The sequence below is a fragment of the Neobacillus kokaensis genome (assembly GCF_014656545.1).
GTDB lineage: Bacteria > Bacillota > Bacilli > Bacillales > Cytobacillaceae > Neobacillus > Neobacillus kokaensis.
Genome location: NZ_BNDS01000008.1, coordinates 57,672 through 109,109, shown reverse-complemented (window position 1 = coordinate 109,109; position 51,438 = coordinate 57,672). Strand labels below are relative to the sequence as shown.

Sequence of the window (51,438 nt, the reverse complement as noted above, 5' to 3'; positions counted from 1 at the left end):
AAGGTCTATGGGACAATTTCATGTGGAAGTCAACAAGTCTTGTCCCATAGAATAACCTTTTGGATATACCCAGAAATGTTGAATTGCACATATTGCCGTTCCTGCCGCAGAAGGCATTACCCTTCGCTTCCCAGCATAGCCTCGATTTCTTCTTGAATTTCTCTATTCACCGATTGAGACCGTTTTTTTCGCGATTCATGTTGGGTATCTTGATCAATAAAATGATTGGTATGTTTGTCAAAACACTCGAAGCAAATAGAGTAGTAATCTTTTTTCTCTTTTTTTAAAAAATCAAATTCCCACGTTTCAATTTCTAGATAGCTGACTTTCTCATTCGTTTCTTTTCCGCATAGCTCGCAGTTTGTTTTCATGATTCGTAACCTCTGCCTTTTAGTTTTTTGCTTGATAGCGCTCGTGAATTCTTTTTAAACGCCCATGATATTTCAATATATTTGCCTGTGCTTGTTTGGCCTCTTCACTCGTAGGCTGCAGGTTCGCAATATCCCAATACGTCACAACGGCATCCAATACTTGGTCAAAGTATTGCAGCGGGCCATAATTTGCATCTGTTGCAATGACCTTCATTCGATCTTCAAAGTCTGGCATAACGGCACCCGGCATCGAGAAGTTAATAATCACATTTTCAAAAAAGACAATGAAATTCGGATCTAGTTCAAGATGCGCTTTCACGGTGTCGCGATAAAAGGCATAATGAAGGGCTTCATCCTTCGCCAAACGCCGAAGCAGGGTGGCTAAATCCTTGTCGTATGGAGCCGCAATTTTCGCTACATTATTATAAAAAACGAGAGTAGCTAATTCCTGCAAGGAAGTATAGGCCATGGTTGCCAGCGGGTTAGTGAAGTCAGGCGACCAGCCGTTTTCTACTACACTTTTTCGTAATTCATGCAATCTTGCGGGATTGACGTTTCGTGTCACCAATAAATAGGTTTCAAGCAGGTTAGAGTGCTGGTCCTCTTCAGCCGTCCAAGTATGGACGAAATCATTGATGACCTTCATCGAATTTTTAAATGTATAATCCAAATGCGACGTGTACCAAGGTAAATTGACCTCTGTCAGCAAGGCGGTTTCAATCGCGGTGATCACACCTTCTGGAAGCGTGACCTGGCTCTCATCCCAAGGGACTCGTTTAAAGGACATGGCCTTGTCCCATGGAATAAATTCGTGATAGCTCCAGTCAATATTGGCAGAACGTTCTTTATGTAATTCATATAATTCTTTAATGCGGGGCTCTAAGCGAATATCTAAATCTGAACTTAACATATCTATTCTCCTTACAGTTAAATCATTCGAATTTTCTTAATAATTATAATGTAAATGAGAAAAGAAATACAGGAAAACGGCCGCTCTGTCTTTTTTTAAAAATATCGCTGCCTATTAATGTCAACACAGCAATGGCGGGGGCGGCTATCCCTATCAGAATCTGGCAAAAAGCGCCAGTAATAGAATCATAGAGTACTTTAATAAACCCAAGCTTTTATGGTAAAATGATTATTGTGTATATTAAAAAAATTCCTAATTCCAAATTCCGAATTCCGAATTCCGTTCTAAATCTAAAGACAGCTTAGAGTCAAAAGGAGATCTCATAATGGAAAAGAAAAATCTTGATTTGGCCATCCAACTGCGTCATGAGCTTCATGCCCATCCGGAATTATCCAACCAGGAAGTGTGGACAAAGCAGCATGTCATCGAATTTTTGAAAGCGAACACAAACTTTGAAATTGTCGACAGGGGCCGCTGGTTCTATGCCATTTATCACTCCCCTGTAGGAAAAAGAAATATTGCCTTCCGAGCTGATTTTGATGCCCTGCCGATCGAAGAAACGATTGAGCTGCCATACGGTTCCCAGTTCCCGGGCGTTTCGCATAAATGCGGCCACGACGGCCACACAGCTACACTTGCAGGTTTTGCGTTGGAAATCGAACAGACGGGATCTGACAACAACATCTTCTTCCTGTTCCAGCATGCTGAGGAAACAGGGGACGGAGCAGCTGAATGTGCGGTGTTCATCAAGGAAAATAACATCGACGAAATCTTCGCTTGGCATAATATGAGCGGTTTCCCTCACGGTGTTGTGTATGTGAAAGACGGTACGGCGCTCTGTGCATCCAAGGGGATGACGATTTCGATGGAAGGTATTCCTTCGCACGCAAGTGAACCGGAAAAGGGCATCAATCCATCCTTTGCGATTGCAAAAATTATCGAAGCGATTCCTGAATTGATCGATCCAAGTGCAAATAAGGGTCTTGTGCTTTGTACAATTGTTCAAGTGGACATCGGCGCCAAGGCTTTCGGGGTCAATGCCAGCAAGGGGTCCATCAGCATGACAATCCGAGCCCTTTATGAGGAAGAGCTGGATCGTCTGCAGCAAAATTTAGAGGATCTAGCCCGTTCCGAAGCCGAGAAGTTTGGTTTGAAAGTACGCTTCGAATACCAGGACGAATTCCCGGAAACGGCAAACGACAAGGAAAGCAGCGACAAGATTCGTCAGGTCTGCCAAGAAAAAGGACTTCCGATGGCCGAGCTGGAAGAAGCCTTCCGCGGTTCCGAAGACTTCGGACACTACACGAAGCTGACAAAAGGCTCTTACTGTTTTATAGGAAACGGAGAAACCTATCCACACCTCCACAGCTACGAGTATGATTTCAAGGACGATCTCATCGAAACAGCGGTAGAAGTGTTTAAAGGACTTGCGGAAAAATAAGAGTAGAAGGAGCTGGCGAACGTGTTCACCAGCTCTTTTTGTCGTTGGGTAATCCATTTTGTTCCAATTATTGTAGAATAACAGCTGGATTTTGTAGAAAAAGGAGTGAATTATGTAGAATTACAGCCGGATTATGTAGAAAAAGGCCCGGATTATGTAGAATTTACTCCAAAAACTCAGCTGCAATCCAGATGTCAGGGCTGGCACAAGTTAGTTAATTTGTTCCAATTATTGTAGAATTACAGCTAGATTATGTAGAAAAATGCCTGGATTATGTAGAATTCACTCCAAAAACTCAGTTGCAATCCAGATGTCAGGGCAGGCACATGTTAGTTAACTTCCTTTTTTTAAAAAAATCAATAATATATCTTCCAATTGAAGCTAGATATCTCCAATTTAATAAATATATCTGCAGCTTAAATTCCCCACACAATGACTTTCACATAGCTAAATTTTTCCACGCAACATAAAAAAGCCAGTCGCAGGGACTGGCTCGGTATCCTTAATAAAACCTCTTAAAACCTTCAAAGTGTGCTTTGTAGTATGGATTATCCAAATTGGAAATCGCTACGCCAATGTCGCTGGCGTGGATGAATTGATTGTTGCCAAGATAAATGCCAAGATGCGAAATGCCTTTTTTATATGTATTTTCAAAAAAGACGAGGTCGCCTGGCTGTGGCTTGTCAACGTAATAGGCGCGGGCATAGTAGCCTGCAGCGGAAGTACGCAGCAGGGACTTGCCGGAATTTTTGTACACGTAATAGATAAATCCGCTGCAGTCAAAGCCATCAGGAGTATTACCGCCCCACACATATGGGACTCCGATTAAATCCTTCGCAATGGAAATTGCCTTTTGAGAGAGAGCAGCATTAGACGGCTGTTCAACGCTCTCTGGCTTCGCTACAGCTTCAGTCGGCTTGGACGTGCCAGCTTGACTAGGCACCTTCAATGTTTGTCCGACATAAATTATATCGGAAGTAAGATTATTCAGCGACTTCACGTTCTGAATGGTTGTATCAAATTGTACGGCAATTTTGCCGAGGGTGTCACCGCTCACAACACGATAATTGGCTGTTTTCCCCGGATTTTCAGCAGGTGCTGCTGGTCTCGCTGGAGCTTGCGGCGCTGGCTTCGTCACAGGCTTTACCGCGGGTTTCGCTGCTGCTTGTGGAGCCGTTTTTGCAGGCACCTTCAATTTATCCCCGACCCGGATAAAATCAGATTTGAGACCGTTCAGTGACATTAAGCTCGCTACAGACGTGTCATACTTCGCGGCAATTTTTCCGAGGTAATCGCCGCTCTTCACGGTATATACAGCAGTGGCTGCTGGTCTTGCAGCCGGCTTAGATGCAGCAGGTTTGGCACTAGGCTTGGCTGCAGCTGGTTTTACCACCGGCTTTGCCACAGCTGGTTTCTTAGACGCTGTCGTAATGGCTGAACCTGAACTATTAGATACCTTCAGCACCTGTCCGATATAAATCATATCACTGTTAAGCTTGTTCCACTGCTTGAGTTCGCCAATGGTCACATCAAAACGATTGGCAATCTTAACTAGGGCATCGCCTTTGACAACTGTATAGGTAGCTGACTTGGATGCTTGGGTATGTTTAACAGCGGCGGAAACCTGAAGAGTTTGGTTGATGTGGATGAGATCTGAGTTTAAGCCGTTGAGTTTCTTTATTTGAGCAACGCTCGTATGATATTTGCTGGCAATCTTCGATAAAGAATCGCCTTCTTGAACTTTGTATGTAGCGGCGTGTGCGGAGCCGGCGTATGCAATTGAAAGCAGCGCGGCAGTCGACAACGTCCGAACAATAGTTTTCTTCACTTGACAAATCACCTCAAATTCCTTTACTTTTCCAATATTTTATCATAGATTGCTAGCGTTTTGGGGAAGGTTTTGCAAAAATGTGTAATTTTCCGGGAAATTTTGCAGAAAGCCGACAGGGAAATGTCCGGAAAAAACCAATTTTAAATGGCATTTCGACGCTGTTCATAAAATTTCAACAATTTTCTAACTGGAAATAGATTTACAAGCATCTTTCCTTATAGTAAAATATGACATTATAACTTTAGGAGGATTTTGAATTGGAGAAGGAGGAAACAAAACAAAGCCCTGAGATTGCCGCTTTCACAGCGATCGTGAAAAAGGCATATGACAAAGGCCGAAACGAAAGAGAACTCACCCTCGAACAACTAATGGAAGACTTAAAGACTGACCTTAAAAATTTAGTGATTGGCTAAAATATAAATAAGAGAAAAAGGCTGCCGAAGAATGCAAATCGGCAGCCTTTTTGAATTTTATTTTTAAAAAGGAAAGCGCTTAACCTTAATTAATCTCAAAAATAGATTAATTTTATGAAAAATTGATATTGTTAAGATTAATTATAAAGGAATAAAATACATTCATAGATTTTTTTAATTCAACACAGGACGCTTTCCAACTTAGAATCCGCTGCTTTACCAATTAGCTGAAATCCCCCTTTAAAGGGTTTGTTCACAGGTGAGCATAAAAACCAAGAATCACCATATAGCGTCAGAAGGGAGTTTGACATGAAGAAAATAGAAGCGATTATCAGACCTCAAAAGCTAACGGAGACGATTAAGGGGCTTAAAAGTATTGGGATTACAGGCTTTACTGTATCCCAGGTGGTGGGGCGCGGAAAACAGAAAGACAGCCAGGGTGTCTATCGCGGGAAAAATTATAAAGTCACGCTCCATCCAAAGATAAAATTGGAGATTGTCCTTTCGGATTATATGGTGGAGCCGACGATTCAGAAAATCGTCGCTTCTGCCCAAACGGGAGAAGACGGCGACGGTAAAATATACGTTTATCCGATCTTAGAAGCCTATAACATTCGAACAGGAAAAGCCGACGAGGATATTGATGACTTGATAAATAGGGAGGACGAACAATCATGGAGCTAATGTATATAAATACCGTGTGGATTGTGCTGGCTGCGGCCATGGTGCTTTTTATGGAAGGCGGCTTCAGCTTACTGGAAGCTGGTTTTGTGAGAACGAAAAATGCCGTCAATGTCACGATGAAGATTTTTGTTGATTTAACAGTCGGAGCTTTAGCATTTTGGATAGCGGGCTTCGGGATTATGTTCGGCAAAGATGCCTTTGGAATCATTGGCACTACTCTTTTTGGAAGCCCGGAAAAAATGGCGATGTCCATTGAATTGCCGAGTGCCGCCTTTGTCCTGTTCCAAATGGGATTCGCCGTAGCTTGTGTTTCAATTGTATCTGGTGCGGTTGCGGAAAGAATGAATTTTAAGGCATATATCGTCACAGTCGCCCTGATTTGTGCCGTTATTTTTCCGCTTTCAGGCCACTGGATTTGGAACAATGACGGCTGGCTGGCGAAATTGGGGATGAAGGATTTTGCCGGTTCCGGTGCCATCCATGCGGTAGGCGGCTTTGCGGCTTTCGCGATGGCCAAACGGTTAGGCCCGAGAAAAGGCCGGTTTAATTCAGACGGAAGTGCCAATGTGTTTGCGCCAAGTAATATCCCGTTGGCTTCAGCCGGTGCTTTTATATTATGGTTTGGCTGGTTTGGGTTTAATGCCGGAAGTACATTAGATGCGTCAAATTCAAACCTGGCATCGATCGCCCTGAATACGATGCTAGCCGGGGCAAGCGGCGGTACAGCTGCCCTGTTCCTAACAATGAAAAAGTTCGGGAAAGCAGATCCGAGTATGACGATTAATGGAGTTTTGGCCGGACTTGTTGCCATCACAGCTGGCTGTGCCTTTGTTTCTCAATGGAGTGCCATTGTAATTGGGGTTATCAGCGGCGTGATCGTGATTTACGCAACTTTATTGGTCGATAATTTAAAGGTAGATGACCCAGTGGGAGCGGTGGCGGTTCATGGCTTCAACGGAGTATTTGGCACAATCGCAGTTGGATTGTTCGATACGTCACAAGGTCTTTTGACAACGGGCGATTTTTCTCTTTTAAAAATTCAAGTACTAGGGGCCGTAGTAGTCGTTGTTTGGGGAATTGTTGGCGGCGCGGTGATCGCGAAGGTTTGTGAAATGACGGTAGGCTTCCGGGCAAGTGAACGGGAGGAAGAAGAAGGTTTGGATATGTCCTACCACGGAATTCCTGCCTATAACGAACTAGAGCGTTTCACAGACATACCCACCAGTTTGTATGATTTTGAAGAGACAACCGGAATCTCCGTTGCGCCGATTCGCACGGGTAAAGGAAGAATTGTTTAATGTATAAAAAGTATCAGACAGCCAGCTGTTCGGCTGTCTGATACTTTTTAAAAATTTTTAAAGGATCCGTCCTTTTAAGATTTCAATAACTGTTCAATTCGATTAACTCTCATATCGATTTTGGCGCGCTTTTCGGATGATACCGTCCCGTTAGCTGCTTTCAATTATGATCGGTCGTTTTCCCCTTATTCATTAACTTCACGACATTCTCCTTAGGGCTCCAGCAGTTAAATTTATAATGCGTCTTGGTTTCATAGCCTAACCGGCTGCAGAAATATTTCGCACCGTCAGCAGTTTTCTCCACTTTAAAATGCCGGCATGTCGCGCAGCAATGGTAATCCTTCATCGCATATCCCTACCTTATTCGGCCTAATGTTTATTTTCATTGTACAATGAATTGTTTGATGCGGGTGCAAAAATAATCATCTTAAAACTGGCGGGATTGGTGTTAGAAAAAGGAAAATAGATTTTTTGAAGCGAAGTTCGGTCCAGAACGGCATCTACTTACCGTGCGAAAGGAAAAATCCATCGCAGACATCAAGTTTGCGGCCGTCTAGTTACTGTTAAAAAGGAAAAATCCATCGCAGCCATCAAGTAGAGCCCGTCTAGTTACCGTCAAAAAGGGAAAATCCAACCCAGCCATCAAGTAGAAGCCGTCTAGTTACCGTCAAAAAGGAAAAATGCATCTCAGACACCAAGTAGAGACGGTCTAGTTACCGTCAAAAAGGAAAAATGCATTCCAGCCACCAAGTAGAGCCAGTCTAGTTACTGTCAAAAAGGAAAAATCCATCGCAGCCATCAAGTAGAGCCCGTCTAGTTACTGTCAAAAAGGAAAAATCCATCCCAGCCACCAAGTAGCCCCCGTCTAGTTACTGTCAAAAAGGAAAAATTCATCCCAGGCATAAAGTAGCGGGCGTCTAGTTACTGTCTAAAGGGAAAAATCGATCCCAGACATTAAGTAGCGGCCGTCTAGTTACCGTCAAAAAGGAAAAATCCATCGCAGCCATAAAGTAGCGGGCGTCTAGTTACCATAAAAAAGGAAAAATCCATCTTAGACACCAATTAGCTGGCGTCTAGTTACCGTCAAAAAGAAAAATCCATCGCAGCCATAAAGTAGCCCCCGTCTAGTTACCGTCAAAAAGGAAAAATGCATCCCAGACACCAAGTAGAAGCCGTCTAGTTACCGTCAAAAAGGAAAAATGCATCGCAGCCACCAAGTAGAGCCAGTCTAGTTACTGTCAAAAAGGAAAAATGCATCGCAGACATCAAGTAGCCTCCGTCTAGTTACTGTCAAAAAGGAAAAATGCATCGCAGCCATCAAGTAGAGCCCGTCTAGTTACCGTCAAAAAGGAAAAATGCATCGCAGACATCAAGTAGAGTCCGTCTAGTTACTGTCAAAAAGGGAAGTAGCCTTCATCTAAGTAGTCTAGCAACGCAATCCAGCCCCGCCGCCCCCAGCCAATTTTTGCACTTTGCCAAGCACTTCCATTAATATATGAAGTAACCAACAAGAAAGCCGGGACCGATAATCAAAACCAGAAAAGAGGGTACACCATTGGATCACACAGAAGACTATCAATTGTCATTGCAGAACATTGAATTTTTATCGTCAAGAATCTACCCGGGGGTTGAGATTCTTCTTGTTCTTGATGGTGAATTAGTAGTGGAAATGGATAGCGGCATTTATTATCTGAGGGAAAATGACTTGCTGGTGATTAACCGAAATCAATTGTATCAAGTGCGGGCTGTAAAGAATAACACGGTTTTAATCGTACGCATTCCGGATACCTTTATCTCCAAATATTATGAGGAGTACCGGCAGTATCATTTTCATTTATTTTCGCAGCAGATTGATCGCGGGAAAGAAAATATTATGGCGGAGCTGCGTAAATCTCTTGCGGAGCTGCTGATTACCTATTGCCGGCATGAAAAGGACTCCCAGCTTGAGGTGCATATTTTAATCTGCAAAATTTTGCTGACGCTCATTTTGAGATTTAAAGGGGAACGCAGCCATGTGGAAGAAATGGATGTCAAGGATCAGCGCTTAAAAGAGATGATTTCCTATATCAAGCAGCATGTTGACGAACCGATTACATTAGAGGATGTAGCGGCCCATTTTTATCTGTCACCCAGTTATTTTTCGCGTTATTTTAAACAGCATGCAGGGATTGGGTTCAGCCGTTATTTAATGAATCTTCGCCTGGAACACAGCGTAAAGGACTTACTGTATACCAAGGATTCCATCACCTTTATTTCTATGAAAAATGGCTTTCCTAATACAAAGTCGTTTACCAATTTATTTAAAGAGGTATACGGCGAGACACCGCATGCGTTTCGCGAAAAGAACGCCCAGGAACAAGTGGATGTCGTAAAAAGTTATCAATTGGATGGCTCGGAGACATTGCTGGAATCCCCTGACATTATCATGAAATTAGGTGTGTATCTATCTGATGGGGATGATACCGCAGCCTTTAGTAATACAGAAACCCACTTCGAGGAATTGAAGATTGACGTAACTTCTTCAGGCAGGAAAAAATTGAACCATCCATACAAAATTTTAGCGATAGGTGAACTCCGAGAGCTGCAAAAGGTAAACGTTCGGACACAGGTGTTATTAGCGAAAAGGGCGTTGAACATCAAATATATCGGGATTCATCAGTTATTAAGCGGCAGGACGATCCCAACGGCAGTCGAAACGGATGAATTAATCCCGACAACATCACCTTACTATAATGCGGATGAAATCATCGAGTTTATGAAGACCCATGATTTATCCTTATTTACGTACATAGCGTACAAAGAAATAGCCGCAGATGAACAGGCGTTTCTTGAAAAATTAGAACATTTTTTAAGGCATTGCTTGCAGGTGTTTGGGGAGAGGTATGTCAGCTCCTGGTGTTTTATGTATTCCGCAAATGATGAGGATAGCGAACAGGTACAGTGTTTCTATGCAACGTTGTACAAGCTATTAAAAACAATGGTTCCTTCGATTCAAGTTGGCGTGCTATTACCATTTTCCTTTCAAACAGGAACAACAGATGATGAACATAAATGGATGCTGCGCAAGCAAGAGCAACTTGATTTTATCGCATTTCAGGCTAGCTCCAATGAAATGGTCGATTTTAAAGATATCATCGATGATCAGTATCTAGCAGCGAAAGATTTTATTAAAAATAAAACCGAGAAATTAAAGCACTTTTTAAAAAGCCATGCAATCGAAAAACCGCTCCATTTGATTACGTGGAGTTCCTTTTCGGGTAATACGCGGTATACGAATGGGATTTTTTTCAGAGGGGCGCTCATATTGAATGATGCGATTACAATCGCAGATGATGTGGAATCACTTGGTTTCTGGATTAATACCGAGGTACATGAAAGAATGGTGGGGGGAAGGAATATTCCACTCGAAGGAATGGAGCTGTTTCATTATTTTAAAGGGAAGCGGCCGGCCTATTACGCGATGTCCTTTTTCAACAGGCTGCAAGGAAACGTCATCTCAAAGGGTGCAGATCATGTGATGACGGAAAATGAAACAGGCTATCAGATTGTGTTAATGAACAACAAGATTGTGAATCCCTATTTTTCTATCGAAGAAACCTTTTCACAAAAATTAATGAAAGAAGTGCGCGTGACAGTCAAAGGGATTCCAAGCGGGGAATATCAAATCCGGAAATATGTGTTTGATAAGGACCATGGTGCCCTTTACAAGAGCTGGCGGGAAAATAACAGTAAATTTGGAATGGACGCTGAGATTATTGATTACATTACCCATTCCAGTCAGCCGTCTTTAGAAGTATTTGATGAAATGATTGAAGGGGAATGGTCGTTTTATTCGTACTTAACCATTAATGCCGTTCACTTTTTTGAACTAAGAAAAGTCATTGTGTAAAAAATTTACCGTTCATTTTTGCTTAGATAATTTACAAGTATAGAATTACACCTGCTAAATGACCTATATCGGATAAAAAATGACTCCTTTTTTAAGGGGTCATTTTTTATAATAAAGATGCTTAAGCGCCGGTGTTGTTTAAGAAAGATTCTAGGAGGTAACTATATGGAGACTTATAAAGGTACAAATAAATTGATTACCGGAATTGTGTTCGGTGTTATTACCTTTTGGTTGTTTGCCCAAGCCATGGTGAACGTGGTGCCGGCTGTACAATCTGATTTAGGGATTTCACTTGGGACAATAAATATTGCAATTAGTTTATCTTCATTATTCTCAGGCATGTTTATCGTAGGTGCCGGTGGTTTAGCGGATAAAATTGGACGAAAAAAGATTACCTATATTGGTTTCATATTGAGTATTATTGGTTCCCTTCTCCTTGTTATAACTCAGGGAGCACTGCTTCTCATTATCGGCCGTATTATTCAAGGGATTTCAGCGGCATGTATTATGCCGGCAACGATTGCTTTAATGAAGGAGTATTTTGAAGGAGCGGAACGTCAGCGCGCACTAAGCTTCTGGTCGATCGGTTCTTGGGGCGGCTCAGGCGTGTGTTCGTTCGCTGGCGGTGCAATTGCCACCTATATGGGCTGGAGATGGATCTTCATCTTCTCTATTATCTTTGCTGTTATTGGGATGCTGCTTATTAAAGATACGCCAGAAAGTAAAGCACAATCAAAAGGCGCATTTAAATTTGACGTGGCAGGCTTAGTTATATTGATTATCACGATGCTAGCTTTGAACCTGTTCATTACGCGCGGCGCAGATTGGGGCTGGACAAGCGCTCTTACGCTCGTTTGTTTGGCTGCATCCATAATCGGCGTTATTGTATTCGTGAAAGTGGAAAAAAACAATGCAATTGCTTTAATCGACTTCTCTTTATTTAAAAATAAACCATATGCCGGTGCAACGTATTCTAACTTTTTATTAAATGCCGTTGCCGGTACATTAGTTGTGGCCAATACGTATGTCCAAGTGGGCCGCGGATTTACCGCTTTCCAATCAGGAATGCTTTCACTTGGTTACCTGGTTGCCGTTTTAGCGATGATTCGTGTCGGCGAGAAAATTCTTCAAAAAGCAGGGGCTAAATCGCCAATGATTTGGGGAACCGTCATCACGACGATTGGTGTAGCACTTATGGGTCTTACCTTCTTACCAGGCATTGCTTATACAGTTATGGTGTTCATCGGTTTTGCTTTATTCGGTCTAGGACTTGGCATCTATGCCACTCCATCGACAGATACGTCCGTATCAAATGCGCCTTCCGATAAGGTTGGGGCAGCGGCAGGGGTTTACAAAATGGCAAGTTCACTTGGCGGGGCATTCGGTGTGGCGATCTCAGCTGCTGTCTATGGTGCCATCACAGCTGTCAGCGGTGTGGAAGTGGCCGCAACAGCCGGCATTATCGTCAACGTGATCTTCGGAATAGTGGCCCTCCTTTCCATCGTGGTCATGGTTCCGAAAAATGCAGGAAAAGAGCATCAGCAAGTACTCGCTAAAAAGGCTAGTTAATGGTTGAATTAGCCATAATAAACAAAGTGAACGCAGTAAATGGAGGGAATCGATATGAAAGAGCAATTAATGAAAATGCTAGAAGAACGGAAAGAAGAAATGATTCAAATTCGTCGATATCTTCATGAACACCCTGAATTATCCTTTCAAGAGGAAAATACAAGCAAGTATATTGAAGAGTTTTATAAAGGTAAAGATGTCGAAGTGGATAAAAATGTTGGCGGCGGGCATGGCTTGATCGTGACCATTACAGGCGGCAAGCCTGGAAAAACGATCGGGCTGCGGGCAGATTTCGATGCGCTTCCGATTTTTGAAGAAACAGATGTGCCATTCAAATCGAAAAACCCAGGCGTCATGCATGCCTGTGCACATGACGGACATACCGCCTACCTAATGATTCTGGCTGACTGCTTGATTCAACTAAAGGATCAAATTCCTGGAAAAATAAAAATCATCCATCAACCAGCAGAAGAGGTGCCGCCTGGTGGGGCGATCGGCATGATTCAATCTGGATTACTGGACGATTTAGACAATATTTTCGGGATTCATTTACTGCCAATGGGACCAGCGGGTGTTGTCGGCTATAACAGCGGCTACGTATTTCCCGGCCGTGCCTACTTTAAGTTAAAGGTTCAAGGTGTGGGCGGACATGGTTCATCGCCGCACTTAGCAAATGATGCCATCGTCGCAGGTGCCCATTTTGTCACAGCTGTTCAAACGGTCGTCAGCCGCCGCTTAAACCCATTTGATATGGGGGTTATTACCATCGGATCGTTCGACGGAAAAGGGACATTCAATGTGATAAAAGACAGCGTAGAACTAGAAGGCGACGTTCGTGCCATCACAGATGAATCACGGGAATTAATTGAACAAGAAATCCGCCGCATCGCCAAGGGCATTGAACAAGAATTTAATGTAACCTGCGAACTCACCTATACACCGGATTATCCACCATTATATAACAATCCGGAATTGACCGAGAGGGTAGCTGGATTTTTAAAAAATGCAAAGGATCAAGACATTAGAGAGGTAAAGGAATTCCCTAAATTATCTCCATCAGAAGACTTTGCACACTATGCAAAAAAATTCCCAGCGTGCTATTTCTACATTTGCTGCACACCAAAAGGGGTCGAAAAACCATACTTTAACCACCATCCAAAATTCGATATCGACGAGGACGCCCTGTTAGTAGCCGCAAAAGCCGTAGGACAGGTTGTTTGTGGATATTATAAATTAATTTAATAAAAAACAAAGGCTTCTTCCAATAATGTAAAAAATGACAGGTATGAATCTAACAAAATAGACCACAACTGTCATTTTTTTTATTTTAAAATAACCCTAAACCACAATTGATTCGTATGATTTAAGCAGATAACGTTCTATAAATTCTAATCCATCATTTTCGTGGTGTCCTGTAACGAAATCAGCTGCTACTTTAATCTCTTCGGCAGCGTTTCCCATTGCGACACCAGTTCCGACGTGACGAAGCATCTCTATATCATTGGGTCCGTCTCCAATGGCTGCGACTTCTTTTGGACTTATTCGTAATGCGGGAAGTAAGCTGTTTATAGCAGACCATTTGGAAACATGAGGAGCCACTATAGTATTACACTTAAACAAACTGGCAGGTTTGTTTAAGTATAATCTGTTACATTCTTTAAAAGCCTTAAACTATGGCTTTTTCGCTTTTGACAATTAAAATGGGGTTGTCTCATAAAAAAAGGAACCGCTTTTGCGATTCCTGAGAATTTTCTATTCATTTGCAATATTTATGATACTGAGCGAATTGGTAAGTGCAGATTTGGACTTGCTGACATCAGGGCTTGATGAACGAACTGTAGCCAACACTACGTCAATGGTTCCATCAATTTTTGTCCAAGTGGTACCATCTATTTTCCTAAGTTTAGGCTCTTCTGAATCCCATTGATGTTCCAAATCGTCCGCACTTTTCTTCGCTAAAGAAAAGTTTTTGGAGTTAACATCTTTTAGCATAGTATTTTCAATTGTAGCGAAAGCAGTTAATTGTCCAACTAATGTTGTTGAAGAAGCATTTACTGATAATTTATTTGCGGTGTTTAGGACGCTGAGTGAATTGTTTAGTGCAACTTTACACTTGCTGGCATCTGGATTGGCCGAACGAGCAGCTGCTAATACAACGTCAATCGTACCATCTAATTTAGTCCATGTGGTGCCATCGATCTTTCTAAGTTTAGCTTCTGATGTGTCCCATTGATGTTCTAAATCATCCGCACTTGTTTTAGCTGAACTAAAGTTATTTGAGTTTACTTCCGTTAGCATATCATTTTCAATTTTAATAAATCCTGTTAATTGTCTACCTAATGAAGCTTGTGAAGAAACTGTTTGCGATGCTATAGAATTACTTCTCCACATATAACCGCCTATACCAACAATTAAGAAAATACACAGTGCCGCAATGGTTTGATTCATAACATTTTTTTTGCTTCCATTAGGTCGTCCTGTTTTTGTTGTTTTGCTTTTTGCATGTATATCAATTTTTGTAACAGCAAGAAAAACTATAATTGCTAAGATAGCTACAAGAAAAATGACACTAGTCACAGTTGTACCCAACCCTAACCCGCCATTAACTTTTGGTTGGGAAAGGAAATCTCCTAATGATGCTCCTAGAGGACGAGTCAAAATATACGCAATCCAAAATGCTAGTACACCATCAAGTTTCATTTTCCACGCTAAGAATATACAGGATAGGATAATAATTACAGTTAATCCAGTATTAAGATAACCAAGCCCTAGTTGTTCGGAATATAAGTCACCGACTGCAGTTCCGAGTGCAAATGTGAAAAGTATGGTAAGCCAATAGGATACTTCTCTTTTTGTTGTAAAGATTGAGTGTATCGAGAGTGTTTTTTCACTTAGATACCAAAATAGAAAAGTTAATCCTAGAAGTACGGAAAAAACGGCTGTGCTTATCTCGAGAGGTACACCTATACCGTCAGTCAAATTATCTGTTACCAACGTTCCAAACACGCTTATAAGCACAACCGTTGTCCAATAAATGCCTGAAACGTATTTCTTTGCTCTAAATTGAAGAAACAACACAATGAAAAATGCTATTCCCATAATGATTGTAGTGTTAGTTAATCCAAATCCAAGGTTGAAGTTAAGGAAATCGGCAAACGTTTCACCAACAGTTGTACATAAAATCTTAATGATCCAGAAGAAAATAGTTACTTCTGGCACCTTGCTAAACAATTGTTTTACAACTGGTTCTTGCAGTACGGTATTTTCAGTAGCTGATAAATTTTTTGACAAAAACTCATCTCCTTTTTGGTAACCATTATTATCAAAGCCCTATTTTCATCACCAAAATCAACTATAATATAATGACTTTTAGTTTTTATTAAGGAGAGATTAAATTCATCTGAAGTGTCTATTAATTTCTATAATTTTTTATTAGTGAAAGTTTAAGGGCCACACAAAACTTTGCGATTTGAACAGAATAAATTGCATTGTATAATTCCCTGATTTCATTTTAATCATATTCCCTAGATGAAACCTAAAATATTGGAGTTTCTAAGGAATTATGGGGGTGGGGATGAGGGAATATTAATCTTCCCTTTATTAAAAATAGGAAATTTTCACCAAAATGAGTTTGCTGATTTTCAGCAGCTCCATTTTAAAGTCAAGATTGTGAAATAATGTACTTACACTAGAGGGTGCATTTCTTAAAGAAAAGAAGGCTGCCACAAACGGCAGCCTTTTGTTATTGAGCTAAATGTCAAAATAGTTCTATAAGGAGATATAATTATGCCATTATTCTGGAGGATATTTATATGTAGCTAAGTGAGTATGATTAATCAATTTCACCTCTGGACCATAAGAAATTCTATAAGTCATTCGGTCCTTCCCTATTGAAACCCAGTGTCCACCATCGGTTGGCTCAATTTCAAAGGTGATATCCAAAATAAAACCACGGAAACCATTTACTCTTTTTGTTTCAATCACTTCAATTTTCCAGGGAGCAACAGAAGGTGAGAAATCACTAAAAATCTTTGGATAATAATAGTTATGTAAATCTTTATCAATATAAGGAGAAAGCAAGTTCATAAGCATATCCTGTAACCTAAGCTCTTTAGAGTCTTGGGTAGGTTGATCTGATAAAGCAGTTGTTGCTTGAAAACAAGAAATAAGAAAAAGAGATAGGATAAAAGCGATTGGTATCTTCTTCATTTTAAATACACCTCTCTACGTCTTTATCTAATGAATTGTATTGTTACCTTTTCCGAATAAGGTATGTACTTATTGTACAAACGGGTAGCTTTCGTTTAATAATGCGTTGTTACTGGCAGCACGTATTCTTATCCCACCAACGGGAAGCAGGCAGTTCAAAAAGAAGGGTTTATTAAATGGTATTATGTCGTATATGCAGCGGAAATAATGAAGGCGAAATCGTTGGTTTTTCTTCTGGTGGTAAAGAACGAAGTGGAAAATATAATGGCTTTGATGGGGAATTGTATGCAATTTATTTTTAAAATGGCTAATGAGAACATATGGAAATGATGTAATCAGGGTGGCTTATTCTTATCTAAAAAAAGGCGATTAGCAGAAGATGTGGCACAAGATGTATTTTTTAAGTGTTATGAAAAAATGGATACCTTTCGAAATGAATCGGCTTATAAAACCTGGATTTTAAAAATTACAGTGAATAGGTGTAAAGATGTTTTAAAGAGTTGGGCTAATAAGAATGTATTATTTACCGATTTGGATTAAACAGGAAAACCGAACGATTGAGCATAAATTGTTGAAATAATATTTTATTAAAATAATTTTTTTGATATTCCACGCTTGTCCAATCATCTTTATTCTCTATGCATATTTTATCATAGAGAGACAGAGATCTCTCACACCATAAGCCTGCACCGCCGTATGGCACCTCCTGCACATTGGGATACCTCCAGAGAAGCGTATCGTTCGTTTGATACGCTTCTTTTTATTTGATCAGACCTTTAGAGCATAAATAAATATGATACCTTAAAATTTCTAACACTAGAGGATTAATGGAATTTTATTGCAGTTTCTATTAATAATTATGTACATGGTCATCATAAAAATAACGGGATTTTATTACTATCTTGAAAAAACAATAGAAGGAGACGAGCTGTTATTCTAAGGAATCGAATGCTTTTATGATAATCTTAAATAAGCGAAAACGTATGAAATGAGGAATGATATGGGGAGCATCAATAAGCAAAAGCGCAAAACACTGAAAATGATACTACGAGGATTGGCCATCATTATTGGGGGATTTATAGCAGCCTACGGACTAGAAACGGTGTTAATCCCAAACAATGTATCTGATGGGGGCGTGACGGGTCTTAGTATCGTTAGTTCCGAATTATTTGGCTTACCATTAGGAGTTCTTATTGGAATTATTAATATTCCTTTTATTTGGTTAGGATATCAACAAATTGGCAAAAGCTTTGCTATGTATTCGATGATCGGCATCGCTTCACTAGCTGTTGGTACAAGTCTCATGCACGATATGCCGGCGATTATTGAAGGGGACACCCTGTTAATAACGGTTGTTGGCGGTATTATCCTCGGTATTGGAATGGGGGTAGCCTTACGTAATGGCGGTGCATTAGATGGTATTGATATGCTCGCTGTGCTGCTAGCCAGAAAATTACCGTTTGGGACAAGTGATTTCATTCTTTTTTTAAACCTGTTTGTCTTTATTTTTGTTTCTATCGTATTCGGCCTTCAAGGGGCGATACTGTCGGCGATCGCTTACTATATTGCTTCTAAAGTGATTCACATCGTGGAAGAAGGGTTAAGCGGCTCCAAAACCTTTAAAATTATCACCACTCAGCCGGAATTAATGGTGGAGACTATACGCGAGCGCTTAGGTCGAAGTGCAACGTACAATGAAGTTTTTGGCGGATATTCCAAAGAAAAATTTAAGGAAATTACATGTGTCATTAACCGCTTAGAAGATAGCAAAATAAAAGAAATCATTAATGAAATTGACGAAGAAGCTTTTGTAACGGTATATGATGTAGCAGAAGTGAAGGGTGGTAATTTCAGAAAGCGTAATATTCATTAGAACAAAACGAATTTACCATAAAATCCCACAAAGGTCTCCTTTATCGATTGGCTAAAGGGAATCTTTGTGGAATATTTATGTAATGACTTATGCAAGTAGTATAGGTGAACCTAATGAGGCAGCACTAGCTGCTGTATCTTTTAAGTAAACCCGAGATTGCCCTTTCGAACGAGAAGGGATTTTTTCTTTACAGTAAATGTTTCTAAAATTTAGAATAATATGTTGATTTATGTATGGAGGTGGGGGAGGTAGGTTGGTTGAAAAAAGAAAATGTGCTGCTTTTTATTATTATGGTTTCTTTATTGGCACTAGGTGCAGCTGCATTTTTTAAATGGAACGGGTGGTTGTTACTTTTAGGTATGGCCATTATTTACGGCTTACTGGTGGCTGGTACGTTCTTAATTGAAAAAAGATATCCATTCCAAAGGCTGTTTGCATTATCTGTTATTTTCTTGATTCTACTTTTTTTGGCTGGTGGGTGTATACTACTGATTGGTCATATTCTTTAGCTACACTTCCTTTAAATATATTAGTATTAATGTATGGTTTATATGCGATATATAAACAATTCCCACGACAAGACCATAAGGATTAGATATTAGTAGTCAAACTTGATCAAATTAGTGAGCTCCTATTTAATGATGGATGCAGAGGTGAGAGTAGCAATGAGTAGACAAATTGAAATGAAAGAGGCCATTCATTATATTCAAACACACCTTTATGACCATATCACACTCGACATATTGGCCAGCCATGTATCGTATAGTCCCTATCATTTTAGCAGGATTTTTAAAGAAGAAACGGGCCTTTCGCCTTTATATTTTGTTTCCTCCATGCGGCTGCAGCGTGCAAAGGAGTTATTGCTAAACACAAATATGAGTGTCCGGGATATTAGTTTAGAGATCGGACAACAAAGTTTAGGAACGTTTACTACCCGGTTTAGCAAAAGTGACGGCGTGACGCCTGCCTATTTCCGCAATACCCAGGAGCAGGCTGAAAACTTACTGAACTCTCTGCATGGGCTGGAAAGAGAAACAAAACTTCAACATAGTGTGAATAGCTTCCTATCCGTTAATGGAACCGTCTTTACGGAAGAAGAGTTTGAAGGGGTAATCTTAGTCGGCTTATTTCCAAAACCCATTCCGGAAGGCCTTCCCCTTTATGGGACACTCCTTTTTTTCCTTGGAGAATTTCAGTTTCATAATGTTAAACCTGGACTTTATTATTTGTTTGCAACCTCTGTTCCATGGGGAATGAAAGCCCAAAACTTCCTGGTTCCCCATACAACATTAAGGTATAAGCCGACTGGTCCCATCCTGGTTACTGGGAATGTACAAGTCCCACACCAAGAACTACATCTCCGTGCAGCTCAACTCGATGACCCGCCAATTCTCATTTCCATTCCGAGATTAATGGATAATTTCCTTCAACGCATAAAAGATAGCAATCCATAAGAAATTAAAACATTCTGAAAATGTTAATATTGATATATAAGGTGATGCAAATCAAAAATGAAAGGAGGTTATTATGGGAACATTAACGCCATTTTTATTATCGACGGATGCAAGGTCTCAGGCAGAGTTTTATACCCGCTCGCTGGGCGGGGAAATTGTATCGATTATCACACATGGCGAAGTAATGGGTGAACAGGGAGACCCTAAGGACAAAGTGATCCATTTATGTTTGTCTATAGCCGATGGTAATGCCATTTTCATGGCGGATACCATGAAATCCACCCCCGATGGAAGCGATGTATTGCTGAATATATCCTACAAAACCGAAGCAGAGGCCAGGGAAGCATTTCAAAAGCTTGCATTAGGAGGAAATGTGAGATTCCCTCTGGAACTGCAGCCTTTTGGCTATTACGGAGAAGTCCAAGATCAATATGGTGTATCCTGGATGATTACCGCAGATAGTGAAATCCTATAAGGGAAAAAATGGAATAAGGGAGGGTAAAAAATGATTAATGTAGTTAGTCAGATTATGCTGTATGTCAATAATCAGGATGAGGCGGTTACATTCTGGACAGAAAAAGCCGGATTTGTCATGAAAGCGGACGAAAATAACGGTCAGGGAATGAGATGGATTGAAATCGCACCGGCAAATGATGTTGAGACGAGTATTGTTCTTCACGACAAAGCCCTAATCGCTAAGATGAGCCCTGAATTGAATCTTGGCACACCTTCCTTAATGTTCTTTACTGACAATCTCGATAATCTTTATCAAAACCTATCAAATAAGAACGTCACCGTTGGGGAGATCGTAAACATGCCTTCTGGCAGAGGTGTTCAACTTTGCGGATGATGAAAATAATTATTTTGCCGTGATGGAGAAAGGTCAATAAACAGTTGTTTCATGAGAACTTTTAAAAAATGGAGGAATGATCAGTGGGAGTACAATCAAATCAAATATTTGTTAACTTGCCGGTGAAAGACTTACAAAAGTCAATGGAGTTTTATAAGCAAATTGGATATGAATTCAACCCTCAATTCACTGATGAAAAGGCAGCCTGTATGATAATAGGCGAGAATATCTTTGCGATGCTGTTGGTCCAGTCCTTTTTTAAAACGTTTACGAAAAAGGAGTTACCTGATACCCACGAAACGACAGGAGTTATTATCGCTCTATCCGCTGAAAGCAGGGAACAAGTAAACGAAATAGTAGATAAGGCGATAGCAGCAGGTGGTAAAGAAACAAGCGACCCTAGCGATCATGGCTTCATGTGTTACAGGAGCTATCAGGATTTGGATGGGCATTATTGGGAAGTTATGTACATGGATCCACATGCTGCGAATGGGTAAAAAGGACAATTCATTTTTAATGAGATAGTTTCTTTCACAAACGATGCGTTAATCCAGAAAGGATTCACGCATTTTTTTATGGTTCATTTACTTCATAAAATGAGCTGCCGGTAAAAGGACAGCTCAGGTGAAATAATACTAGACTTACTTTGGAGAAAAACAAGTTCCGCTAGTATTATCGACTAACTATTAAAAAATGTTTAGCCTGTTGAAAAAACTTTTCTCTGGAGAGAAATTGGCTTTTTTGTTGTTTCATTAAAACACTTGATGGCGGAAGACTGTTCTGGACATCTGGTTAAGCGATCCTGCAGTATAAAGGTCTAATGTTTTATTAAAATATTTTTTTTGGAAATCAACGCTTGTCCAATCATCTTTATTCTTTATGCATATTTTATCATTGAGAGACAGAGATTTCTCTCACCATAGCCTGCAGCCGTATTGCACCTCCGGAGAAGCGTATCGTTCGTTTGATACGCTTCTTTTCATTTCACCAGTCACATAATAAGGGAAGAAGGCCTGATACAAACCTTGAAATTTCCAACCCCAGATAGATATTTAATGGAGTTTTATAGTGGAATTGCTGATTTATCATAATAATTATGAATTTGTCCAATCAAGTTTTTTACAAAAAAATATCTTAATAGTGGGATGTAATTTAATATCCCGAAATAATGACAGGTGGTGATAGTTTATGTATGGATATTCAGGCGGATATGGTTCTTCCTTTAACTTCACTTTAATTGTAGTATTGTTCATTTTATTAATTATCGTACTAACTTCTGTTTCAAGCGGTTACTAGTTTGCAGAAGGAACATGTTACTGATTTTCAGTAGAAGGACAGATTTCGGCGAATCTGTCCTTTTTCGATAAGCTTCTGAAATGAAAGCAGGTTGTAAGCATGTATTTCTTTCAAGGAAGACCCTTCGAGATTGAATCATTTACTTCCTCACTGTGGAGCGTTTGCATTTATTGCTGACGTTTCTTTATGTTTTAGGGTAACCATATTTTTTTAAAAAACCAGGATAGAGGGATGGGGGATAATCGAAAGATAAGTATTTATAGTGACTTGCCTAGAGGAGAATGATTTTTTAAAATAATTTTTTTATTTTCCACGCTTGTCCAATCTTTTTTATTCACTATGCATATTTTATCATAGGGAGACAGGAATCTCCCGCGCCGTAGCCTCCACCATCGTAGACCGCTTATTGCACATTAGATTACCTCCGGAGAAGCGTATCGTTCGTTTGATACGCTTCTTTTCATTTCATCAGACACCTTAGTAAGGGAAGAAGGATTGATTCAAAGCCTTGAAATTCCCAACATTAGATGGGTATTTAATGGAATTTCATAGTGGAATTGCGGATTTATCTTAATAATTATGAACTTGTCCAATCATTTTTTTTATAAAAAAATATCTTAATAGTGGGATGTAAATATTATTCCAAAAAAATAACGGGTGGTGATAGTTTATGTATGGATACTCAAGCGGGTATGGCTCAGCTTTTAACTTCACTTTAATCGTAGTATTGTTCATTTTATTAATTATCGTACTAACATCTGTTTCAACTTATTAAAAGTTTAAAAATATTTCTCTGAGATTGTCATTGTGAAATTATTAGAAAAATGAGGTGAACGATATATGGATGGACTTAGAAATATGGCTGCACTGATCGTTGTACTATTTGTATTGCTGATCATTGTAGGAGCTAGTGTTTCCGGCGGTTACGGTTACTAAGTCGTAGAGGGGCCATGTTACTGATTTTCAGTAAAAGGACAGAATTCGAATCTGTCCTTTTTCGTTAAAACTCCTTTATTTTCACTATGTCTTCACGAAGCCATAATGTTCTGAAATCATTTCCTAATCGGTTTGGTAAATGCCTTTTTTTTATCGTATTTCAAGTAAATTATGAAGAAGAGAAAAAAGTGTGTATATATTTATTCTTGAATAGATGAAAGAAGATTTAATATATTTTTTAGAAATAATTTTTAAAATAATCAATGCTTGTCCAATCATCTTTATGCTATGTGCATATTTTATCATTGAGAGATAGGAATCTCTCACACCGTAACATGCACCGCCGTTTACCAGCAGCTGTACATTGGGATACCCCCAGAGAAGCGTATCGTCCGTTTGATACGCTTCTTTACATCCCATAAGACAATTAGTAAGGGTGAAAGCATGAATTGAAACCTTGAAATTTTCAATGCTATATAGGAGTTTTATAGTGAGGCTGCGGATTTTCTTAATAATTAGTGACTTGTCCAAACATTTTTTTATAAAAAAAATATCTTAATAGTGGGATGTAAATATTATCCTCAAAAAATAACAGGTGGTGATAGTTTATGTATGGATACTCAAGCGGATATGGCTCCTCTTTTAACTTCACTTTAATCGTAGTATTGTTTATTTTATTAATTATCGTACTAACATCTGTTTCAACATATTAAAAGTTTAAAAATATTCCTCAGAGATTGTAATTGTGAAATTTTTAGAAAATGAGGTGAACGATATATGGATGGACTCAGAAATATGGCTGCACTGATCGTTGTACTATTTGTATTGCTGATCATTGTAGGTGCTAGTGTTTCCGGCGGTTATGGTTACTAAGCCGCTGAAGGAACTGATTTTCAGTAGAAGGGCAGATTAGTTCGGCAAATCTGTCCCTTTTCAATAATCTTCTGAAATGAAAGGAGGTTATAAGCATGTTTTTCATTCCAAGAAGACCCTTCCAAATCGAAATTGAAATTGAAATTGAACGGAGAAGAAGAATTGAAATTGAAATCGAAATTGAAATAGAAAGAAGACGTAGATTTGAAATTGAAAGAAGAAGGCGTTTTGAAATTGAAAGAAGAAGACGTGGATTTTTTTAAGATCGTCAACATAATCTCCTATTAGGCAACGTTTGTCTACCCAGTTTTATTTTGAATGCATATGTTATAACACAAAGGCTACTCCACGAAACATTTATATTTCTCACTTTGGAACGTTTGCATTTATTGCAGACGTTTCTTTATGTTTTGAGGGAACTTTTTAACAGCATAATATTTGTCCAAGCGAAACTTGTACGAGATAGTTAGAAAATTAGCTGGTGGTGAGAAATTTGAGATTCTATCTCTGGGGCTATGGATTAATTTCATGAAACCTGATGCTTTGTTATTCAGCGATAGGAATGTTAGTTAGGATAGGAATTTTAACTGCTCGAAAAAGACAGGTCTACAACATTTCAGACAGCTAGAAGCAATCTAGCTGCCTGAAATGGTTTATTTACAAACATAAATAGTCCAATCAAACTCCGAAATCACTAAAGCTGCGGCTGCGAGAACTATCCCTAACCATCATTCACGTTTTATCAACTGATCTCGGTCATCGGCCAGCGGGGGCTCTTCTAGCCAGCCGTGCTTGATCATGAGATTGGCGCCGTCCTCGGCATATAGCGCGATTTCCGGGAGAAGGGCTGCATATTGTGCGCCTAGGTCCCTTCTTGGGCTGGCGGCCATCGCCATGCCGAAATTGCCGATGCCGGCTGCAATCATGGCGGAAACATGGAACATGATTAATTTATCTGAAAACACGGTCGCGGTTGAATCGGTAACCGCCGAATCCCAGCTCATCGGCGCAGGCAGGTCGTCCTTGATTAAAATGTCGCTAAAGATATCGACAAACTTTTGCGAAAGCTGCATTCCGCGCACCAAAAATGATTTCACTTCTTTGTCCTGCGCCGTTTGGGCAAATCCCGTAATTAATGCCTTTCCGATCGCGTTGGACTGGACGTTCAAGAATAAATGCGTGATTTCAATAGACGTAAACGACCGCTTTTTGCCAAAAAACCCGGTGAGAAAACTTTGCTTTTCGATAAAATCAACTTTGTCCGGAACGGAGATATAAGGGGGCTTCACATACGTCCCTTGCTTTAGCATTAGATCGCGGGTCAGGTCCTGTAAGTCAATCCCTTTATCAATGATCCGCTTATGAAACGCGACCACATCCGGCCTCGTTGCCACACTGAGTCCACCGCAATTTGCCGCAAGGGCAATCACCGACATATGCCGATAATAAACCAAGACAAAAGTGTCCGAGAACAATTTCGGGGCTTGGGGATTCACATCTTGTTCCGTAAATCCAAGTGGAATGGGGAAATCATCCTTTTCAAATAACTCCCGTATGATGCCAAGATTCTCGTTGGCCGTCTTCAACGCCCATTCTGCAATCGGCCGAACCTCCTCATCCTTCACCATCTCCAAAAAATAACGACTCACACAAACCGCCAACGTATCATTAATATACTGTGCCCACAAACCAGACATCTCTGCTGCAGTCAAAGGGATCTTTGTCTTATCATCCATATGTGCAATCTCCTTTAAAAACGAATCTACTTGTAAGTAATATTCCCAATTTTGGATGCGATATGAGTGAGACACACGCACGGGCATCATACCATCATACATGCGGCGAACAGGAACTCATGGAAAAACTAAGAAGGTGCATGGACGCCTCTATGAATCCCCAGTCCAAGCATCACACCATCCTGCTCCGCGCCTTCTCATACAGATATTGCACACCGTATAACAGGTAGGCTTTGTAGTGAAGGTAGATGAAGAATTGGATGTGGTTGATGCGGTTCAGGGCGACCAGCTTGAGTTTTTTTGTTATATTGATGAAAAGAAAGGCAAAAAGGCCATCGAAAATAGCGTTAAGCAGGACAAACTTTTTAAAATTGCCGTACGAAAATTTCAGCAGCCACATCGAAATGGGCATATAAGGTCCGACACTCCAAGGCAGCTCGTCTTTGAAAAATGATCTGCGTTTGTCGTAAAATTTCCACCATTTCCGTTTGTGGCCGTACCAATGATTAAGAATCTCAAAAATGACAATAAATACGCCCGCCAGTGAATACCGTTTAAACTCCCGCTTTCCGATAAACAACAATGTTAACCATGGAATGACAATCATCGATATATTAAATGCTAAGTGCCTTTTTTTAATCATCAGCAAAACCTCCGACATTTTTCAATACTAATTTTATAGTATCCAACTTTTTTAAAAAAATCGGCCCGTTGAGGATATTCGAAATGACGTTTGCTGCAAACGGAATACCGCCGCAAGGAACCACCGCCCACTTCTAAAATTAAATACTAGTTTTCGCATCAAAAACATGGTGGTAAATTACTAGGACCGCCCCCTGAGGGTTTGGCGGCGGCTGGCTATTCACTTGAAAAAGTCATTAAGGTGATTCTGTTTTTGCAAATTTTTTCTGAAACCTCCCTTTTAACTAATCGTATAACTTTAAGGAATGGATTAAACATACACCGGTTGTTCCGAGTCTAAATATAAATAAATAAAAGTTGAAGTTTTTTTAGCAGCGTAAAAAGCAAAACAAAAAGGAGATGTTTATGATATCAGATTGGAAACTGGCAGATGAAGCACTGAGGAACATTCAAGTGATTGGGAGTGAAAATAATCAGTCTGTTACTATTATGGGGGCTGCAGAGGGTCTGACATGCATCGGAATTGGAACGGATGCTGCCGTTTTCCATTATCATAAAACCCCTGACGTTGTATTTAAGGTATATTCTTCTCAAGCATTAAAGAAAAAAGAAGTGGAAGAATATGTTTACGAACATTTAAAAGGGGCTCGTTATTTCCCGACATTTTACGGGAGTGGAACGAACTACATCGTGATGAGTTTCGAACAGGGGGTCACTTTGTATGAATGTTTGGTGCAAGGCATTCCGGTCCCGGAACAAGCGATTTTGGATGTAGAGGAGGCACGGGAGTATATCCGTCGTCAAGGGTTGAATCCGCGGGATATTCACCTCAAAAACATCCTTTTGCAAAATGGAAGAGGAAAAGTTCTTGACGTCTCGGAATATGTCCAAAAGGGAAACGATTACCGTTGGGAACATCTTCTCTGGGCATATAAAAACTTTTATCCCTTCATTTCTGGCACCCCAGTACCTGTATGGATTTTGGAAACAATAAAACAGTGGTATTTCCGGATAAACTTAGCCAGTTTCATGCTGGGTAATTTTTCTAAGAGATGGAATTTCTTCAGACAGCGGAAATAGCCCGAATCCGAAAAAGAAAATGTAATGAACCCAGTATTTAAGGACGTGGATGGATGGATTTATTAACGTTGACCGAGGATTTTTTTAAGATTATAAGGGAGTTTTTACTCCTGCGATTTATTCTGTTTGCTTTGATTCTCATGACTGTTTCTTTTATTATAAACCGTATGATCGAATGGTTCTTTAGGAAGTCAAACTTTTTTGATGAAGAATCGGAACAGACGATGCAAGGAGTTATTCGTTCGATTTTAAGGTATGGGATTGTGACCAGCCTTATTATCTTTCTAATTAGCCAATTTATAGATATTAAAGGAATTCTTGCTGGGGCAGGGATTGCCGGAGTCGTCGTCGGTTTTGCCGCACAACAAATGCTGAAGGACGTTATATTAGGGTTTGCGAGATTAACGGATAAGGAATTTCGTGTCGGCGATTTTGTGACGTTCAACGGAACAAGCTCCGGTACCATTGAGGAAATCAGTATCCGCTATATGCAAATTCGCGAATGGTCGGGAAAACTTCTTACCATCCCGCATGGGGAGATTCGAACAATCCAAAATTTTAATAAAGGCTGGATGCGGGTAATTGAACGGATTACCGTCAGTTATCAAGAAGATCCGGAAAAAATAAAGGAATTGCTACTGCAAGTCTGTGTGACCTGCAATGAAAAATGGGCACAAAGCCTGTTTAGGCAAGAGGATGAGGCTGTGGAACCATTTCAATATGTTGGGATTACAGACCTAAATCCTAATCTTAAATATGTTGGGTACGAATTTTGTATAACAGGACTGGTGCGGCCTGAAGAGTATTTTGAAACCTCCAGGCAGGTCAGGTTTGAACTAATGTCTGCATGCCATAAGGAACAAGTGCAAATGCCAGCATCGAATATGTTCGTTCAGACGGAAAAACTACAGGAGGCTCTTGAAGGGCACCCTTCCCACTAGAAACTGGAGAACGGTCCACGAGCACATGAAAAAGTCCAAAAGGCTGTGCTGCCTTTTGGACTTTAAGTACGAAATAGCCTTTATTCTTTATGGGCAGCTCATGCAGAAGTCTTTTATAATTTGGACATTATTTGGAGTTCCTTCTGGGGCCCCTGTTGTTGTAACTGATAGAGTTTGAGCATCTTCAAATTGAATGACACTTTGCCCAAGCGGCGGGAGAGTGATGGTTGCAGCCTCTCCAATCCGTGGTGTCACTACAACCTCTCCCCCAAATCTTCCATTGACGACAGCCATTGCCTTATAGTGGTTGGAAGTCAAATCTGTAAAAAGAAAACGGGATCCCCTAAAGGTAAAAGTACCTTCATGTCTATGAACCTCCTCAAAACCCGGGCAGCAAATGCAAAAATCTTTAACAATGTTCATAACTCCTTCAATTCCACCACTAGTAGAATTTAGAGTGACAGCTCGCGCATCTTCTATCTGAACAACAACTGTATCAGTGAAATCGATAGTAATATCAGATCCGATTCGCGGTGTTACAACTAGTTGGGCATTTAGAGGTGCACCGGTCGGACTTTGAATAGAAACGTCAATCATTGCCTTATAGTGATTTTCAGTCAAATCTGTGAAATAGGCAAATGATGCCCCTGAGGGTTGTGAAATTGCTATTGTCGCCTGATGCCTGAGAATCGTACAATTTTGTTTTCCTATCCCCATACAATCATTCCCCTTTTAAAATAAATATCAATGAAATCTTTTGGTTCAATGATATGTATATGGGAGGAAATGAGTTCGTGCTTGGACTAATGTGAATTTACTTGACTGGAAATCGAGTAAACATGGCCAATTCTCCTATTTCTTTTTGATTTTGGCAATTTCAATTTCATCGCTTGATTGAGGCAGCTGCTCCATCCAGCCTTGTTCAATAAGGATATGGGCACCGTCTTCTGCATATTGAAGGGCTTCAATCAAAAGCCGTGAATATTTCGCGCCGATATCCCTTCGCCCTGATGTCCCTAAAGCGGTTCCGTAGTATCCAGAAGAGGCACTGATCAACAAAGCGGAGTGGAACATCATCAGCTTATCGGAAAAAGCAGGTGTAGTAGAGTTCAAGACCTCAGAATCCCAAGTTGGGGGCTCTGTAATATTTTCTTCCATTAGGATGTGTGTAAGTACGTCAACGACCTTGCCGGCAATTTGAGCGCCCTTCACCATATAATTTCGAACCTGTTGTAAACCAGCGCTTTGACCAAATCCGAGTAATAAAGCTTTTCCGAGGGCATTTCTTTGAATGTCATTATAAAGGTTCATGATTTCTGCCGCATTTAAAGGGCGGCGTTCACCGAACCATCCAGTTAGGTAGCTTTGCTTTTGAACGAAATCCACTTTTTCAGGAATGGGAATGGCAGCTACCCTATGGTAGAGGCCTTTTTCTAATAACGTGGTTAACGATTTTTTATAAAGCTCCATGCACGATTCTACTGCCATTGTAAAAAGTTCAACAATATCCGAACGTGCAGAACTAGCAAACGCAGAACCGTATGCCGTCATTCCATATCTAGACATATAGTGAACAAAATTTAACATGAACACATCGGAGTATATAGCAGGTGCATTCAAATTAACATCCTCGCTTTCATTGAAAGCAACAGGAATGGGATGATTTTCTCTCACATATATCTCTGTAATGTCCTGCAGCATCTTATCTGATATCGAAATAGCAAAATCTAATACGTTTCGAATTTCCTCATCCTCGGTCTTTTCCTTAAAATACTTCAATACACACATAGACATACTATTATTCATATATCCAGTCCAAAGCTGAGCGATTTCAGAAGAAGTAAGACGAATATGTTGTTCAGAATTCATAAGTAATTAACCTCCAGGCAGTATATATTTTTAAAATGCCCTTTTAAAAGCAAAATACTATATTTTTCTTATGATTATTTGCGGTGACCGAAAAACACGCTCATGAAATGCAGCATCTTGTAAAGGGGGCAGGGGGATTATACTAGAGCAAATGAATGAACGGCAAAAAGCCCGATAAGCAGAAAATCGTCGAAGGCAGAAACAAGTACGAAATTCCGGAATAAGAATCGGGCCCGTGAATCGCTGGATGGTTAAAGCTTTTCTTGGATATCGGAGGCGCTCTTAAAATCAAACTTCTGGACAAAGTTGCAGCCCTGGCAGGCCCGTCCGAGCTGTTCCATGGATGCGGGATCGCGGTAATAGACTTCATCAAAGCCGCAAACTGGGCATTCCATCGAATGCAGGACCTCTCTTGGACCTAGCAATGCGTCTAGTAAAAATTCGAAATACATAAGGATCCCTCCTAAATAATTGCTAGTTTTACTCTAGCAAAAACCTCGCGGGAAATTAGTTGAATCCTGTTGACGAACCGCCATTTGTTTTCGACAGAATCAAAAGGAATGTCAGGGGATTGGAACTTTCGACCTATTCCAATTATGTGGAAAAATTTGCATAATATGACGTATGTGTAAAAAGTAGTCCCAAATGGGCAGAACAATCTAACTAGGGGTGTAGGGGAACCATGAAGAAGAAAAAGTTATTTCTGTTTACGCTTTTAGCGATCATGCTGCTATTTGCCTTATCTGCTTGCGGCAGCAAAGAGCAGACAGCAGGCGACAAAACGAAAAGCGAGAAAGTAAAGGAAGAAACAGCTGCGGCGGTTGAGGAACAAGAGGATGAAATGAATGTTGCCACAAGTGTCGAAGAGATTTTAAAAGAGAAGCCTGGTACATATTCAGGCAATGCCTATAATAAAGCCATTGTTCACAGGACATTAGATAAAAGTTCCTTTCAGGACAAAGACAGCTTTCAAATCTACGATGCCTTGCTTAAGTTAATGCGGGAAGGAGAGAATTATCGTTCCTTCTACGACTATTATGAAGCGTTTAATCCAAGTATCGAAACCGTCATCAGTGAAATGCCCGGGGGCATGAAGCTCGACGATAACGGGGATTTAGGCCTAAGTGCGAATATCGCCATTTTGTTAGATGCTAGTGGCAGTATGGCGCAAAAAATTGGCGGCAAGACAAAAATGGATCTGGCGAAAGAAGCTGTTAATCAGTTTGTGGCCTCCATGCCGGAAGGGGCAAATGTGTCGTTAAGGGTATATGGACATAAAGGAAGCAACAGTGACAGTGATAAAAAGGTTTCATGCGGCAGCACAGAAGTGGTGTATGATTTAAAGCCTTATAATGAAAAAGAATTTAAATCTTCTTTAGGAAAGTTTGAGCCGACCGGCTGGACACCGATTGCAAAAGCCATTTCGGAAACAAAGGCTGATTTTGAAAAAGCCAATAAGCCGGGGCAAAATATTATTTATGTGGTGAGTGATGGGGTCGAAACATGTAACGGCAATCCGGTGAAAGCGGCGAAAGAGCTTCATGATTCCAATATTGAAGCGGTTGTGAATATTATCGGTTTCGATGTAGACAGCAACGGTCAAAAGCAATTACTTCAGGTGGCACAAGCAGGCGGAGGACAATTTGAAACGGTGAAAACCGCGGAGGATTTCAACAAGCTTTGGGAAGATGAACGAAGACGCCTTTGGAATGAATGGTGGGATTGGGGCAATAAGAATTGGAATAAAGTCTGGGACGAACAAAATAAGAAAACAAATGAGTTATATGATGTCAAAGCTGACTTTACGAACCTCATTTATGATGAAAAAACCAGGCTCCAAGAAGCAGCCTATTACCTGCAGCAAAAAGAGCAATACGACAGTGAGGTTCGTCAAGAAGTTGACAGCCTGATAGACCAGCGCTATAACATTTTAAAGGATTACGCGGAGGACCATTTTGAGGAATTGAGGGACACCTTGAAAACGGAAGGCGAAAAATTAAAACAGTCCATTAAGGAAAAGGAAGAAGAAATGAAGGAAAAATATAAGAATTAAGATTTGAACCTTCCATAGGCTTCAAGTTAGCCCGAAAAACGAATGTTTTTTGCGGCTGACTTGAAGTTTTTTTAATTAGACTGCCCATTGATCAGCTTCCTGCTGCTCTCTTTTGCATAATCCTTCAGATTCGTCCACTTGACGCAGGGGAATCAAGCTGCTGTACAAATTTCTCCAGTTCTAAAAATAGTTTTTTATGGTTGATGGTTAGCTTATGGGGGAATTCTATTGCTATCGAAACGGTTATGTTTAAAAAGGAGGAGAGTTGATGGAATCAATATGGCTGGAATATGCTTGGGCATTGTTAATATTAATCGGATTAGAGGGATTGTTATCGGCAGACAATGCCCTTGTACTAGCGGTTATAGCTAAGCATTTACCCGTGGATCAGAAAAAAAGAGCGATCAATTACGGAATCTTAATGGCCTTCGCTTTTCGATTTGTGGCGCTTTTTGTGATTTCATTTATTGCAAATGTCTGGCAGATACAGGCGATAGGAGCGGCTTATCTTCTTTACTTAGGGTTAAAGCACATCATTCAGGCGCGGTTCGGAAAAGATAATAAGAATATTCATAAGGACGATGCAAAGGAATCGGCAGGTAAAGGTTTCTGGCCGACTGTAGGAAAGATTGCCTTAGCTGACCTCGCTTTTGCGATTGATTCGATTCTTGCTGCTGTTGCTCTAGCCCTGGGTCTTCCCGATTCCCCTCTAGGCGATTTCGGCGGGATGGATGGAGGACAGTTCATAGTTGTCCTTATTGGAGGGATTGCGGGACTTGTTTTAATTAAGTTTGCAGCTACCTGGTTTGTCCAGCTTCTTGAAAAACGTCCAGCATTGGAAACCACAGCCTATGGTATTGTTGCATGGGTTGGCGTTAAACTGGCTGTCATTACCCTGGCCCATGAGGATGTGGGTGTCATAGATCACGATTTTCCGCACAGTACAACCTGGACCTTGATTTTTTATGGGGTATTAGTCGGTATTGCCCTAATAGGCTGGTTTGCACCAGGAAATCGAATAAATTTAAAAACAACTAAATAAGGAATAACTTCAGCTTGGTAAGGTCTCCAAGCTGTTTTTTGTTGGAAAAAACTAACGGATAAATCATCTCTTCACATTATAAAAAAATTCGAGTAAAATAAGAGTAAATCTCATAAAACAAATAGGATAGGTTGGGTTTAATGGAAAATCAATTACGTTCAGTTCCTCGTCCCCTTGTTCGAATAAATCAGTGGTTTATTGTTTTGTCTGTATTGTTAACCTGGATAACTAAGCAGGAATGGCTCCTTTTAATCCCCTTATTGGCGGGGTTAATGGGCTTATTTTTCGGATTTAATCCCATCATGCGTGTAGCGAAGCTATTTTTAAGAAAGCACCCATCACAATATATGGCAGAAGATTGGGGCCAGCAACAATTCAATCAAACCATTGCCGTCATTTGTCTCGCAGGAGGTTTCATAAGTTTTCTAATGAATTGGACCATAGCAGGGTATGTTTTCACTATTATGGTTGCGGCAGCAGCATTTATTGCCATATTAGGATTTTGCGTCGGCTGCTTTATAAGGTATCAATGGAAACAATATCAATATAGAAGATCTGTAGAAAAATAATAAACAATACGTGGACAGGAAATAAAATCAATGCCTGTCCGTTTTTATTGTCGATCTTCCAGAATCGGGCGCATTCAGGAGTGAGAAACTAGCTGGTTTACTATCGGCTATATTTACTTACTATAAATATGTACTGTTACTGTCTTAACCAGAACATAGGTTTATCATATGAACCATGTCACTAAAGAACCATTTACATAAAATTTAGTCTCTAATAAAATAAATCATAGATACATATAGTATGGAAATATTTATAAATTGCCAGCCTGCATTATTTACTTCACTAATTAGTAACTCATATCCTGAGGTGGTGAAAAACTGAAGGCGGATGCTGTTTTTGAAGATGGTGGAGCTAGGGGAATTGTATTTTTCTTCCGGCCGGTTATTTGGAATCAAGGGAGGCAACTATGAATAATATAAAAAATTGGCACCGGTTATTTTTTATTTTTACTTTTATTATGATACTAGCTCTCATCGGATGTAACCGAGCTTCCGACCATCACATGGAAGTAAATAATTCTGAAAAACCCCGGCCTGATAAAGTGACGGATCCGATAAAAGAAATAATAGATTCTATGTCGATAAAAGAAAAAGTTGGCCAAATGCTTATGTTTGGATTGGAAGATACCCAAGTCAATGATGAAACTAGAAAATTAATAGAAGATTATCATGTTGGAGGAGTCATATTATTTAAGAAAAATATATCAGGTGCTCAACAATTATTGGATCTGAATAATAAAATAAAAGAAATCAATTCCGGCCTGAACGATACTCCAATCTTTATTGCTGTAGATGAAGAAGGAGGTTTAGTATCAAGAATGCCGCCTGAAATCATCAACCTTCCAGACAGTAAAGATATAGGAGATGCGAATAATGCAGCGCTTGCCCACCAAGTCGGGAAAGCCATTGGTGAAAGGGTAAGTGCCTTTGGCTTTAATATGACGATGGCACCTGTTCTAGATATTAACAGCAATCCAGCTAACCAAGTAATTGGGGAGAGGGCGTTTGGAGATAATAAGGAAATTGTTTCAAAAATGGGGATCGAAGAAATGAAGGGCATCCAATCCAAAAACATCATTCCGGTCGTAAAGCATTTTCCAGGTCATGGCGATACAGATGTGGATTCACATTTAGGTTTACCGATTGTGAATCATGGTAAGGAGAGGCTCCGACAATTCGAATTGGTGCCGTTTCAGCGTGCTTTTGATCAGCAAGCAGATATGACGATGGTGGCACATATATTGTTGCCTGAAATTGACCGCGACTATCCTGCCTCTTTATCCAAGAATGTAATCACGAACATTTTAAGAGAAGAATTGAACTTTGATGGGGTAGTGATCACGGACGACATGACAATGGGGGCTATTACGGAAAATTATGATATTGGGGAAGCTTCCATAAGAGCCGTTCAATCAGGAAACGACATTGTCTTGGTAGCCCATGGCTATGAAAATAAAATCAATGCTGTCACCAGTTTGACTAGGGCAGTACAAGACGGGACGATAAGCGAACAGAGAATAGATGAAAGCGTTGAAAGAATTTTACACTTAAAAAAGAAATATAACGTATCAGATAGTCTGTTGGACCATATCGATATAAGCAGGATGAATCAATCATCGGAAGAAATCCTAAAGGCTCTAAGATAATTTTTCCTGAAATTTAAAACTATTAGAGCACACACTTATTCCTTATTATTTCCAATATAATTAAGTGAGTAAATGTGTGTTTTCGTTAGATCATTGACTTCTTGGATAAACGTCTCTTGGGTTTCTTTGAAGTCATTTTGAATCCAATTCTGCAGGAGTCCGTAAAAGCACTAGAGCGATAGATACTTCTATACAGCTATGCACGTTGATGCTGGTAACAATAGTCGTTAAATATAATAAAAAATTATTAAAAAGGAGACATCTTACTATACTCCGTAAGTGGTGTCTTCTTTTTTTGAACACAAGCCCCCAATATTTTCCCCTTGTAAAATCCCTTTGCTATCTCCAGTTTTCGACATTATTTTTCTATATCTGAACATCAAAAGCTAGCATTATAGCGGGATAGAGCCATTTTTACATAATCGTTTGTATGATTGACAAAAATTTCAGCTGCTAACCAAACAAAACCCTTTGGTAGAGCGTAAATGAGCATTTTCAAATAAACGTTTGTTTTCTCACCGGGATATAGGAAGAGCGAGTTTTGATCAATCTTTTTTCAAAACAAGCTTCTTCGTTTTATTCATAAGCTTCTAATCTATTGATATGGAATCAAAACTACATAAAAACAAATAATCATGATAATAAAGTTATTTTAAAAACCGTAGGCAGGCTATTCAAAAAGGAGAGCCATTTATTGATTTAATATAGCTAAAAAGTCGGTAGTTTATTCAACGAAACCATAATTTAGACTCATGCCATATTAACGTTCATCTGGTACTCTTGTAAGGTTGTGATCCATTTGATGTGTTATGAATGGAGGGATTATTTGAAGAAATTTGTGGTTTGTTATACTTTAGAGAATAATATAATACGAGAAAAAATCATAACAGCGCCCCATATGGGTAAGGAAGAAGTTATCCAAGAAATAATAGAAAAGATCGACCGACGCAAATACTTTCTTGTGAAAGGCGACCATGGTGATTATTGCATCAATCCTTCTTTAATACGTTATATCCAAGTGCATGAAAACGATAGACGGAATATTGATCTCAACATATCCGAATTGTGTTCGACATAATTCGGGTGGTGACAGGCACGACAAGGAGTGAAAAAGAATGTCAGAAGAAACCTATCAATCTCGTGAGGAACGAAAAAGGGCCGAAAAGGCAGTACAAAATAAAGAAAGAAGTAACGTGAAACCGAATAAAGGACCATTGTTGAAAAAAGGATCGATCGTAAAAAAGGTGATGATTGTCTGCTTGGTGCTGGGTCTTGTTTCAGCAGGAGCAGGAGCCATTACGTTCGCATCCATGATGAAGGGGACACCTGCATTAGACCCTTCTAAGCTGGTGGATCCACTTTCCACAAAATTTTACGATAAAGACGGAAACTTCCTATATGAATACGGGAAGGAAAAGCGGACGAAAATCACCTATGATCAAGTGCCGAAAGTGCTGGAGCAAGCGTTTATCGCCACCGAGGATTCCCATTTTTATGATCATAAGGGAATTGACCTGAAAAGGACGGCCAAAGCCATTTTCGTAAACATAACCGGAAATTTCGGATCTCAAGGTGGAAGTACAATTACGCAGCAAGTCATTAAAAACTCCTTTTTGACGCGAGAGAAGACGTTAAAGAGAAAAGTACAAGAATGGAAATTGGCATATCAGCTGGAACAAAAGTATTCCAAACAAGACATTTTAATGATGTATTTGAACAAAATCTACCTTGGACACCGCTCTTATGGAGTTGCGGCGGCAGCAATGAATTACTATGGGATTGAAGCCGATGATTTGAAAAAAATGACGCTCGCTCAGGCAGCCATGATAGCCGGACTGCCGCAGAGTCCGAATAATTACGATCCGACCAAACCGGAAAATGTAGAATCAGCGACGAATCGCCGTCACATTGTTTTACTTTCGATGCTTCGAGATGGCTATATAACGGAAAAGCAAATGAAGGAAGCGGAAAAAGTTCCTGTAACAGAGGGACTTGTTGCAAAGAACACCGAGCAAAGTATGCCTTATGAAGCATTTTTGGATGCCGCTGTGAAAGAGGTAAAGGGAAAGATGAAGGATGTCGACATCGGTGAGGATGGATTATCGATTTATACGACCCTTGACCCAAAAGCACAGAATTTTGCAGACAGAATGATGAATACCAATGAAATTATTGCTTATCCAGATGCGGATTTTCAGGGGGCATTCGTTTTCTTAGATACAAAGACAGGTGAAGTCAGGGCGATAGGGAGCGGGCGAAATGAATTTAAGTCCCAATTCTTAGGCCACAACTTTGCCGTCGATATCAAACGGCAACCAGGATCATCCTTTAAGCCGATATTTGATTACGGTCCTGCGATTGAACATTTAAAATGGTCTACAGGCCATTTGATTAATGACCAGGCGACGACCTATTCAACCGGCCAGTCGATTTCCAACTGGGATCATCAATATCATGGAATGATGACAATAAGGACGGCACTGCAAAACTCTTATAACATCCCGGCGCTTCTCACCATGCGTGAAGTTGGGATGGATAAGGCAAAGCAATTTGCCGAACAACTCGGCATTAAGTTTGCCAATGACCAAGTATATGAATCTTACTCAATCGGAAGTAATACCGTTAGTCCTTTAGATATGGCAGGCGCCTACAGTGCTTTTGCCAATAATGGCATGTACAATAAACCTCATTTTGTCAAAAAGGTTGTTTTTCCGGATGGCAAAGTCGTTAATTTTGCGGGGAAATCAAAACGTGTGATGCATGATTATACTTCTTATATGGTAACGGATATGCTGCGCACAGTCGTCAATGCTGGGACAGGAAAAACGGCTAATGTCCCTGGTTTGGATGTTGCCGGGAAAACAGGTACAACCAACTTTGATTCAAAGACGAGTGCTAAATATGGATATCCAGACACTGCGACAAATGATAGCTGGTTCGCAGGGTATACACCACAATACACCATGGCTGTCTGGACTGGTTATGCTCAAAACGGCCAGGGTAACTATTTGAGCGGAGATACGACGAAAATCTCGCAGTTAATGTTTAAAGTAATGATGCAAACATTCGGAACGGACACATCCAATTTTAAACAGCCAGACAGTGTTTACAAAGTGAATAATGAACTTTATATAAAAGGTATTCCTTCTGCAGAAGTTCCACCAAAGAAAAAAATCGAGAAAGTAATAAAACATCCTATTAAAAAAGAAGAAGAAAAACATCGAAAAAAGGAAGAAAACAATCTAAAAAAAGAGGAAAAGAAACGTAAAAAAGAGGAAGAGAAGCGTAGAAAAGAAGAAGAGAAACATAGAAAAAAGGAAAAGAAAGATAAGCATGGTTAAGATAGATAGTGGCGCCAATTCTACGAACGGGTGCGTTATCCAAACTTATCAGGTAAGCTTTTTTTATCTTGGATAAGATGGTAAAAATGACTTGTAGCAAAAGACGCGTTTATTTAGGAACGCGTCTTTTTCGTTAAGTAAAAGGGAACAAGAGATTGCAAATTTTAATCCAATCTCAAGACATTCTTCTTTGTACAATCTTGATCTGTAGCCTTAATCGTAAGATACTACGGAACGGAAGGACTATATATAAAAATCCAAATATGGTAAATTATCCCCTTAAAAACCGAAGATAAATAATCTAAACTAAAAACTGGTTCAATTATTAAGTATGGAAATTGTTTCCACCAATAAGTAAGTATGACGATGACTGAACTTGAATGTACCCCATTTTCCGAATAATCTTCACTAGAAACAGCCCGATGAAGTTTTATCTTTTTATCACAAAGGCTCAAATCTCCTCAAAGACCAAAATAGTGCATCCCATTGAAGTCGTTGCAAACCATCGGCGTAACAGAAGGTCGTGAGATGACCCGGATGAATTCGACACACTTCGTCCTCCGTTACCATTAATAACGGGTAAAACCGTTAAAATATTTATCTTTATAGAGGGAGTGGATTTCATGACATAATCTCAAGAGTTTGACAATATTTCTCTGGGGGGAACCACGATATCAAATCCTTCAATCATGAAAAAATTATATAACTCTACCAGAGTAACTGCATGCCGCTTCTCGCCATATAGTGATATTTTGATAGGTTTAGTGAATAGTTTATAGGAGGTTTTCATGATGAAAAATAAAGGAAAACGTATGTTGAATGTTTTACTAGCCTCTGCAATTGTTTTCGGCGCATCCGGGCAAGGGGCGGCCGCTAAGGGTAATAATAATGGTAATCAAGGGAAAAACAAGAATGCTAGTGAGCAAAATGTAAAACAGTGGTTAAGTGAATATGAATTCTATGAAGATACCAGAGATGGAAAAATCTACGATAAGGTTGCAGTAAATGAACTAAAGCGTTTCGCCAAAGTCCTAAAAGATACGAATGCTAAGTTTGATGCCACGGGACTAGAAGGGGAATTTAAGAAAAACGGTGGCTTGAAGCAAAAAGGTATGAATGACCTGGATACGTTTGAACAATTGATTAACGAATATGAACAAGCAGTTCAAGAGGAGTACATAAAAGGCGTAGTTCTAAAAAGCGACCGGCTCCTGGACATCAAACATAGATTAACAGGTTATCTATGGGGATATGCATCCAAAAACGACTTTAATGAACCAACCGAAGTATTACTTGCCGATATCCTGTTTAATTTTTATTTATCGGATAAAATTGTCAATAAAAATGCAATCGGCATCTTAACGGATATCTCCGATCATGCAGATCACAAAGGAAATAAAATAAAAGCTCATGTGAATAACGCGGTGAAAATGTCTGAAAAAGGGAATGAATTTCTAGAAAAAAATCTAGCCGTCCCTGCATCAAAGTCCTATCAAAATGCCTATAAACAAGTGTTATTCGGACTTGAAAAAGCCGGCTACTCCTTTAATAAGGAATTCTTTGAATCTGCCTCTGACACGGATGGTGACACGATAAAGGATGGAAAAGAATTCCTAAATGGGATGAATCCATATAAAAAGGATACAGATGGTGATGGATTAAAGGACAATATTGAATATGCAGTTAACTCAACTATTTCCCCAACAAAATATGATACAGATGGTAACCGCATAAGTGATGCAGATGAAGATATCGATAAAGACGGCCTGAGTAATAAAGACGAGCAAGCTTATAAAACCAATTTGATGAAGGGAGATTCAGACCAGGATGGTTTAACGGACGGATTTGAAGTACATGAGTTTAAATCATCACCTAATAAGTACGATACAGATGGCGATGGGTTAAGTGATGGAGATGAATATGCTTTAAAGACAAATCCCAATGCTGCAGACAGCGACAAGGACGGAATAGAGGATTCACAGAAAGCCTATAAACAATCGATTCGTAAATCATTGATTCGGCCTGGTCAATCGGAAATTAAAAGTGTAGAAGTTGAGTTTAGTGCAAAGGGTAATATTGCGCAAACGACTAGAATCAGCAGCACAAACAATATGAAAACAACGAAGTTACACGGTATTATTGGTGCTCCAGTAAACATCACAACAAAATCAGAATTTGAGAAAGCAAGCATTACGTTTACGTATGATGAAGCGAAGCTAGGAAACACGTCGGAAAATAATCTAGCCATCATTTGGTATGATGAAAAGGAGGAAATGTATAAAAGCCCCGACGCTGTTTTAGATGCAAGTAAGAATACAATAAGTGTGGAAACGACTCACTTTGGTGAATATGTAGTGGTGGATAAGACAAAATGGCTCGAGCTTTGGAATAAGAAAATAGACTACCCAGTGACGAAGAGTGTAAAGGCAACGAAAACAGGCGGGGAGTACAATCAAGCGGCCGTTGATACAACAGATACAGATGGCGATGGCTTATACGATATCTATGAAACGGAAGGAATGAAAACACCATACGGTATCATCTACTCAGATCCTAACAAGAAAGATACGGACGGAGATGGATTAACCGATGGGGAAGAAATGGGTCCGTTCCAATCATTCACGGCAACCATTTTTGGCGTTACGATTCATTTTGAAGGTTTCTTTCCAACGAGTTTTCCTGACCGAAAAGATAGTGACGGAGATGGAAAACTTGATAATGTGGATTCAAGACCGTTGGACGCTAATTTTTCCGATACAGTCATTTTTCAATCAGATCGGCCAGCAGGCTATGATGAAAATGGAAATGTCGCGAATGATATGAAAACAAATGATTATACAGAAGATGAAATAAAAGACCTTAGCTGGATGTTCAGACTCCAATTACTTGAATCTTCTTTCCCAAGTATTCTCTTTTATGAGTTTGAGGATATGTCAACAAGCTTGTTTGCCACGGGAGATATGGAAGATGTGATTTTAGATATGATTGATCATTTTAGAGAGGGAACTGGTAAAGAGTATAGAAACCAGACGTTAACGAAAGAAGCAAAAGAGCATGAAACAACGAAAGCCTATGTTGAATTTGTCAAAAAGGCCTTAGTGGATGAGCTAAAGAAAAATGGAGGTAATTTGGCAGCACTTAAGTTTGATCAGAGTACAAAGAATACAAATGAATTTTATAATTATATCCAGAGAAATGCTAGCTACCCGACGTTTAGCACTTGGAATGATCGGATAGGCGGACTGACTATTACAGTAAATGATACTTGGGGGAATACGGTATCCGTAAAAGATTTTTCAGTAGAGAATAATCACTTTAAAGGAGTCATGCGTGTTCGTTTATATGATCATTTTGGGCTCGATCAGCCAGATGTAGAGAAGGTGTATAAGAACTTAGCAGGATTCCGTTCCTGGTTTGTCCTGCAGCATTTTGATGAATATAATGGGAAATATAAGCCATTTGTGACTGTAATGGAAATAGATGAACCATTTGAGGGAGAATTGTGATTAAAGTTAATCTAAAAATAATCGTTTTGATGATTTGTATACTCTTAATTGGCTGTACAAAGAATGAGGAATCAAGCGGGGAAACAAAGATTTTTGAAATCGCCAATACAGAAGAGGTCGTTGGTAAAAAGGATGAAGAAGTGGTGACGCTTAGAAAGCATTATATGATTCTAAACCCGCCAAAAGATCTAACAGAGTTAAAAAAATTAGTTGAAGCATACAGCAAGAATCATCCAGCTGCAGGTGAAATAAAAGCAATAGAAGGCAAAAGCAGGATCTTTGATCTGTCCTTTTATCGGGAAAGTGAGGATTTGCCAAGAGACTGGCAGCCTGATGAAGGGTACATGAGCACAGACAGGCTGGAGCATCATAAGAATGATCTCATTGCCTATATCGTTTGGTCAGATGCTGAACCGCAAAAAGAATACACTGTTTATGACAAAAGTAAGGAAGGAAGGGTCATGAAGCAAATGCATTTTATTGGCGATCAGCTTGTTGAGTGATACACCTAACATATGAAACAGAGATGGGGCTGGCTTCCGCTGTCAAAGGAAGCCAGTTTTTTTTGCTGTTGGTCCCTCTAAAGGCCGCTCCGCGGTAAAAAGAAGCCAGTTCTATTGACTGCGGTCCCCGCTTAAGGACTCTCGCGGTAAAAAGAAGCCAGTTCTATTGACTGCTGTCCCCACTTAAGGCCCCATCGCGGTCAAAAGAAGCTAGTTCTTTTGCCTGCGGTCCCCGCTTAAGGACTCTTCGCGGTCAAAAGAAGTCAGTTCTATTACCCGTTGCCTCCATTTAAGGCCATTCGCGGTAAAAAGAGAGCGTCTATGGGACTGTTTCTTTGATTGGAGCGATCGGTTTGTCCCATAGGCGGGTCTATGGGACTGTTTCTTTGATTGGAGCGTTCATTTTGTCCCATAGACGAGGTCTATGGGACTGTTTCTTCGATTTGAACGATCGGTTTGTCCCATAGGCGGGGTCTATGAGACTGTTTCTTTGATTGGAGCGTTCATTTTGTCCCATAGACGAGGTTTATGGGACTGTTTCTTCGATTTGAACGATCGGTTTGTCCCATAGGCGGGGTCTATGAGACTGTTTCTTTGATTGGAACGATCATTTTGTCCCATAGGCGGGGGCTATGAGAAGCCAGTTCTTTTGTCGTTATCCCCACTTTTGAATCCTTCGCAGTAAAAAGAAGCCGGTTCTATTCCCCGTTGCCCCTATTTAAGGTCCCGTCGCGGTGAAAAGAAACAGGATTTGTTAGACTTGCCCATACCTGTTAAAATAAATACAATACACTGCTAATGAAACACATCATAGAAACCCGTAGGATTGCCGATGGAGAAAAGCTGAAGGTGATTGGGGTGAAGAAGATGAAGAAGCTGTCAAGGTTGCGTAGACGTGTTCGAGAATGGCTAAGAAAGAGGAGAGAACGGAAAGAAGAGAGGTCACTCCCGAGTTTTGGAAGCCGTTTGATTAATGACCATCAGGAAAAATCGGAAAAGCCAAAGGAATATTAACAAAAAAAAGGCCGGTTAATATCTAACTGGCCTTTTGTACATATTTAAACCGACGAATTATTATATAGCACTAAATTAAATAGATTATTAATGTTGAGCTTAATATCTTAAAACTCATTCCAACACCTTGGAAAGATCGATTTCGATTCTTTCTCCTCCATAAACCGTCTTTAAATCCATGTTAGGTGCACTTACAAATATATAGGGCCACATATAATTGGTTTCATTTCCAACGTGTAAGATAACTTTTTCCTTCATAATCGATTTGGTACGCCAAACAGCAACAACCTGTGGCTTAAAGGTATTCTTACACAACTGTGGGAATTCGCATACAAGTGATAATGGCCAATGAAAGGGGCCAAGAACCCATCCGTCAATTCCATTAATCGGCCACTGGCAGCCAAAGTTCCACTCGGTGTAATGAGAGGTCATTTTTGTTGCGCGAACTTCCCAATCTTTAATCGTATTTTTTATCGTTTTCTGATAGGAGGCCTTTGCTCCATCGGACGATATTTCGAAACCAATGGTATCCTCTGTCTCATGCTCTTTATTTTCGTTATCAGGCGCAGAAGCGACCAGCACTAATTGATGATCAATCGGATTATGATTAGAATCGGTCAGTTTAAGAGAAAGCTGGGATTTATACATCATCCAGCCCCTGCTTAATATATAATCCTTAAAAGGAGTTCCAGGATTTAAAAAACCATCGGCTTCTACTATGATAAATTGATACTGTTCGCCTTCTTTTGGATTGTTAAGGGCAACGGTAACTTTAATTTCAAATTCATTGATGAATGTATTTTTTTTATCATAATAGTCAACGGCAGCGCTGGACTTAAAGTGGCGATTAAAAGTAAATTTTTTAACGAAACCCTTTATCGAATCGTCTGTTTCATTTGCTTGATTGACCTGCATTAAAATTGGAGTCATTTGTCTTAGAATAACCTCAAGCGCACTCTCTACGAAGACTTTTGCAGCCATTTCATCCTCTGTTTTAAAGATCGCCTTATCATTATCCATTGCTCCTTTACTATCTCCGGTAACACTAGTTTCTGAAAATGTTTCAGTGATGAAAGTACCATCTACCTTTTTTAATAGGAAATAGGCTTTACATTCGCCGCCCGGACTAAATCCAAAGTAGTGTAAAAGTGTATCACTTACCTCTTTTGTAACATTAAGGATCATCACTCCTCGATTCATCTCTACAAATCTGTTAAAAACAGAACTTACATTCATCACATCGTTCACATCTTTTACGTAAGTAAGTAATAAATGGAAGTCTTCAAGTTTTAATGTTTCATCTTCTTTCTTGTATTGGACAAGGGGAATATCAATAGTATTCAAAAATTGTTCAATCGGATGCTCGCCGTTTGCAGAATCATGCACAAGTACTTGAAATGGATTTGTCATTTGAAAAGACTCCTTTGAATTTAGTAAAAGAAGAAATGAAAAGTGGATTTAGTTCATTTAATTGTATGGGGCTGAATAACTGCTTAGAAGTAATAAAAAAGCCAAGAAACATTTTTTTCTTGGCTTGCTGAACAAACAACAAAGGGGAGAAAATTACTCCTCTCCCATTCGATTATACTAAAGAACTTATCTACCTTTCTTCACTTCATGAAGCAAGTCTGGGAAGTTGGTGAACATTCCTGTCACACCCCAGTCAATTAACTGCTTCATTCTTTCTTTATCATTTACTGTATATGGATGGATTTCAAGCCCGTTGTTAACGACCTTTTGTACGTATTCTTCGTTTAAATAGGTGTGGTTAGGACCTACTCCCATGGCATACTCTTTAATGGCTGCAATTTCTTCATCTGTTATTACCGCTTTTGTTTTATAAGATAGTAATTGAACTAGCTTAACAGATGGATCAAGTTTATGCATAATTTCTAAGCTTTGTGGGCTAAAAGATTGAACAAGAAGTGTCTCTTTATCGATATCATACTTATCGATGAGGCGTAAAAGTTCCTTTTCCATACCTGGATAGATTTCCGGCGACTTTGTTTCAATATAATATTCGTTGTTTTTGCCGAATTTTTTGAAGACCTCTTCAAGCGTTGGTACTTTTAACCCTGCATAATCTGGATCAGCGTATTGTGGGTATTTTTCGTTAAACCAGCTTCCTGCGTCTAATTGCTTGATTTCTGCTAATGTGTAATCCTTAACAAAGCCTGTCCCATCTGTCGTCCGATCAACTTTCTCATCGTGCATGGCGATTAATTGTCCATCCTTTGTCATTTGCAGGTCAATTTCAATATAGTCCCCGTGCATTTTTTCTCCCATGTCATAGGATATGAGAGTGTGTTCCGGAGCATGACCTGAAGCACCACGGTGTGAAACATTTAAAATATCCTTATGTTTTTCTGTCGCAAAGGCATTCCCTCCGCCAGACAAAACACCGATTCCTAAAGCAAGAGCACCAAGAGCAGGTAACCATTTTCTTCTCAATCTGAACATCTCCCATCATTTCATTTATTTGAATAGATTACTTTTTAAAAATAACAATAGAATATTAATTTTATAGAGGGGTGATGTAAAAATAATGTGAAATTTTGTAAGGAAAATTACCTAGAGGCTAGCAGGGGCCATTAGAACGATTTCGGCTGTTGAGGCCTTTTAGACCGAAGTGATGTTCATTTGCTAGATTCATTCTAGAGATTGGAAGAACCTGGTTTATTTAAAGGTGAAACCCCATCCATTTATGGATGGGGGGAGTGTCAGGAGATTTTATATTTGGGCATCTTTATAATTTACAATTATTCCATCAATGAATTAAGGTACAATGACATCTGTTTCAATCAAACGTGGATGAATTCTTTTCGCCTTTTCATAGGTTTCAGCTGTGTTAACGGAGTATACATGTAATTTTAGGCCCGCTTTTCTTATTTCTTTAGCCGTTTCTTCATCAACATTTTTAATCGATGTTGTGTAAATGGCATTTTCATATTGCTGTAACTCTTCGATATCGCTTTCTAGATTGGTTAATGCATTTCCAAGGAATGTTACAGTTGCTTCTGGGTACCATTCGTTAAATTGATCTCTAATGTCATCATTACTTAAGACAAAAAATGAATGATGTAATACTTGAGCTTCTTCAGCTTCTTCCATAAGACCGTCTACGAATTCCTTGTCATCCCAATTACCTTTTGAACCATCAAAATTGATACCAATATTGTATTTATGAGCTTCGTCAAGTACTTCTTCCAATGTTGGTACTTTATATTCTGTTACATTTCCTGCTTTGTCTTCTATCTTAAAGCTTTGAATATCTTTTAATGTCAAATCTTTAACATTCCCAGTGCCAGTAGTGGTGCGATCGATTGTTTTATCGTGCATTAAGATATAATGACCGTCCTTCGTTTGTTGAACATCAATTTCAACAAAGCCATATCCTAATATTCCAGCCTGAGTGATCGCCTCTAATGTGTTTTCAGGCGCTGCCACTTGAGCGCCACGGTGAGCACTTAACTCCATTTTGCTGCTGTTTAACCAGTTATCATTCGGCGCTGCACTTGCAGCATGTCCAAATAGAGTTGTCGCTAATACAAATGGAGCAGCAATTGATAAGATTCTTTTCTTCTTCATTTTCCACACTTCCCATTCTTTAAAAATTATGTACAACTTTACACTACAAATCTCCTTAAATTATAGGAAACAATTATTAAGAATCGATTCGGATATTATTAACATTTGGTAAACGTGTCGAATTAAGTATATTTGCAGCGATAATATTGGGGTTAAATGGGGAAGTGACAATTTCTACACCTTGGAGAAATTGTAGGGAATTGTAACCCGTGCATGAATAATATGGAAAATAAATACATCGTCGGATTTACATCACGATTTATTTTACATAGACTATAAGAGTCAGAAAATTACCGATATTATTAACTATCTTATGACTACGCAATACCATAACTCTTATCGTGAGGTGGTAAATACTTGAAGGCAGATGCTGTTTTTGAAGGTGGTGGAGCTAGGGGAATTGCTTTTGTTGGAGCGATTCAAGCAATGGAAGAGGAAAATGTAGAGTGGGTAAGGCTGGCTGGAACATCAGCGGGAGCGGTAATTGCAGCTCTTTTGGCAAGCGGCTACAAAAGCTATGAAATTAGAGAGTGTCTGAGGGAACTCGATTTTTCAAAGCTTCGAGGCAGGACGTTCATCAATCGAATTCCCATTTTCGGCATGCTCTTAGAACTTATGATTCATCTAGGTATATATAAAAACGATTATTTGGAAACATGGGTGGATTCCCTTCTTGCCAAAAAAGGCATTAAGACATTTGCCGATCTTCCAGATGGAAAGTTGAAAATTATTGCTTCTGATGTTTCGAATGGCCAAATGCTTATCTTTCCGGATGATTTGAATCGCTATAGGATGACACCTGCTGATTTAAACATTTCAACTGCCGTTATGATGAGTGCCTCACTGCCATTTTTCTACCGTCCGGTTATTTGGAAATCAAAAGGCCTTAACAAATCCTACATTTTAGATGGCGGTTTGCTTAGTAACTTCCCAATATGGTTATTTGATGCGGAAAACCCTCGATTCCCAACGTTTGGGTTCCGTTTTGTGAAGGATAAAGTTGACATAGATCCAGTTATACCAACGCCGCTCCACCTGTTCAAAAATATTTTTAAAACAATGCTTCAAGCCCATGATTTACGGCATATGAATGAAGAAACGATTGGACGTACGATTCAAATTCCGACTGGAGACATCAACGCAACTGATTTTGAATTGAATGACGATGAGATTGATTTTCTTTATAAGTCAGGCTATACTTCTGCCAAAGAATTTTTATCAAAGTGGGATTTTGAACAATACAAGGTTAAAAGAAAGGCAAAAAGGAAAGAAGAAGTAGATGTGCACGATGAAACGTAAGAAAAACATAACGCTAACGGTTTTCCTGTATGATAAAGCATTTCAATCCTGTTACAAATCTTAAGATTGATCACGTAAGGTTCTTTTTTCGTAAGATTTACTTTATAATGCGCAATAGATGATTTTTTTTGGAAAAATTACACTTCTAGCTGAAGGAGAGCGATTATGAAAAAAATAATGTTTATCGTAATAACCGGTCTAATGTCCGTGGTTTTAGCAGCATGCGGAGGAAATGAAGAAAGCAAAGAAGCTAAAAATGATAATAAAGCAAAAACAGCGGAAACCGAGCAGCAGAAGGAACAGCAAAAGCAAATGGAAGATATGCAAAAGAAATTAGAAGCGCAGCAAGTAGATGAAAAGAAAATTGTTGCCATCGTGAATGATAAAGAAATTTTAGGAAGCGACTATAACAATGCCTTAGCCTATACACAAGGACAAATGCAGCAAGTGGGACAAGATCCAACTTCTACAGAAGCTGCAGCGCAAGTGAAAAATCAAACAATTGACAGCTTAGTCGGACAAGCCCTTCTTCTTCAAGAGGCAGATAAAAAAGGCTACAAAGCTACGGAGGCAGATATTAAAAAGCGGCTGGATGAAACGAAAAAACAATTTAAAACAGAAAAGGAATTTGAGGCTGCTCTTAAAAAATCCGGCATGGATATGAAAACACTTGAAGCCCAAATAGCGGACGATATTAAATTTGCACAATACGTCGAGAAAGAAGTAGCGATTGGTAAAATAACCGATGAAGAAATTCAAAAAACATATGATCAATATGCGGAACAAGCAAAGAGCGCTGGACAAGAGGTCCCAAAAATGGAAGAAGTAAAACCGCAAATCGAAACATCCCTTAAACAGCAAAAGCAACAGGAAAAACTCGCTCAGCGGGTGGAAGAGCTAAAGAAAAATGGAAAGATTGATATTAAGATTTAAGCTGTTTTTTAATGATAAAAATAACATAACCTGAGTCTTTACGGTCCTTAAAGCGGTGCTCCAAAGAGCAAGTAGAGCAGTTCTAGCTGCTGTTTAAACAGGAAAATCAGATTTAGAGAGCAAGTAGAGCAGTTCTAGCTTCTGTCTAAACAGGAAAATTAGATTTAGAGAGCAAGTAGAGTAGTTCTATCTGCCGTCTAAACGGGAAAATCAGATTTAGAGAGCAAGTAGAGCAGTTCTAGCTGCTGTCTAAACAGGAAAATCAGATTTAGAGAGCAAGTAGAGCAGTTCTAGCTGCCGTCTAAATAGGAAAATTAAATTTAGGGAGCAAGTAAAAAGGTTCTACTTACCCTCTGAAAGGCAAACTGATGCTCCGGAGAGTAAGTAGAGCGTACAACCCACCGCCTAAGGCGCCTTCATAAACAACACAAAAAAAGCGAATCACTCAGATTCGCTTTCACCCTCACTAATCAAAAATCCAGCCAAATAGTCACTCCAAAGCTTGTTTCCTTTACTATTTGGAGCACTTAGATCCGATGTCAAATATGCCTTAATTTCTTCTGAGTTACCATCAGGCCAGGATGTCCAATGATCAAGGTAAGCAACCTGCTGCTCTTCAGCATACTCCTTCAGATCGGCTACTTGACGAGGGTAATGCTTTGCCTTGTAAAGCGGATAGGAAGGTTGAATGAGAAAGCTGGTGTCAGGCACCGCCTTTTTCACTGCATCCAGAATTTTCGTTACATCCGTTAAGGTTTTATCTGTTGTGCCAAATTCATTGTTTGTTAAGATGAATGGCTCAAACACAATCAAATCAGCAGCTTCCTTAGCGATTTCGTCTTCTTTAGCGTCTTTCAAAAATTGTGTGGTAGTAGATTCATAGGTATAGACACTAACTTCCATATGCTCCTCACCAAATGCCCCAACCAACCGAGCCTTCACATCGGCGAAAGGTCCATCAGACTCTGATCCGATAGCCGGAGACCCCACAAACAGTACCTTAAACGGCTTTTTTTCCTCCAGTGTTACCTTAAACCGCTCAACTGCATCCTTAGGCCAGTTCTCCGTTAAAGCCAGCAGCTTCTCAGCGTCCACACTCTTAGCCGGCTCTTCCGACTGAGCCGTAGCAGCAGTCTTCTCTGAACCAGCATCCGCATTGGTCCCATTCACCACAGCTTTGTCACCCTTCGCCGCAGCCTGCCGCTGCTCATTCCAATGCTGCTGCCCAAGATACAGGACGGTCAGAAAGGCGATGCCTAGTAACAGCGTAAGAATTTTCTTCATTTATATATACCCCCATATTAAAATCCAAGTCTATTATAGCAGATAAACATTTCCAATTTCCCCTGAATTCGACAACGTCTATGTAATTTTTCCTATTTTATAAGAAATTCCTGCCAAAATGTAAATTATCCTTCTAATTTATGACAAAAAGTTGTTTAATTAATACAGTAGAGTAAAATATGACAAATTAACTAAAAAAGTGACAAATTCATGGTATAATATCGTATGCTTTTGTATTGAATACGTAGGAGGGCTAAACCCAAAATGGAAGAGACTATAAGTTTAAAAGAGTTGTTTGAAACGTTGAAAAAACGGTTGATGTTAATCGTTTCTATTACATTACTTGCTGCAATCATCAGCGGAGTCGTCAGTTTCTTTGTGTTAACCCCGATTTACCAAGCTTCAACACTTATTCTCGTAAACCAAACAAAAAGTGAACAAGCCTTATATAACTCAGGTGAAGTGCAAACCAACCTAGCGTTAATCAACACCTAT

The 51,438-nt window shown here is 39.7% G+C and carries 48 protein-coding genes and 2 pseudogenes (1 of these 50 cut by a window edge); 34 read left to right on the top strand and 16 right to left on the bottom strand.

Going from position 1 to position 51,438, the window contains the following annotated elements:
- Positions 1 to 116 precede the first annotated feature (116 nt).
- Together IE222_RS11365 and IE222_RS11360 are read right to left on the bottom strand one after the other, a co-directional pair.
- Positions 117 to 371, bottom strand: a complete 255-nt coding sequence (locus IE222_RS11365) for a hypothetical protein (RefSeq protein ID WP_191272824.1) — start codon at positions 369 to 371, stop codon at positions 117 to 119.
- A 19-nt stretch (positions 372 to 390) separates the two neighbouring features.
- Complete coding sequence (locus IE222_RS11360; RefSeq protein WP_191272822.1) at positions 391 to 1,281, bottom strand: acyl-ACP desaturase; 891 nt, start codon at positions 1,279 to 1,281, stop codon at positions 391 to 393.
- A gap of 325 nt (positions 1,282 to 1,606) precedes the next feature.
- Here IE222_RS11360 and IE222_RS11355 point away from each other — a divergent pair, with 325 nt between their 5' ends.
- The gene (locus IE222_RS11355; protein WP_191272820.1) at positions 1,607 to 2,722 is read left to right on the top strand and encodes a M20 metallopeptidase family protein; all 1,116 of its coding nucleotides are present in this window, start codon (positions 1,607 to 1,609) and stop codon (positions 2,720 to 2,722) included.
- A gap of 502 nt (positions 2,723 to 3,224) precedes the next feature.
- Here the strand turns inward: IE222_RS11355 and IE222_RS11350 are convergent.
- Entirely contained in the window at positions 3,225 to 4,250 is a 1,026-nt protein-coding gene (locus tag IE222_RS11350) for a C40 family peptidase (protein WP_240009769.1), read from the bottom strand.
- Between the two features lie 560 nt (positions 4,251 to 4,810).
- On the opposite strand from IE222_RS11350, the gene IE222_RS11345 reads away from it, so the two are divergent.
- From IE222_RS11345 to IE222_RS11335, 3 genes are all read left to right on the top strand, one after another.
- The gene (locus IE222_RS11345; RefSeq protein ID WP_191272817.1) at positions 4,811 to 4,966 is read left to right on the top strand and encodes a YwzD family small protein; all 156 of its coding nucleotides are present in this window, start codon (positions 4,811 to 4,813) and stop codon (positions 4,964 to 4,966) included.
- 309 nt (positions 4,967 to 5,275) lie between these two features.
- Positions 5,276 to 5,650 carry a P-II family nitrogen regulator gene (locus IE222_RS11340; protein WP_191272815.1) on the top strand — a complete coding sequence of 125 codons (375 nt, stop codon included), beginning with the start codon at positions 5,276 to 5,278 and terminating at the stop codon, positions 5,648 to 5,650.
- Positions 5,641 to 6,948 carry an ammonium transporter gene (locus IE222_RS11335; RefSeq protein ID WP_191272813.1) on the top strand — a complete coding sequence of 436 codons (1,308 nt, stop codon included), beginning with the start codon at positions 5,641 to 5,643 and terminating at the stop codon, positions 6,946 to 6,948. The genes IE222_RS11340 and IE222_RS11335 overlap by 10 nt, the downstream gene beginning before the upstream one ends.
- Before the next feature lie 160 nt (positions 6,949 to 7,108).
- On the opposite strand, the gene IE222_RS11330 is transcribed toward IE222_RS11335, so the two are convergent.
- Positions 7,109 to 7,294 carry a hypothetical protein gene (locus IE222_RS11330; RefSeq protein WP_191272812.1) on the bottom strand — a complete coding sequence of 62 codons (186 nt, stop codon included), beginning with the start codon at positions 7,292 to 7,294 and terminating at the stop codon, positions 7,109 to 7,111.
- A 1,209-nt stretch (positions 7,295 to 8,503) separates the two neighbouring features.
- On the opposite strand from IE222_RS11330, the gene IE222_RS11325 reads away from it, so the two are divergent.
- The 3 genes from IE222_RS11325 to IE222_RS11315 all read left to right on the top strand — a co-directional run bounded on the left by IE222_RS11325 (position 8,504) and on the right by IE222_RS11315 (position 13,648).
- Complete coding sequence (locus IE222_RS11325; RefSeq protein ID WP_191272810.1) at positions 8,504 to 10,837, top strand: helix-turn-helix domain-containing protein; 2,334 nt, start codon at positions 8,504 to 8,506, stop codon at positions 10,835 to 10,837.
- A 165-nt stretch (positions 10,838 to 11,002) separates the two neighbouring features.
- Positions 11,003 to 12,406, top strand: coding sequence for an MFS transporter (locus IE222_RS11320; protein WP_191272808.1), 1,404 nt, complete (start codon positions 11,003 to 11,005; stop codon positions 12,404 to 12,406).
- 54 nt (positions 12,407 to 12,460) lie between these two features.
- Entirely contained in the window at positions 12,461 to 13,648 is a 1,188-nt protein-coding gene (locus IE222_RS11315; RefSeq protein ID WP_191272806.1) for an amidohydrolase, read from the top strand.
- A gap of 96 nt (positions 13,649 to 13,744) precedes the next feature.
- Here IE222_RS11315 and IE222_RS11310 read toward each other — a convergent pair whose 3' ends face one another.
- The 3 genes from IE222_RS11310 to IE222_RS11300 form a co-directional block, all read right to left on the bottom strand.
- Positions 13,745 to 14,026, bottom strand: a complete 282-nt coding sequence (locus IE222_RS11310; RefSeq protein ID WP_223282657.1) for an HAD family hydrolase — start codon at positions 14,024 to 14,026, stop codon at positions 13,745 to 13,747.
- 132 nt (positions 14,027 to 14,158) lie between these two features.
- Positions 14,159 to 15,697 (bottom strand): COG4705 family protein, encoded by a 1,539-nt coding sequence (locus IE222_RS26905; protein WP_370465037.1) that lies wholly within the window; start codon positions 15,695 to 15,697, stop codon positions 14,159 to 14,161.
- A gap of 501 nt (positions 15,698 to 16,198) precedes the next feature.
- On the bottom strand, positions 16,199 to 16,615 hold the full coding sequence (locus tag IE222_RS11300; protein ID WP_191272804.1) for a DUF3888 domain-containing protein: 417 nt from the start codon (positions 16,613 to 16,615) through the stop codon (positions 16,199 to 16,201).
- Positions 16,616 to 16,818: 203 nt separating this feature from the next.
- On the opposite strand from IE222_RS11300, the pseudogene IE222_RS11295 reads away from it, so the two are divergent.
- From IE222_RS11295 to IE222_RS11230, 14 genes and pseudogenes are all read left to right on the top strand, one after another.
- Positions 16,819 to 16,911, top strand: a pseudogene (locus IE222_RS11295) (GNAT family N-acetyltransferase); the annotation flags it as partial.
- A gap of 121 nt (positions 16,912 to 17,032) precedes the next feature.
- Entirely contained in the window at positions 17,033 to 17,155 is a 123-nt protein-coding gene (locus IE222_RS11290) for a hypothetical protein (RefSeq protein WP_240009770.1), read from the top strand.
- A gap of 460 nt (positions 17,156 to 17,615) precedes the next feature.
- Positions 17,616 to 18,488 carry a YitT family protein gene (locus IE222_RS11285; protein WP_191272999.1) on the top strand — a complete coding sequence of 291 codons (873 nt, stop codon included), beginning with the start codon at positions 17,616 to 17,618 and terminating at the stop codon, positions 18,486 to 18,488.
- A 257-nt stretch (positions 18,489 to 18,745) separates the two neighbouring features.
- Positions 18,746 to 18,997, top strand: coding sequence for a hypothetical protein (locus IE222_RS11280; RefSeq protein WP_191272802.1), 252 nt, complete (start codon positions 18,746 to 18,748; stop codon positions 18,995 to 18,997).
- A gap of 156 nt (positions 18,998 to 19,153) precedes the next feature.
- Positions 19,154 to 19,942, top strand: coding sequence for a helix-turn-helix transcriptional regulator (locus IE222_RS11275; protein ID WP_191272800.1), 789 nt, complete (start codon positions 19,154 to 19,156; stop codon positions 19,940 to 19,942).
- A 73-nt stretch (positions 19,943 to 20,015) separates the two neighbouring features.
- Positions 20,016 to 20,417 (top strand): VOC family protein, encoded by a 402-nt coding sequence (locus tag IE222_RS11270; RefSeq protein ID WP_191272798.1) that lies wholly within the window; start codon positions 20,016 to 20,018, stop codon positions 20,415 to 20,417.
- A 30-nt stretch (positions 20,418 to 20,447) separates the two neighbouring features.
- Positions 20,448 to 20,832, top strand: a pseudogene (locus IE222_RS11265) (VOC family protein).
- Positions 20,833 to 20,875: 43 nt separating this feature from the next.
- Positions 20,876 to 21,289 carry a VOC family protein gene (locus IE222_RS11260; protein ID WP_191272797.1) on the top strand — a complete coding sequence of 138 codons (414 nt, stop codon included), beginning with the start codon at positions 20,876 to 20,878 and terminating at the stop codon, positions 21,287 to 21,289.
- Between the two features lie 691 nt (positions 21,290 to 21,980).
- Positions 21,981 to 22,088, top strand: coding sequence for a YjcZ family sporulation protein (locus IE222_RS11255; RefSeq protein WP_191272794.1), 108 nt, complete (start codon positions 21,981 to 21,983; stop codon positions 22,086 to 22,088).
- Positions 22,089 to 22,758: 670 nt separating this feature from the next.
- Complete coding sequence (locus IE222_RS11250; RefSeq protein WP_191272792.1) at positions 22,759 to 22,863, top strand: YjcZ family sporulation protein; 105 nt, start codon at positions 22,759 to 22,761, stop codon at positions 22,861 to 22,863.
- Between the two features lie 65 nt (positions 22,864 to 22,928).
- Positions 22,929 to 23,024: a YjcZ family sporulation protein gene (locus IE222_RS11245; protein ID WP_191272789.1), complete on the top strand. Its 96-nt coding sequence runs from the start codon at positions 22,929 to 22,931 to the stop codon at positions 23,022 to 23,024.
- 608 nt (positions 23,025 to 23,632) lie between these two features.
- A complete protein-coding gene (locus IE222_RS11240) occupies positions 23,633 to 23,737 on the top strand; it encodes a YjcZ family sporulation protein (protein ID WP_191272791.1) in 105 nt (34 codons plus the stop codon).
- A 64-nt stretch (positions 23,738 to 23,801) separates the two neighbouring features.
- The gene (locus tag IE222_RS11235; protein ID WP_191272789.1) at positions 23,802 to 23,897 is read left to right on the top strand and encodes a YjcZ family sporulation protein; all 96 of its coding nucleotides are present in this window, start codon (positions 23,802 to 23,804) and stop codon (positions 23,895 to 23,897) included.
- Positions 23,898 to 23,992: 95 nt separating this feature from the next.
- Positions 23,993 to 24,160 carry a hypothetical protein gene (locus IE222_RS11230; protein WP_191272787.1) on the top strand — a complete coding sequence of 56 codons (168 nt, stop codon included), beginning with the start codon at positions 23,993 to 23,995 and terminating at the stop codon, positions 24,158 to 24,160.
- Between the two features lie 465 nt (positions 24,161 to 24,625).
- On the opposite strand, the gene IE222_RS11225 is transcribed toward IE222_RS11230, so the two are convergent.
- A complete protein-coding gene (locus tag IE222_RS11225) occupies positions 24,626 to 25,633 on the bottom strand; it encodes a DUF3231 family protein (RefSeq protein ID WP_191272785.1) in 1,008 nt (335 codons plus the stop codon).
- 172 nt (positions 25,634 to 25,805) lie between these two features.
- Positions 25,806 to 26,276 (bottom strand): hypothetical protein, encoded by a 471-nt coding sequence (locus IE222_RS11220; RefSeq protein WP_191272783.1) that lies wholly within the window; start codon positions 26,274 to 26,276, stop codon positions 25,806 to 25,808.
- Positions 26,277 to 26,680: 404 nt separating this feature from the next.
- Here IE222_RS11220 and IE222_RS11215 point away from each other — a divergent pair, with 404 nt between their 5' ends.
- Positions 26,681 to 27,355, top strand: a complete 675-nt coding sequence (locus IE222_RS11215; protein WP_191272781.1) for a serine/threonine protein kinase — start codon at positions 26,681 to 26,683, stop codon at positions 27,353 to 27,355.
- A 53-nt stretch (positions 27,356 to 27,408) separates the two neighbouring features.
- Entirely contained in the window at positions 27,409 to 28,296 is an 888-nt protein-coding gene (locus tag IE222_RS11210; RefSeq protein WP_191272779.1) for a mechanosensitive ion channel family protein, read from the top strand.
- An 87-nt stretch (positions 28,297 to 28,383) separates the two neighbouring features.
- On the opposite strand, the gene IE222_RS11205 is transcribed toward IE222_RS11210, so the two are convergent.
- From IE222_RS11205 to IE222_RS11195, 3 genes are all read right to left on the bottom strand, one after another.
- Positions 28,384 to 29,013 (bottom strand): hypothetical protein, encoded by a 630-nt coding sequence (locus IE222_RS11205; RefSeq protein WP_191272776.1) that lies wholly within the window; start codon positions 29,011 to 29,013, stop codon positions 28,384 to 28,386.
- 135 nt (positions 29,014 to 29,148) lie between these two features.
- Positions 29,149 to 30,165, bottom strand: a complete 1,017-nt coding sequence (locus tag IE222_RS11200) for a DUF3231 family protein (protein WP_191272775.1) — start codon at positions 30,163 to 30,165, stop codon at positions 29,149 to 29,151.
- 251 nt (positions 30,166 to 30,416) lie between these two features.
- On the bottom strand, positions 30,417 to 30,617 hold the full coding sequence (locus IE222_RS11195) for an acyltransferase (RefSeq protein ID WP_191272772.1): 201 nt from the start codon (positions 30,615 to 30,617) through the stop codon (positions 30,417 to 30,419).
- Between the two features lie 230 nt (positions 30,618 to 30,847).
- Between IE222_RS11195 and IE222_RS11190 the strand changes: the two genes are divergently transcribed.
- The 8 genes from IE222_RS11190 (at position 30,848) to IE222_RS11155 (ending at position 43,839) form a co-directional block, all read left to right on the top strand.
- Complete coding sequence (locus IE222_RS11190; RefSeq protein WP_191272770.1) at positions 30,848 to 32,218, top strand: VWA domain-containing protein; 1,371 nt, start codon at positions 30,848 to 30,850, stop codon at positions 32,216 to 32,218.
- 268 nt (positions 32,219 to 32,486) lie between these two features.
- Entirely contained in the window at positions 32,487 to 33,260 is a 774-nt protein-coding gene (locus IE222_RS11185) for a TerC family protein (RefSeq protein WP_191272768.1), read from the top strand.
- 140 nt (positions 33,261 to 33,400) lie between these two features.
- Positions 33,401 to 33,829 (top strand): DUF4395 domain-containing protein, encoded by a 429-nt coding sequence (locus IE222_RS11180; RefSeq protein WP_191272766.1) that lies wholly within the window; start codon positions 33,401 to 33,403, stop codon positions 33,827 to 33,829.
- A gap of 407 nt (positions 33,830 to 34,236) precedes the next feature.
- Positions 34,237 to 35,475, top strand: a complete 1,239-nt coding sequence (nagZ, locus tag IE222_RS11175) for a beta-N-acetylhexosaminidase (protein ID WP_191272764.1) — start codon at positions 34,237 to 34,239, stop codon at positions 35,473 to 35,475.
- 1,115 nt (positions 35,476 to 36,590) lie between these two features.
- The gene (locus IE222_RS11170; protein ID WP_191272762.1) at positions 36,591 to 38,816 is read left to right on the top strand and encodes a transglycosylase domain-containing protein; all 2,226 of its coding nucleotides are present in this window, start codon (positions 36,591 to 36,593) and stop codon (positions 38,814 to 38,816) included.
- Positions 38,817 to 39,604: 788 nt separating this feature from the next.
- Positions 39,605 to 42,322 (top strand): DUF3289 family protein, encoded by a 2,718-nt coding sequence (locus tag IE222_RS11165; protein ID WP_223282655.1) that lies wholly within the window; start codon positions 39,605 to 39,607, stop codon positions 42,320 to 42,322.
- Positions 42,319 to 42,825 (top strand): hypothetical protein, encoded by a 507-nt coding sequence (locus IE222_RS11160; protein WP_191272758.1) that lies wholly within the window; start codon positions 42,319 to 42,321, stop codon positions 42,823 to 42,825. Before IE222_RS11165 ends, IE222_RS11160 begins: the two co-directional genes overlap by 4 nt.
- Before the next feature lie 867 nt (positions 42,826 to 43,692).
- The gene (locus IE222_RS11155) at positions 43,693 to 43,839 is read left to right on the top strand and encodes a hypothetical protein (protein WP_223282654.1); all 147 of its coding nucleotides are present in this window, start codon (positions 43,693 to 43,695) and stop codon (positions 43,837 to 43,839) included.
- A gap of 114 nt (positions 43,840 to 43,953) precedes the next feature.
- On the opposite strand, the gene IE222_RS11150 is transcribed toward IE222_RS11155, so the two are convergent.
- The 3 genes from IE222_RS11150 to IE222_RS11140 form a co-directional block, all read right to left on the bottom strand.
- Positions 43,954 to 45,249 carry a hypothetical protein gene (locus IE222_RS11150; protein ID WP_191272754.1) on the bottom strand — a complete coding sequence of 432 codons (1,296 nt, stop codon included), beginning with the start codon at positions 45,247 to 45,249 and terminating at the stop codon, positions 43,954 to 43,956.
- A gap of 186 nt (positions 45,250 to 45,435) precedes the next feature.
- The gene (locus IE222_RS11145; RefSeq protein WP_223282653.1) at positions 45,436 to 46,290 is read right to left on the bottom strand and encodes a glycerophosphodiester phosphodiesterase; all 855 of its coding nucleotides are present in this window, start codon (positions 46,288 to 46,290) and stop codon (positions 45,436 to 45,438) included.
- 324 nt (positions 46,291 to 46,614) lie between these two features.
- Complete coding sequence (locus tag IE222_RS11140) at positions 46,615 to 47,427, bottom strand: glycerophosphodiester phosphodiesterase (RefSeq protein WP_191272750.1); 813 nt, start codon at positions 47,425 to 47,427, stop codon at positions 46,615 to 46,617.
- A gap of 357 nt (positions 47,428 to 47,784) precedes the next feature.
- On the opposite strand from IE222_RS11140, the gene IE222_RS11135 reads away from it, so the two are divergent.
- Both IE222_RS11135 and IE222_RS11130 read left to right on the top strand, forming a co-directional pair.
- Positions 47,785 to 48,726: a patatin-like phospholipase family protein gene (locus IE222_RS11135; protein WP_191272748.1), complete on the top strand. Its 942-nt coding sequence runs from the start codon at positions 47,785 to 47,787 to the stop codon at positions 48,724 to 48,726.
- Between the two features lie 165 nt (positions 48,727 to 48,891).
- Entirely contained in the window at positions 48,892 to 49,659 is a 768-nt protein-coding gene (locus IE222_RS11130) for a SurA N-terminal domain-containing protein (protein WP_191272747.1), read from the top strand.
- Between the two features lie 441 nt (positions 49,660 to 50,100).
- On the opposite strand, the gene IE222_RS11125 is transcribed toward IE222_RS11130, so the two are convergent.
- Positions 50,101 to 50,943 (bottom strand): SGNH/GDSL hydrolase family protein, encoded by an 843-nt coding sequence (locus tag IE222_RS11125; RefSeq protein WP_191272745.1) that lies wholly within the window; start codon positions 50,941 to 50,943, stop codon positions 50,101 to 50,103.
- 264 nt (positions 50,944 to 51,207) lie between these two features.
- On the opposite strand from IE222_RS11125, the gene IE222_RS11120 reads away from it, so the two are divergent.
- Positions 51,208 to 51,438, top strand: the 5' end (the start) of a protein-coding gene (locus IE222_RS11120) for a YveK family protein (protein WP_191272744.1). Its footprint extends 519 nt past the window's final position; 231 of the gene's 750 nt are visible here — the first part of the coding sequence; its start codon is at positions 51,208 to 51,210; the stop codon falls past the right edge of the window.

Coding starts and splice junctions, on each gene's coding strand:
- IE222_RS11330 (WP_191272812.1), bottom strand. CDS start 7,294: ATGAAGGATTACCATTGCTGCGCGACATGCCGGCATTTTAAAGTGGAG.
- IE222_RS11195 (WP_191272772.1), bottom strand. CDS start 30,617: ATGTATTTCGAATTTTTACTAGACGCATTGCTAGGTCCAAGAGAGGTC.
- IE222_RS11245 (WP_191272789.1), top strand. CDS start 22,929: ATGGATGGACTTAGAAATATGGCTGCACTGATCGTTGTACTATTTGTA.
- IE222_RS11225 (WP_191272785.1), bottom strand. CDS start 25,633: ATGGATGATAAGACAAAGATCCCTTTGACTGCAGCAGAGATGTCTGGT.
- IE222_RS11300 (WP_191272804.1), bottom strand. CDS start 16,615: ATGAAGAAGATACCAATCGCTTTTATCCTATCTCTTTTTCTTATTTCT.
- IE222_RS11170 (WP_191272762.1), top strand. CDS start 36,591: ATGTCAGAAGAAACCTATCAATCTCGTGAGGAACGAAAAAGGGCCGAA.
- IE222_RS11190 (WP_191272770.1), top strand. CDS start 30,848: ATGAAGAAGAAAAAGTTATTTCTGTTTACGCTTTTAGCGATCATGCTG.
- IE222_RS11360 (WP_191272822.1), bottom strand. CDS start 1,281: ATGTTAAGTTCAGATTTAGATATTCGCTTAGAGCCCCGCATTAAAGAA.
- IE222_RS11290 (WP_240009770.1), top strand. CDS start 17,033: ATGGATACCTTTCGAAATGAATCGGCTTATAAAACCTGGATTTTAAAA.
- IE222_RS11255 (WP_191272794.1), top strand. CDS start 21,981: ATGTATGGATATTCAGGCGGATATGGTTCTTCCTTTAACTTCACTTTA.
- IE222_RS11320 (WP_191272808.1), top strand. CDS start 11,003: ATGGAGACTTATAAAGGTACAAATAAATTGATTACCGGAATTGTGTTC.
- IE222_RS11210 (WP_191272779.1), top strand. CDS start 27,409: ATGGATTTATTAACGTTGACCGAGGATTTTTTTAAGATTATAAGGGAG.
- IE222_RS11165 (WP_223282655.1), top strand. CDS start 39,605: ATGATGAAAAATAAAGGAAAACGTATGTTGAATGTTTTACTAGCCTCT.
- IE222_RS11205 (WP_191272776.1), bottom strand. CDS start 29,013: ATGGGGATAGGAAAACAAAATTGTACGATTCTCAGGCATCAGGCGACA.
- IE222_RS11340 (WP_191272815.1), top strand. CDS start 5,276: ATGAAGAAAATAGAAGCGATTATCAGACCTCAAAAGCTAACGGAGACG.
- IE222_RS11315 (WP_191272806.1), top strand. CDS start 12,461: ATGAAAGAGCAATTAATGAAAATGCTAGAAGAACGGAAAGAAGAAATG.
- IE222_RS11200 (WP_191272775.1), bottom strand. CDS start 30,165: ATGAATTCTGAACAACATATTCGTCTTACTTCTTCTGAAATCGCTCAG.
- IE222_RS11155 (WP_223282654.1), top strand. CDS start 43,693: ATGAAGAAGCTGTCAAGGTTGCGTAGACGTGTTCGAGAATGGCTAAGA.
- IE222_RS11185 (WP_191272768.1), top strand. CDS start 32,487: ATGGAATCAATATGGCTGGAATATGCTTGGGCATTGTTAATATTAATC.
- IE222_RS11230 (WP_191272787.1), top strand. CDS start 23,993: ATGTTTTTCATTCCAAGAAGACCCTTCCAAATCGAAATTGAAATTGAA.
- IE222_RS11180 (WP_191272766.1), top strand. CDS start 33,401: ATGGAAAATCAATTACGTTCAGTTCCTCGTCCCCTTGTTCGAATAAAT.
- IE222_RS11335 (WP_191272813.1), top strand. CDS start 5,641: ATGGAGCTAATGTATATAAATACCGTGTGGATTGTGCTGGCTGCGGCC.
- IE222_RS11250 (WP_191272792.1), top strand. CDS start 22,759: ATGTATGGATACTCAAGCGGGTATGGCTCAGCTTTTAACTTCACTTTA.
- IE222_RS11150 (WP_191272754.1), bottom strand. CDS start 45,249: ATGACAAATCCATTTCAAGTACTTGTGCATGATTCTGCAAACGGCGAG.
- IE222_RS11235 (WP_191272789.1), top strand. CDS start 23,802: ATGGATGGACTCAGAAATATGGCTGCACTGATCGTTGTACTATTTGTA.
- IE222_RS11130 (WP_191272747.1), top strand. CDS start 48,892: ATGAAAAAAATAATGTTTATCGTAATAACCGGTCTAATGTCCGTGGTT.
- IE222_RS11140 (WP_191272750.1), bottom strand. CDS start 47,427: ATGAAGAAGAAAAGAATCTTATCAATTGCTGCTCCATTTGTATTAGCG.
- nagZ (WP_191272764.1), top strand. CDS start 34,237: ATGAATAATATAAAAAATTGGCACCGGTTATTTTTTATTTTTACTTTT.
- IE222_RS11285 (WP_191272999.1), top strand. CDS start 17,616: ATGGGGAGCATCAATAAGCAAAAGCGCAAAACACTGAAAATGATACTA.
- IE222_RS11220 (WP_191272783.1), bottom strand. CDS start 26,276: ATGATTAAAAAAAGGCACTTAGCATTTAATATATCGATGATTGTCATT.
- IE222_RS11270 (WP_191272798.1), top strand. CDS start 20,016: ATGGGAACATTAACGCCATTTTTATTATCGACGGATGCAAGGTCTCAG.
- IE222_RS11240 (WP_191272791.1), top strand. CDS start 23,633: ATGTATGGATACTCAAGCGGATATGGCTCCTCTTTTAACTTCACTTTA.
- IE222_RS11275 (WP_191272800.1), top strand. CDS start 19,154: ATGAGTAGACAAATTGAAATGAAAGAGGCCATTCATTATATTCAAACA.
- IE222_RS11215 (WP_191272781.1), top strand. CDS start 26,681: ATGATATCAGATTGGAAACTGGCAGATGAAGCACTGAGGAACATTCAA.
- IE222_RS11125 (WP_191272745.1), bottom strand. CDS start 50,943: ATGAAGAAAATTCTTACGCTGTTACTAGGCATCGCCTTTCTGACCGTC.
- IE222_RS11365 (WP_191272824.1), bottom strand. CDS start 371: ATGAAAACAAACTGCGAGCTATGCGGAAAAGAAACGAATGAGAAAGTC.
- IE222_RS11355 (WP_191272820.1), top strand. CDS start 1,607: ATGGAAAAGAAAAATCTTGATTTGGCCATCCAACTGCGTCATGAGCTT.